Below are 56,473 nucleotides of genomic sequence, written 5' to 3'. Positions count from 1 at the left end.
TGTGGGCGGCGCTCCGCGCGCTCGGCCGGGCCGGCACGATCGCACTGGTGGACGGCCTCGCGGCGAATGCGCGGGCCCTGGCCGAGGGACTCAGCTCGCTGCCCGGCGTCGAGATTCTCAACGAGGTGGTGTTCACGCAGGTGTGCGTGAGCTTCGGCAGTGATGACCGCACCCGGCGGGTGACGCAGCAGCTCCTCGCCGACGGTTCGGCGTGGATGTCGGGGTCGCGCTGGCACGACCGGGACATTCTGCGCATCTCGGTGAGCAACTGGTCGACGGATGCCGCGGACGTCGCCCTCTCCCTCGCCGCGGTGGCGCGGGCCTGCGCGGCCACTGACGCTGAGGGGGCGTCAACGGATACGTCGGCAGCAGATGCGACGACCGCAGCTCGGCCGACCGACCCGCGCCCACCTTCGGACGATCGAGACTGACCGCTCGCTTAGGCTCGGCAGCCCGCACTACAACCGCCGTACCCAGCCTGCCTCCCGCTCCTGGGCAGCCCCGTCGAGATCGAGGCCGCCGAGGGCGCCGCGCACTGCCGCACTGGACAGGCCGGCTCGGCGCGCCAGATCGGCGACCGTACGCGGCGAGCGACCGCTCAACGCATCGAACACACGCACCTGATCGCTCGTGCGCGGTATCGGCCCGGAGCCGGCGTCACTGTCGGGAAAATCCAGCGGAACCTGGATCGACCGCTCACCGACCAGCTCGGCCATCTCGGTCGGGTTGGTGACACAGACCGCGGCGAATTCGCGAATGAGACGGTGGCAGCCGGCCGAGGTGGGGCTCGTGATCGGCCCCGGCACAGCGCCGAGCGGTCGACCCAGTGCCGAAGCGTGGCCGGCGGTGTTGAGCGAACCCGACCGCCAGCCGGCTTCGAGCACGACCGTCGCCGCGCTCGCCGCGGCGATCAGCCGGTTTCTTTGCAGAAAGCGCCACTTGGTGGGGGCCGCCCCGCAGGGCAGCTCCGACACGACGGCTCCGGTCGCCACGATGCGCGTCAGCAGGGAATCGTGCCCGCTCGGGTAGAACCGGTCGACTCCCCCGGCGAGGAACGCCACGGTGATGCCGTCACTGGCGAGCGCGGCTCGGTGGGCCATCCCGTCGATGCCATACGCGGCACCGGAGACGATGGCGAAACCGCGGTCGACGAGCCCGGCCGACGCTTCCATGGCGATGTGTTCGCCGTACCCGGTCGCTGCCCGGGCCCCGACCAGCGCGATTGAATTGGTCAGGGCGGCGAGGGCGCCCGGCACACCCCGCCACCACAGCGCGAGCGGAGCATGCTGCTCGAGGTCGTCGAGCGCGGACGGCCAGAGGGCGTCCGTGGCCAGCAGCAGCTGGGTCTGCATGCGGGCCGCCTGCTGTAGCGAGCGGATGACCTCGTTCGAGTTGAGCCGCGGCCGCCAGCGTTGCAGTCCCAGGTCGAGGGCCTGTTCCAGCTCAGCGCTGGTGTCGGCATCCGCTTCGGTGGGGTCGGCGCTGGGGCTGGCGGCGAAGACGATGTCGGGTTTGCCCGGCTCATCGCCCAAGGCGTCGCGCACGAGTGCGCCGATGCGCACGGGGCTCCACGACTCGAGAACGGCGGTCAGGGCCACGCTCGCACCGACGCTGGCCACAAGCAGTCCGGCGGTACCATCCCCGGGTTCGGCCAGGCCCGACCAGGCGGCGCGAGCAAACACCTCGCCGGCGGTGGCGGGGTCGTCGCCCTGCGCCTGGGCACCGCGCACACCCGCGACGAGTTCGCCCACTCGGGTCTCATCCAGACCGAACAGCGTCATGACGTCATTCCTTTGCGTAGGTAGAGGGCCTGGCCCACCTGGTCGGGGCCGGGGATGCTCAGACCGTCATAGTCGGCGAGGGTCCAGGCGATGCGCAGCACTCGGTCATAGCCGCGCATGGTGATGCCACCGCGCTCGAGCGCTCGATCAAGCCCCGCCGTGGCGCTCGGGGCCAGACGCACCGGCGCGCCGCGCAGCCACGGGCCGGGCACCTGGGAGTTCAGCGTCCACGGTGTGCTGCCGAGCCGTTCGGCCGCTGCGGCCCGCGCGGCCACCACTCGTTGCCTGGCGGTGACGCTCGTCATGCGCTGCGTACCGGCGGCGACGCGCAGCTGGGCGGCGGTGATGCGCTTCACGTTGAGCTGGATGTCGATGCGGTCCAGCAGCGGTCCGGAGATGCGGGCGAGGTAGCGGCGGCGCGCGTTCGGTGGGCAGGTGCAGCTGAGGTCGCCAGCGCCGTATTTCCCGCACGGGCATGGGTTCGCCGCCATCACCAGCTGAAACCGGGCCGGAAAATGGGCCACGGCGTTGGCCCGGTGGATGCTGATCCAGCCGGATTCGAGCGGCTGGCGCAGGGCATCGAGCACGGGCGAAGCGAATTCGGGCGCCTCGTCGAGGAACAGAACGCCGTGCGAGGCCTGCGAGGCGGCCCCCGGCCGAATCTGCCCGCCGCCGCCGCCGACCATGGCGGCCGCTGTCGCGGTGTGGTGCGGCGCCTCCCACGGCGGCCGCGTGATCAGGGCACCGCCGAGTCCGAGGCCGCTGAGCGAACGCAGTGAGCTCACTTCGAGCGAGCTGACCGGGTCGAGGTCGGGCAGCAGACCGGGCAGGCGGGCGGCGAGCATGGTCTTACCGGCGCCGGGCGGGCCGAGCAGAAACACGTGGTGCCCGCCGGCCGCCGCGATCTGCAGGGCCAGGATGGCGTCGTCGTTGCCGATCACGTCGGCGAGGTCGGGTTCGGCGGTGAGGCTGTCGGGTGTGACCGCTGCCAGAATGGGCTCGACCGGTTTCGGCGTGAGTTTGGCGCCGTGGAAGATCGCCGCCTCCCGCAGCGAGGCTACGCCGATCACCCGCATGTCGGGAACAAGCCCGGCCTCGGCTTCGTTGCCGATGGGCACCATGACCGTGGTGTGCCCGAGGCGGGCGGCGGTCATCACCCCCGGCAGGATACCCGGCGTCGGCCGCAGCCGGCCGTCGAGGGCGAGCTCGCCGAAGTGCACGACCTTTCCGACCGATTCGCCGGACACCGTGCTGTCGGCGGCGAGGCAGGCCAGCGCGATCGCGAGGTCGAACCCGGCGCCGTGCTTGGGCAACGCGGCTGGCGACAGATTGATGGTGAGGCGGTGAATGGTGAGGGGGCATCCGCTGTTAGCAGCCGCGGCGCGCACCCGCTGGGTGGCCTGGGAGAGGGCTGCATCGGGTAGCCCGATCAAAATCATGCCGGGCAGTTGCGCCGAGATGTCGGCCTCGACCTCAACGAGCGCGCCGGTAAGCCCGAGCAGCGCCACCGCGTGGGTGCGGGCGATTCCCATCAGAACACGCCCTCAAGGTGTTCGATGATGGGTTCCCGGCCCGCCGGGGCAATCACCGCCACGACGTCGAGCCGGATCTGGCGTGGCCACCGCTCGGCCGCCGCGCACCAGGCGGCGGCGAGGCGGCGCATCCGCGCGAGCTTTTTCACGGTGATGGCTTCAAACGGATGCCCGAAACTCAGGCTGCTGCGCGTCTTTACCTCGACGAAGACGACTGCGGCGCCCTGCTGCACGACGAGGTCGATCTCGCCCTCTGTACACCGCCAGTTGCGAGTCAGGATGGTGTAGCCGGCGCCCTGCAGAAAGCGCGCGGCCTGTTCTTCACCGAGTTTGCCGAGTTCGTCTTTGCGCGCCACGAGTGCCTCCGAGAACAGAGTGCGCTCTCTCACCCGGCCGAAGCCTCGCCGCTGCCAGGTTGGTGGACAGCGCCGCCGGTGGGGCAACTGTGCAGGAGGCGGCGGGCAGGAGCGGCGCTCTTCGCTCACGGCGCCGACCGGCCTGCTGTCTCGCGGAATGTTCCCGTTCGCGCGGCAGGCTACTCGGCGTGCAGCACGAACAGGCGGCGCACGACGTCGCCGGCTACAAGGGCGTCGAGGCTTTCATTGAGGTCGCGCAGCGGGCGGGTGTCGGTGTGCAGCAGCTCGACCGGCAGCCCGCCGTCCCGCCAGAGCTGCAGGTAAGCCGGAATGTCCCGGCTCGGCACGGAGTCCCCCATGTAGGAGCCAAGGAGGCGACGGCCTAGGCCGGCGAACTGCAGCGCCGGCGTCGTAATGGTCTGCTCTGGATGCGGCAGACCCACCGAGACGAGGGCGCCGCCGCGGGTGAGCAGAGCCAGGCTTGCCTCCATCACGCGGGCGCTGCCGACGGCCTCGATGGCCAGGTCGACACCGTCGCCGGCGTGCTCACGCACCAGGTCGGCTGCTTGCTCTGGCGATCCGGCGTGGTGCGCGCCGCAGCGCAGGGCCAACGCCTGCTTCGCGGGCAGCGGATCGATCGCGATCACGGTCGTGCCGGCCACCTGGGCTGCGGCCATGACGGCCATCAGGCCGACCGCCCCGAGACCGAACACGATCACGGACTGGCCGGGCGCGAGGGCGCCGGTGTTGAGCACGGCGCCGATGCCGGTGAGGGCCGCGCAGCCGAACATGGCGGCCACATCGAAGGGAACATCCTGATCGATGGCGACGACCGATTCGCGGGCGACGACCGCGTACTGCGAGAACGCCGAGACACCGAGGTGGTGGTTGATGCGCTCCCCCGCGCTGCTGGCCAGCACGGCCGGGCCGTGCAGGAGATCACCGGTGCCGTTGGCCTCGGCGCCGCGGTGGCAGAGTGCGGGGCGCCCGGCCAGGCAGGCCCGGCAGTCGCCGCAACTCGGCACGAAGACCAGCACAACTCTGTCGCCGACGGCCAGGTCGTCGACGCCGTCGCCGAGCGCGGTGACGGTGCCGGCCGCCTCATGCCCCAGGGCCATCGGCAGCGGGCGAATCCGTGAGCCGTCGATGACGGACAGGTCGGAGTGGCAGAGGCTGGCCCGTTCGATGCGCACGAGCACCTCGCCGGCGCGCGGCGCCGGCACCGGAATCTGCTCAAACGTCAGCGGGCGGCTCTTGGCATACGGCCGGGCGGCGCCGGCGTCGCGAAGAATGGTACTGAGCATCGTTGCTGGAGTCATTCCTCCAACCTAACGCCAGATGCGACGTACGCTGGGCCTATGACTCTGCGCGACCGGCTGACCGATCTGGGCATGCTCGCCATGAACGGCGTGCACCGGATGCTGCTGGTTACGACCCGCGGACGCCTCGGCTGGACCATCGGCACCATGGCGGCCGTCGAACTGCACACGATCGGCCGCAGCAGCGGGCAGCGTCGGTCGACGATGCTCACGGCGCCGATTCACGAGGGCGGCCGGTACGTGCTGGTGGCGTCCAAGGGCGGCGACGACCGGCATCCGTTCTGGTATGCCAACCTCGTGGCCCAACCCGAGGTGGAGCTGACCATTCGCGGGGTGACGCGGCCGTTTCGGGCGCGCACCGCGTCATCCGCTGAGAAGGCCGAGCTGTGGCCGCGTATCATCGCCGCATACCCCGGCTATCGGAAGTACCAGACGAAGACCGACCGTGACATCCCCGTGGTCATCTGCGACCCCCGCCCCTGAATTGAGGACGGGGCCTGGGCCCGGAACGCGGGCCCAGTTTATAGACTGGGCCCAAGGACGGGGCCCGGGCCCCGTCCAGATCACACGGGTCAGGCGACGGGCTCGAGGGCCGCGGCGGGAACGATGGCCGGGAAGATGGGCGCGTGCGCGCCTGACATCTCTTCAAGCACCCGAATCACCTGGCAGCTGTAGCCGTATTCGTTGTCGTACCAGACGTAGAGAACGGCCTTCTGGTCGGTGACGATGGTGGCCAGTCCGTCGACGATGCCGGCGCGACGCGAGCCGAGGAAGTCGCTCGAGACCACTTCGGGCGAGTCGATGAAGTCAATCTGGCGGTGCAAGGAGGAATGCAGCGACATGGTGCGCAGGTAGGTGTTGAGCTCGTCCTTGTCGGTCGCGCTGGCAAGGTTGAGGTTGAGGATGGCCATCGACACGTCGGGGGTGGGCACCCGGATGGCGTTGCCGGTGAGCTTGCCGGCCAGTTCGGGCAGCGCCTTGGCGACGGCCTTGGCAGCACCGGTCTCGGTAATCACCATGTTGAGCGCGGCGGAACGGCCGCGACGATCGCCGGAGTGGAAGTTGTCGATGAGGTTCTGGTCGTTGGTGAACGAGTGCACCGTTTCCACGTGGCCGTCGATGATGCCGTACCGGTCGTTGATGGCCTTGAGCACCGGGGTGATCGCGTTCGTGGTGCAGGATGCCGCGGTGATGATGCGGTCGCTCGGCAGGATGTCGGTGTGGTTGATGCCGTGCACGATGTTCTTGAGCGTGCCCTTGCCGGGCGCGGTCAACAACACCCGGGCGACGCCGGGGCACTTGAGGTGCTGCGACAGGCCCTCTTCGTCACGCCACTTACCGGTGTTGTCAACAACGATGGCGTCGTGGATGCCGAACTGCGTGTAGTCGACGCTGGCCGGGTCGCCGGAGTAGATCACCTGAATGAGCGTGCCGTTGGCGAGGATGGTGTTGTTCTCCTCGTCGATGGTGATCGTGCCCTCGAAGGGGCCGTGCACCGAGTCGCGACGCAGCAGGCTGGCCCGCTTGACGAGGTCGTTGGCCGAGCCGCGACGCACGACGATCGCGCGCAGGCGCAGGCCCTGGCCGCCGCCGGCATGTTCGATCAGGATGCGCGCAAGCAGCCGGCCGATGCGACCGAACCCGTAGAGCACGACGTCGGTGCTGGTGCGGCCGTCGAGTCCGTGCTGGCCGACGACGTCGGCGAGTTCGGCGCGCAGGTATTCGTCGAGGGTGACCCGGTCGTTCTGCTCACGAAACCCGAGAGCCAGGCGTGCGAGGTCGATCGACGCGGCACCAAGATTGAGACCGTCGACAGCTTGCAGAATCGGGAGGGTCTCGTCGAGCGGAAGCTCGACATCCGCTATGTGGCGGGCGAAGCGATGCGCCTTCAACAGACCGACGACCGACTTGTTGACGAGGCCGCGCCCGTAGACGCTCGTCACGACGGTGTTGTCGCGGTAGAGGCGCCCGATCAGGGGAATCATCGCCTCGGCGAGAGCCTCGCGGTTGCTCCACGTTGCACGGGCACGATCAGCGTCCTGGATCACAGGGTTGCCTTCCTAAACCTTCGTCGGTCTTGTCCGGCCACCCGAGGCCCCGGAGTCATTCCTTATTCGTCGAGCGCAAGTTCCTTGGGAAGTTCGAAGTCTTTCGACGCGAGTTCTTCCACGTTGACGTCCTTGAAGGTCAGCACGCGCACCGATTTCACGAATCGATCGGAACGGTAGACGTCCCAGACCCAGACATCCTTCATGGTCAGTTCGAAGTAGAAGTCGTGTTCCGTGTCGCGACGCACCAATTCGACCTCGTTCGCGAGGTAGAAGCGTCGTTCGGTTTCGACGACGTACTGGAACTGACCAACCACGTCTCGATATTCCCGGTACAGGGCCAACTCGACCTCGCGGTCGTAGTCCTCGAATTCGTCTTCTTCCATGGTGACTTTATCTTACGCTGAGATTTTGAGCCACGATTTTCGGTGTAAGGGGCTCGGCCCGAGCAGGTCGATGGCGCTCAGGTGTGCCGCACTGCCGTAGCCCTTGTTCGACGCCCAGCCGTAGCCGGGGGTGTCGTCGTGCGCGGCGATCATGAGACGATCGCGGTGCACCTTGGCAATAACGGATGCCGCCGCCACCGACCCGCAGTCCCGGTCGGCCTTGATGCGGGTCACGACGTTCAGCGGGGTGGCCAGTGCCTTGTTCAGCCAGTCGTCGCTGCCGTCGAGCAGTACGATGCTGCCGGCCACGTCGACGCCCTGCGCGTACAGCTCGGCCAGGGCTCGCTTACCGGCCAGCCCGAGGCAGGCGATGATGCCGAGCTGGTCGACCTCGGCGGCCGAGGCGAGCCCGACGGCCGAGTAAGTTGCCCAGGCAACGGCGAGCGGCGCGAGCAGTTCGCGGCGCGGTTCGCTGAGCATCTTCGAATCGCGCAAGCCCACTGGCATGGTCAGAACGGATGCGTTCACCGCGGCGAATCCCACGGCCACCGGCCCGGCGAGGGCGCCGCGACCCACCTCGTCGCAGCCGATCACGAATCGGGCGCCGGTGCGGAGCAGGTCGAGCTCCACGTCGAGGGTGGGGTCGGACACCGCCACTAGTCGGTGCCCGTGTCCGCTTGTTCCACCTCGCGAAACACGTCGGGATAGTCGTCGAGCCAGGCCCAGCGCGCGAGGGGCCAGCTCACGACGAGCGCTCGACCGACGACATTCTCGACCGGAACGTACCCCTTGCCGGCTGTCTCGCCGTTGTAGCGGGAGTCCTTGGAGTTGTAACGGTTGTCGCCCATCATCCAGAGTGAGTCAGCCGGGATGGTGACGTCGAAGTCGTCCTGGGAGACCTTGGTCTCACCGGCCGGCAGCAACACGTAGGCCGACTCGTCGAGCGGCACGTCGTTGACGCTCATCTGGCCGAGGGCGTTGCAGCAGACAACGTGGTCGCCGGGCAGCCCGATGACCCGTTTGATGAGGTGGTCGTTGCTGTCGGGTGCCGACAAGCCGACGACCGAGAGCAGCCAGTCGGCTCCGGCCACGATCGGGTTCTGCACGATCTCGGGCTGGGGCAGCAGCCATCCGCCCGGGTCTTTGAACACGATGACGTCGCCGCGGGTGAGCGGGATTAGTTCGGGTTCGAGCTGGTTCACGATGATGCGGTCGTTGATCTGCAGGGTGTTCTCCATCGATCCGGAGGGGATGTAGAAGGACCGGATCAGGAACGTTTTGATCAGAAATGAGATGAGCAGTGCAACCACGAAGATGATGAGCAGGTCGCGGATGAACAGCAAGACGCCGCGCTTCTTGCTGGGCGCCTGCGTGCTGCGGGCCGTCTTGCGGGGAAACCTCTTCGACTCTGACACCCGACGATCGGACCTGGAGGCGAGCACTTCATCTGTCATTTAACCGCCTGAGCTCCCCACCAGTTTAGGTGATGGGGAGCTCAGGGAAGAATCCGGTTACAGCGGTTTAGCGCGAAAGTTAGCGCTTTTCCTTGATCTTGGCCTTCTTGCCGCGCAGGTCGCGCAGGTAGTACAGCTTCGCGCGACGAACGTCGCCGCGGGTCACGATCTCGATGTGGTCGATGACCGGGGAGTGCACCGGGAAGGTACGCTCGACACCGATTTGAAAGCTGACCTTGCGAACGCAGAACGTTTCGCGCACGCCTTCGCCGGAGCGGCCGATGACGACTCCCTGGAAGACCTGGATACGAGAGCGGGTTCCCTCAATGATGTTGACGTGAACCTTGACGGTGTCGCCGGCACGGAAGTCAGGAAGATCCTTCTTCAGTGATGGGGCGTCTACCGCGTCGAGAATATGCATGTTGTTTCGCTCTCTGTACCCGCCACAGGTCGACTACGCTAGGTGCTTCATTCGAAGCAATCAGTATGAGGATGTGCGCCGCAACATGCAGGTTCCCCTGTGGCAGAGTCCTGCAGCGGCACAATCGCCTATTCTGCCATGAACTCGCGCCGGCTGCAAAGTCGGGCGCGGCTCAGGGCCGGTCGCGTTTTTCTTCGATGACGATGGTTTCGGGGGTGGCCCGTCGGCCAGACGGTGGAGTCGCAGTCGTGCGGTTAGGCAGCGGATGCCGCGGCCCGGCCGAATCGGACTGTACGGGCATCTGCCCGCGCGCCGTCTGTTCCACCAGGTCGACCATGGCGCGCATGCGACGCTTGGCGGAGTCAACCAGCTCCCAGACGGCGAACCAGAACACGGCGAGGCCGCCCAGGATGACGAGCACGCTGAGCCAGCCCGCGGCATCCGTGGAAAAGGGGATGGCGATGATGAGGGCATGCCAGAGGGCGAGCACGCCGACGTCGGCGTAGGAGACGGCCCGGTTTTCGCGTACTTCTTTGCGCGCGAAGATGACGAGGGCGACGAGCAGCATGCCGAGGCCGATGAGCACGGCTCCGAAGAAGATGCCCAGCACCGCCCAGGCACCCGATCCGAAGATCGATGACCCGACGAGGAGCCAGAGCGGCAGGGCTCCGGCGGCGATGAATTGCCAGTGGTAGAAGGTGCGGCGGATGATCACGGCGTAAGTTTATCGACGGGGACTGACACTAACCTTGGCGTTCGCTGGTGGCTGAAGCTAGGAAACCCTGCGGGGCATCAGGTCGGGCCGCACACGTTCGGTGCGTTCGATCTGCTGCTGACGCCGCCAGGTGCTGATGGCCCCGTGGTCGCCGCTGCGCAGCACCGGCGGCACGTCGAGGCCGCGCCAGCTGGCCGGCTTGGTGTAACTGGGATATTCGAGCAGGCCGTCTTCGTGGGATTCCTCGACCAGGCTCGCCGGATTGCCGACCACGCCGGGAATGAGCCGGCCGATCGCTTCGATCATGGCCATCACGGCGACCTCTCCCCCGTTGAGCACGTAATCGCCCAGGCTGACCAGCCGCACCCGTCCGCGCTGCGAATAGTGGTCGACGACGCGCTGATCGATGCCTTCGTAGCGGCCGCAACCGAAGACAAGGTGCTGCTCGAGCGAGAGTTCCCTGGCCATGGCCTGGGTGAACTGGTCGCCGGCCGGCGAGGGAAAGATGAGGATGGGGCCGGTATCGGTCGGTGCGTCGGCCGCGTTGCCGGTGATCGGTGTTTTGGTCGTGGCTGAGTCGGCCGGATCAGATTCAGGCTGAGCACCCAGGATGGCGTCGAGGGCGTTACCCCACGGCTCGGGCTTCATCACCATGCCGGCGCCGCCGCCGTAGGGGGTGTCGTCGACCGTGTGGTGTCGGTCGTGGGTGGAGTCGCGCAGGTTGTGCACGCCCAGGTCGATCAATCCGCTCTGGCGGGCTTTGCCGAGCAGCGACAGGTCGAGCACATCGAAGAATTCGGGAAAAATGGTGACAATATCGATGCGCATGGTCAAATTCTAGAAGAGTTGGGCGTGCTCTTTCGCCTCGAGGTAGCGGTCGATGACCAGATCGACCAGCGCGCCGGGGGCTTCTTCCCCCGGCAGCAGTAGCGGGGCGGTGACCCGGTCGGCGCCTTCGCCCTGGGTGCGGGTGAGGTCGAAGAAGAATCCGGGCGCCATCAGATAGGTACTCACGGTGACGCTGGCGCCGCGCAATCGGGCCGCGGTGACGGCGCAGGCCAGGCGAGGCGACGCGGCGGAGAGAAACCCCACGGTGACGCGCACCCCGAGCCGCTGCTGCAGCATCGCGCCGACCCGGCGGCAGTCCTCGACGGCGCGCCCGTCGCTCGAGCCGGCCGCGGCGAGCACGATCTCCTGGCCCGGTACCAGCGGGTCGAGTCCGGCGGCGTGCAGGCGCTGTTCGAGCACGTCGATGAGCCGGTCATCGGGGCCGAGCGCCCGCGACAGGGCGGTCACGCGCTCGTGAGCGCTGGTCTCCCGTTGCAGGTCGACGTGCACGTGGTACCCGGCCGAGAGCAGCAGCGGCACGACGACCGCGGCGTTGTCGCAGCGCACCGCACTGAGGCTCGCCGCGACATCCGGCTGCTGCACATCAACGAAACCGCCGAGCACGGCGAGATCGGGGCGGGCGCGGGCGACGCCGTCGACGAGGCCCTTGATGGCGGCCTGCCCGTCGGCCGAGTTGGTGCCGTGCGAAATGGCCACGAGCGCGGCGGGTACGACTGTGGACCGACCATCAGGCGGTCGTTGCGCGGTCTGCCGTTCCCCGAGCAGGGTCATGCCGCCGCTAGCTCGCCCGGGTCAACAGCCACCTCGATGTACCCACCCACGATGCGGGTTTCGTAGGTGTTCAGCACGAGCGTCGGGTTGGTGAAGCATTCTCCGGTGCCGAGGTCGTAGACCTCTTTGTGCAACGGTGAGGCGATGGTGGGGCGGTCGCCCTTGGATCCGACGATGCCGCGAGCCATGACGTTGGCCTCGGTGTGCGGGTCGCGGTGGTCGACGGCGTAGATCTCGGTCGGCGAGAGCAGAAACAGGGCGATCTGTTTCATGCGAATGAGGGCTGCCTCGCCCCAGCTGGGTTCCAGATCGGTCACGGCGCAGGCGCGCTCCCAGACCAGGGTTGGGGTGTTGCTCGGACGGGTCTCGGCCAGTGTCATCGTCATGGTGCGCTCCCAGGGGGTGTTCGGTGTTGCGTTGGTCCCACGGTAGGCGAGCCATATTTCGGCTGGTCGCCCGCCATGTTTCCCCTTCGTGAAACCCGCCTCACAGTGGGGGTGGCCCGCTGTGGGGCTTTCGACCAGCACGGGACACACAAGCGACACGAGGGGGAAACTGCCCCGAACTACGCTCACAATTGCCCCGCTCTGAAAGGATGCTGATGCCAGCTTCTCGTGAAACCGCTTCCGCGTATTCTGCCCCAGCCACCGCAGCATCCGCTGTGGAAGCGACACACGCCGTCACATCGGCCAGCCCAGCGGATGCCGCCACTTCGGCTTCGGGAACACCGCGCCGCGTCATCGTGATCGGCGGCGGCCCCGCCGCGCACCGCCTCACCGACGCCCTGCACTCCCGGGACACCGAACACACCCTCTCGATCATTGTGCTGGCCGAGGAGAACCACCGGCCCTACGACCGGGTCGCGCTGAGCCAGCGCCTCGCCGGCCTGATCGACCTCACCCTCGAACCCACGGCGCCGTGGGACAGCGAGCGCATCGCGCTGCGCATCAACGAGCGGGCCACGAGCATCGATCGGGTCGCCCAGACCGTCACCACCGAGGCCGGAGTCGTGCTCGAGTATGACGAGCTCGTGCTCGCCACCGGGTCGAGCGCCCCGATACCGGAGCTGCCGGGTCGCGAGCACATCCGGGTCTACCGCACCGTCGACGACGTCGATGCCCTCGTCGACGAGCTCGCCTCCCTCACCGTCTCCCTCGGCCGCACCCCGAAGGTGGTCGTGGCCGGCGGCGGCCTGCTCGGCCTCGAAGCGGCCGGCGGACTGCACAAGCTCGGCGCCGAGTCGGCGATCGTGCACTCCGGCGGCTGGCTGATGTCGGCGCAGCTCGACGAGGGCGGCGGGCAGGCCCTCGGCCGCCTGATCGTGGCCCAGGGCATCGAATTGCACCTCGGCACCCGGGCCCGCACCATTCTCACCAACGATGACAACTCCGCGATGACCGGTCTGCAGCTCGGCAACGGCCGGGAGATCGGCGCCAACATGGTCGTTTACGCAATCGGCATCTCGCCGCGCGACGAACTGGCACGAGATGCCGGCCTCACCGTGGGCAGCCACGGCGGCGTCACGATCGGCAACGACTGTCGCACGAGCGACACGAATATCTGGGCGATCGGCGAGGTCGCCAGCTGGAATGATCGCTGCGTCGGCCTGGTCGCTCCGGCCAACGCCATGGCCGAAGTGGTCGCCGACCGACTGCTCGGCGGCACCGCCGAGTTCACCACCGTCGACGACGCCACCAAGCTCAAACTTTCGGGAGTGGACGTCGCGAGCTTTGGCGACGCCCTCGCGACCACGCCGGGCTCGCTCGAAATCGTCTACGCTGACCCGGCCCGCGGGCTGTACCAGAAACTCGTCATGACCGACGACGCCAAAACCCTGCTCGGCGGCATCTTCGTCGGCGACGCCACTCCCTACTCGGCCCTGCGCCCGATGGTGGGCCGCGAGCTCAGCAGCGAACCAGCCGCCTATCTCTCGGCGGCCGGCGCCGAGGCTCCGGCCGGCGATGAACTGCCCGACGACGCTCTGGTCTGCTCCTGCAACATGGTCTCGGTCGGCGAGGTGCGCAGCGCCGTACGCGGCGACGAGCACTCGGAAGCCTGTACCGAACTCGGCGCTCTCAAGGTCTGCACCCGCGCCGGAACCCAGTGCGGGTCGTGCGTGCCGCTGGTCAAGAAGATTCTCGAGGCCGAGCTGACGGCATCCGGTCAAACGGTCTCGCACGCCCTGTGTGAGCACTTCGAACTGAGCCGGCAGGAACTGTTCGAGTCGGTGCGGGTGCTCGGGCTCACGTCGAGCGACGAGATCTTCTCCCGCTTCGGCACCGGTCGCGGCTGCGACGTCTGTAAGCCGGCCGTCGGATCGATTCTGGCCAGCCAGAACACCGCCTACATTCTCGACGCCGGCCGCGGCACCCTGCAGGACACCAACGACCGCGCCATGGCCAACATGCAGAAGGACGGCACCTATTCGGTCGTGCCGCGCATTCCCGGCGGTGAGATCACACCGACCAAACTCGCCGTGATCGCAAAGGTCGCCCTCGACTTCGACCTCTACACCAAGATCACCGGCGGCCAGCGCATCGATCTGTTCGGCGCCCGCCTGGAGCAGCTGCCTGATATCTGGCGCATCCTCGTCGATGCCGGCTTCGAGTCGGGTCAGGCCTACGGCAAGGCGCTGCGCAACGTGAAATCCTGCGTCGGCTCGACCTGGTGCCGCTTCGGCGTGCAGGATGCCGTTGGTCTCGCCATTCGGCTCGAGCTGCGCTATCGCGGACTGCGCGCGCCGCACAAGTTCAAGTTCGGCGTCTCGGGCTGCGCACGGGAATGCGCCGAAGCCCGGGCCAAAGACGTGGGCATCATCGCGAGCGACAACGGCTGGAACATGTACGTCGGCGGCAACGGCGGGTTCCAGCCGGCGCACGGGCAGCTGCTGGCGACCGACCTCGACGAAGAAACCCTGATCAAATACATCGACCGCTACATGATGTATTACATTCGCACGGCCGATCGGATGCAGCGCACCGCCCGCTGGATGGAAGACCTGGAGGGCGGCCTCGATCACGTGCGCGACGTCGTCGTCAACGACTCGCTCGGCCTCGCCGCGGAGCTCGAACAGGCCATGCTCGCCCACGTTGACAACTATGAAGACGAGTGGGCCGCGACGCTCGCTGACCCGGAACGCCTGCGCCGGTTTCGCTCCTTCGTGAACGCGCCGACCGAACCAGACCCGAGCATCGCGCTCGTTACGGAGCGTGACCAAATCAGGCCGGCCACCCCGGCCGAACGGGCCTCGTCGAGTACTGTTCTACTAAGTGGAAGCCGCATTCCCGTTCGAAAAGAGTAAGCAGATGACAGCCCAGAGTTCCCCTAGGCCTGGGTCAGTCGGCACCGGGTCGGTCATCCTGGTCGGTGGCGGCCCCGGCGCCGTCGAACTGCTGACCATGGCCGCCGTCACAGCGCTGGAACAAGCGGATGTCGTGCTGTTCGACCGCCTCGCCCCCAACGACGACCTCGCCTCCCTCGCGCCCCGGGCCATCCTGATCGACGTCGGCAAACGCGCCGGCAACCACCCGGTCTCGCAGACCGGGATCGAAGAACTCATGGTCGAGCATGCCCTCGCCGGCCAGCGCGTGGTGCGGCTCAAGGGCGGCGACCCCTACGTGTTCGGTCGCGGCAGCGAAGAAGTGCTCGCCTGCCACCGCAACGGCATCCCGGTCACCGTGATCTCGGGCGTCACGAGTGCGATCGCGGTGCCGGCCGCGGCCGGGATTCCACTGACCCACCGCGGCATCAGCCACGCCTTCACCGTGATCAGCGGGCACGCGCCACTCACCGACAACGAACTCGAAGGCCTCACCCTGCTCGGCAGCACCATCGTCGTGTTGATGGGCGTTGGCACGCTACCGACCTTCAGCCAGGGCCTGCTGCGCCACGGCATGTCCGCCGGCATGCCGGTGGCCATCATCGAGCGCGGGTTCAGCGCCACCCAGCGCACCACCGTGAGCACCCTGTCGACGGTCCTGGCGGATGCTGCAGCAGCCGGCGTGCGCAGCCCCGCCGTTCTGGTCGTCGGCGAGGTCGTGCGCCTCGCCTTCAGCGGCGACACCTCTGCCGAAGAGCTGGTGGCCAGAGCGGCCGCATTCGAGGAGACTGACTGATGGCCGGCGCCAACGACGAGGGCGGGATGGTCTCGGGAACGGGCGGTGTGTCGGGGGGCGAGGCTCTGGCATCCGCTTCACCCGACCTGCCCGCGCCGGATCTGCACGCGCACCATGTGCGCATGCCGGGAGCGACCGAACCGATCGAGGTCGCGGCGCCGTTTCTGCAGCCGAACCAGCTCGAAGGGTTTCGCATCGGGGTCACGAGCGATCGGCGTTCAAGCGACCTGATCGACGCCTTCGAGCGGCGCGGCGCCCGCGTGGTGCACGCGCCGACGCTGCGCATCGCGCACTCCCAGCAGGACGGCCCGCTACTCGAAGACACCCGCCTGATGATCGCGGCGCGGCCCGATGTTTTGCTCGCGACGACCGGCTACGGGGTGCGCCGCTGGTTCGAGGTGGCCGAGGCCGACGGCATCGGCTCCGCGCTGACCGACGCGTTGGCCGAGACAACCATTCTCGTGCGCGGGCCGAAAGCGCGCGGCGGCATTCGTGCGACCGGGCTGAACGATTCGGGAATGAGCGATTCCGAGACGACGGCCTCGCTCGTCGATAAGCTTCTGGCGGAGTACCCGCCGGGACTCGTGATCGGCATCCAGGTGCACGGCGCCACCGACGAGGTGCAGCTGGACCGGTTGCGGGCCGTGCACGAGCGTGTGCTCGTCGTCGCGCCCTACCGCTGGATCGCCATGGACGACACCGACGAGCGCGTTTACAAGCTGGTCGAGGCCATCTGCGCCCGCCAGCTGGACTGCGTCACGTTCACGAGCGCGCCGGCCGTGCACGCCCTGTTCACCGCGGCCGAGGGCATGGAAATGTACCCCGAGCTGATAGCGGCGCTGCGCTCCGAGGTGTGCGCGGCCGCCGTCGGCCCGGTAACCAGCGCCCCGCTGATGGCGGCCGGGATAGCCCCAATTCAGCCGACTCGGTTTCGCATGGGCGCGCTCATTCGGCTGGTCTGCGAACACCTCGAGCAGAACATGATCGAGCGGGTCGAGACCCAGAACGGGCTCGTGCAGCTGCGCGGCTCCATCGTGCAGGTCGGCGAGGAGCGGGTGCAGCTGCCGCCGACGGCGCTCGCCATCATGCGGGCGCTCATGCGGGCCCGCGGCGCGGTCGTCTCCCGCGAGGACCTCACGCTCGCGCTGGCCGGCGACTCCGACGATCACGCCATGGAGGTTTCGCTCAGCCGGCTGCGGCAGACGCTCGGCGTGCCCGGGCTGGTCGCGACGGTGGTCAAGCGCGGCTACCGCCTGAACGTCTAGCTCTCGCGGCGCACAAATGCCGGGCGGTTCCGCTGTGAAACACAACGAGACAGCCCGGCACGGGACGGTCGAAGTCTTAGTCGGCCGTAAGAGCGGATGCCGCGGCATCCGTTGCAGAGGCGGCGTCGGCATCCGTTTCAGGAGCTTCAGCCGGGTCTTCGGGGAGCTCTTCGAGCAGCCCGGGCGGCGGCGTGATCGTGACCAGGCCGTTCTTCACGTCGACGCTCGGCACGATGGCCTTTACGAACGGGATCATGACGTCGCCGGTAGGCGTCTTCACGATCAGCAGATCTTGGGCGGGCATGTGCTCGAGGCGACCAATGGTGCCGATGCGCACGCCGTCACGCATGACGGCGAGGCCGACCAGCTGGTGGTCGTACCAGGCGTCTTCTTCATCCGACTGCTCGGCGACATCCGCGTCGATCCAGAGGATCGCCTTCGCGAGCGCTTCGGCCGCACTGCGGTCGACGACATCCTTGAAAAATCCGACCGCGTGCTGGTTGTACCAGCGCAGCTCGACGAGTTCGATCGTCTTGCCGTGCCAGGCCGAACCGGTCGGAACCTGCAGCGTGAACACGGCGCCCGGGACGAAACGTCGTCCCGGGTCATCCGTGAACAGTTCAAGCTTGATTGCTCCCTTGAGGCCGTGAGCCTTGGTCAGGCGTCCCACCCGTAACTGCTGGGTGCGGTCCTTCTCGCTGTCGTCCACCGTCGTGTCGTTCACTGAACTAGAAATCGGTGTCGACGACGTCGACGCGAACGCGTCGACCATCGGCCAGAGCTGCAACGAGGGTACGCAGGGCCTTGGCGGTGCGACCCGCACGACCAATGACCCGGCCGAGATCCTCGGGGTTCACACGAACCTCGAGCACCTCGCCTCTTGCAGAATTCTTTTCTGCAACGTGCACATCGTCCGGGTGATCAACGATCCCCTTGACGAGGTGTTCGAGCGCGGGAGCAAGCAACAGTTACGCCTCTTCGGTTGCTTCGGCAGCAACCTCTTCTACCTTGGCGACCGGCTTCTCGGCCTTGGGCTTGAGAACCGGCTTCTTCTTCTCGTCGGCGACGAAAGCAGCCTTCGGTTCCTTCACCTTGACGGTGCTCTTGGCGTTCTTGTCGCCCTTGAAGATGCCCCAGTCGCCCGTGAGCTTGAGGAGTGCAGCAACCTGCTCGGTCGGCTGAGCGCCGACGCTGAGCCAGTACTGCGCACGCTCGGACTTGACCTCGATGACCGAGGGCTCCTCCGTGGGGTGGTAGATGCCGATTTCTTCGATGACACGACCGTCGCGCTTGGTGCGCGCGTCGGCAACGACGATGCGGTAGTACGGTGCACGGATCTTACCCATGCGCTTCAGACGGATTTTGACAGCCACAATTCTCCAGTGTTGATTCGGTGTTTGGCGAACCTTGGGCCGTGAGCGTGGGGGCACACTCGGCATAAGCTCTATAGGATCACGTTGCACCGAGATAGAGGGTCGGGCACAACGGATCGCGACTAATCATACTGTCAGAGATTACCTACATTGTGATAATCGGCCGTCTACGGCTTTCACCGGCCCACCCAAGGAGTACCCTGTGTCACTGGAATTCGCCCGATCCGCCCGCTCCACCGTGGGCATCGAGTGGGAGGTCGCCCTCGTCGACCGCGCGACCGGCGACCTGGTCAACATCGCCGACGAGGTGCTCGACGCCCTGCGCGGCCCCGACGGCTCCGCGCACCCCACGATCACCGGCGAGCTGCTGCTCAACACGGTCGAACTGGTCTCCGGTGTGCACGACACCGTCGGCCACGCCGTAGCGGATGTCGCCGGCCAGCTCGGCGAGGTGCGCCGAGCCCTGGCGGAACGCGAGGTCGACGTGATCTGCAGCGGCTCGCATCCGTTCGCGCAGTGGTTCGACCAGATCGTCACCGACAAGGCCCGCTACCACAAGCTCATCGACCGCACCCGGTGGTGGGGACGCAACATGATGATCTGGGGAATCCACGTGCACGTCGGCATCGAGGACAAAGCCAAGGTCATTCCGATCATGAACGGCCTGCTCACCTACGTGCCGCACCTGCAGGCGCTCAGCGCGTCGAGCCCGTTCTGGGCCGGCGTCGACACCGGCTATGCCAGCAACCGCTCACTGATGTTCCAGCAGTTGCCGACCGCCGGCCTGCCCTGGGATCTGCCCGACTGGGAAGCCTGGGAGCGCTACGTCGACGACCTGGCGGCGACCGGCATCATCGAGGACGTCACCGAGGTGCGCTGGGACATTCGCCCGTCACCGCGCTGGGGCACGATCGAGATTCGCGTCTGCGACGGCGTCTCGACCACCGTGGAGCTCGGCGCGATCGCCGCGTTCATCCAGTGCCTCGTCGAGTGGATGTCCACTCGCCTCGACGCGGGCGAAGACGTGCCGCGCATGCAGCCGTGGTTCGTGCGCGAAAACAAGTGGCGCGCGGCGCGCTACGGTCTGGGCGCAGAGATCATCCTCGATGCTGCCGGCGCCGAATGCCTGGTGACGGATGATGTGCGTCGCCTGATCGAGACCCTCTCCCCCACAGCCGAGCGGCTCGGCTGCCTGCCGGAGCTGCTCGGCCTCCACCGCATCATCGACGACGGCGCCAGCTACCAGCGGCAGCTGGCCATCGCCGCTTTGGCTGACGGGAGCCTGCCCGCGGTCGTCGCGGCGCTCAGCCACGAACTCGCGCAGGGGCTCGGGAGTTAGACGGGCTGGCTGCTGCGAGGCATCCGCTTTCGTTTGGTCAGGCGTTCTTGCTGTCTCGCCAGGCGAGCCAGTCGATGGCTTTGCCCAGGTCGTAGTCGGGGCCGGAGATGCCAACCGTGAACAGGCGGGTTCCGAGGTCGTAGAGTGCGTCGGCGTCGTGCACCGTGCGCCCGCGCAGTTCGGTGGAGATCTCGATCTCGCTCAGGTCGCGGCCGACCTCGTCGCACCAGGCACTGAGCACGCCGAGCTTATGCTCAAGCACTTCGGGGTTGGAGAAGGAGTGCCAGATGTCGGCGTGCTGGGCGACGATGCGCAGGGTCTTCTTTTCGCCGCCACCGCCGATGAGTACGGGGATCTCGCGGGTGGGCGGCGGGTTGATCTTTACCCAGCGCGCTGCGATGCGGTTGAGGCTGTCGTCGAGGGCGTTCAGCCGGGTGCCCGGCGTGCCGAATTCGTAGCCGTATTCCTGGTAGTCGCGTTCGAACCAGCCGGCGCCGGTGCCGAAGATGAAGCGTCCGCCGCTGATGTGGTCGATCGTGCGGGCCATGTCGGCCTGCAGGTCGGCGTTGCGGTAGCTGTTGCAGTTGACCAGGGCGCCGAATTCGATTGTTGTGGTCTGCTCGGCCCAGGCGGCGAGGATGGTCCAGGATTCAAAGTGCAGTCCGTCGGGCTCACCGCTGAGCGGAAAAAAGTGGTCCCAGTTGAAGGCCACGTCAAAGCCGCGCGACTCGACCTCGGTGAGGGTATCGCGAATCTTCGTGTACTCGGCGTGCTGCGGCGCGATCTGCACGCCGATGCGCACGTTCTGATTCCTCGTTGAAGTCATGTGTCCAGCCTAGAGCCGCGCCCGGGCTGAGCCGCGACCGGGAACTGGCCGTATTCAGATCGTGGGTTCGCAGCACGCGCGCCGGGCCCACCTTATGAACACGGGCCCAGTTTATAAACTGGGCCCAGGGACGGGGCCCGGGCCCCGTCCAGAGATGGCCCGGCACGGGGGGCGAACTACCGGCCGAGCATTTTCTGCAGCGCCGCCATTTCCTCTTCGGTGGGACCGCCGGCCTTGCCCTTGCCGGGCTGGGCGCCGGAGCCGAGGCCGAAACCCGAGCCGGCGGCATCCGCTGACGCGGTTTCGCCAGCGGGCTTGACGCCCGCGGCCAGAGCGGCGTTCTCGGCGGCGCGCTTGGCCGGGTTGCCCGACTTGGAGCCCTTCTTCTTCTGCTGAACCTTGGGCTTGCCGCCGTAACCGGCGCCGGGGATCGGACCCATGCCGGGAATGTTGGGCATTCCGCCCTTGGCGACGGTCTTCATCATCTTGGCGGCCTGCTCGAAGCGCTGCACGAGCTGGTTGACCTCGGTGACGCTCGACCCTGAGCCCTTGGCGATGCGCAGGCGGCGAGATCCGTTGAGCAGCTTCGGAGTGGTGCGTTCCAGCTTGGTCATCGACTGGATGATGGCCTCCGTGCGCACGATCTCGCGCTCGTCGAAGTTCTCGAGCTGCGCCTTCATGGCGCCGGCGCCGGGCAGCATGCTCATCATTTTCTTGATGGAGCCCATGTTGCGCAGCTGCTGCATCTGGCCGAGAAAGTCGTCGAGGGTGAACGTATCGGTCGCGAACTTTTCGGCGACCTTGCGGGCTTCGTCCTCGTCGAATGCGCCCTGCGCCTGCTCGATCAGGGTGAGGATGTCACCGAGGTCGAGGATGCGGCCGGCCATGCGGTCGGGGTGGAACGGTTCGAAGTCGTCGAGGCCTTCACCGGTGGAGGCGAACATGATCGGGCGGCCGGTGAGCGAGGCCACCGAGAGGGCCGCGCCACCGCGGGCATCGCCGTCGAGCTTGGTGAGCACGACGCCGGTGAAGTCGACGCCGTCCTGAAAGGCCTTGGCCGTGGCGACGGCGTCCTGGCCGATCATGGCGTCGATGACGAAGAGCACCTCGTCCGGATCGATCGCCTTGCGAATGTTCGCGGCCTGCTTCATGAGTTCCGCGTCGACGCCGAGGCGGCCGGCGGTGTCGACGATGACGACGTCGTGCACTTTCTGCAGGGCGTACTTCACGCCGTCGCGGGCCACCTTGACCGGGTCGCCGACGCCGTTGCCGGGCTCGGGCGCGTAGACGGCGACGCCGGCCTGCCTGGCGACGACCTCAAGCTGGGTGACCGCGTTCGGTCGCTGCAGGTCGGCTGCGACGAGCAGCGGGGTGTGACCGTCCTTGGCGAGCCACTTGGCGAGCTTACCGGCGAGGGTGGTCTTACCGGCACCCTGCAGGCCCGCGAGCATGATGATGGTCGGCGGCTTTTTGGCGAATTCCAGCCGACGCTGTTGGCCACCGAGGATGGTGATGAGCTCGTCGTTGACGATCTGCACGACCTGCTGGGCCGGGTTCAGGGCCTTACTGACCTCGTCGCCGAGGGCGCGCTCGCGCACCTTGCCGGTGAAGTCCTTGACGACCTCGAGGGCCACGTCGGCGTCGAGCAGCGCGCGGCGGATCTCACGAACGGTGCCGTCGACATCCGCTGCGCTGAGCTTGCCCTTGGTGCGGAGGTTTTTGAACGTCTCGGCAAGACGATCTGAGAGGTTTCCAAAAGTAGCCATGATGCGTTTAGTTTAACCGGTGGCCGCAGCTAGTTCGAAACGGATGCCGCGGCGCGCGTTGCATCCACTGCGAGCGCTGCCGGCGCGACCAGGCGCTCGACCGCGCGGATGACGTTGGCTCGCCTCACCGGGATCGCCGCCGGGTCGGGCGTACCGCCGTAGGCGAGCACCGCTCCGGGCTCATGCATCCACGCGGTGGCGACGCCGAAGATAAGGGTCATGAGCTGCGCTGGATCCCACGCGGCGTCGACTCGACCGGCCGCCTGCGCCAAACGGATGCGCCGCACCTGTTCGTCCCGATAGCCGAGCATGACCTCGAGGGCCGGCAGCCAGGTGCCGTCGGTCTCCAGGCGCGCCCAGTCGATCATGCGCAGGTGGTCGCCGTGCTGCACCGCGTGGTCGAACAGGGCTCCGGCGAAGGCCGGCATGTCGTGGTCGGTGAGCACGGCGTCGCTCGCGAACTCGCGCAGGTTCAGCTCCAGCACCTCGAGGAAGAGCTGCTCCTTGTCGGAGTAGTACGCGTAGAGGCGTTCCTTGCTCGCGGACGCACTTTTAGCGATGCGGTCGATGCGAGCCCCGGCGAGACCGTAGGCCGCGAACTCCGTGCGCGCCGCGTTGAGAATACGAGTCTGGGGGTCTGCTCCGTCGCGTGCCATATCTCGACTATAGCCAACAATTCATCTAAAACGAACTAGTTCGTTCGGTTTGCACGATAAGGTGGCGGACATGTCGACTCCACCACCCACCACCGTTTCGCCCCAAACCGTTTCGCCCGAATCGGCCAACACGATTGGTCCCACGACCGCGCCGCCCGCGTCGGCGGGGGCGACATCCGCTTCGCTGAAACAGAGCGAACCCAACCCGCGCCGCTGGTGGCTGCTCACCATTGTGGCCCTCGCCCAGCTCACCGTCGTGCTCGACGGCACCATTGTGAACATCGCGCTCCCCCAGGCGCAGGAAGCGCTCGGTATGAGCGACGGCGACCGCACCTGGGTCGTCACCCTGTACTCACTCGTGTTCGGGGCGCTGCTGCTGCTCGGCGGGCGCATCGCGGATTTCTGGGGGCGTAAGCGCTCCTTCATTGTGGGGATGGCCGGGTTCGCCATTGCGTCCGCCCTCGGTGGTGCGGCGCAGAGCACCTGGGAGCTACTCGCCGCCCGCGGGCTGCAGGGCCTGTTCGCCGCGCTGCTCGCGCCTGCCTCGCTCGCCCTGCTCACGGTCAACTTTCCCGGCGGCAAGGACCGCATCAAGGCCTTCGCCGTCTATGGCGCGATCGCCGGCGGCGGCGCGGCGGTCGGTCTCATTCTCGGCGGGGTGCTCACGGAGTATGCGAGCTGGCGCTGGTGCCTCTACGTGAACGTCCCGATCGCGATCCTGGCGATTGCGGCCGCTGTTCCGGTGATTCGGGAGAGCAAGGCGCACGGCAATACCCGGTATGACGTACCGGGGGCTATTCTTGTGGCGCTCGGACTGGGATCCCTGGTGTTCGGCTTCGCACAAGCAGAGAACGGCTGGGGAACGTGGCCCGTGCTGGTCTGCCTCCCCCTCGGACTGGTGCTGCTGCTGCTGTTCGTGTTGGTGGAAAGCCGGTCGAATCATCCGCTGCTGCCGCTGCGCATCATGGCGAACAAGGTGCGCGGCGGGGCCTTTCTCACCGCGCTGCTTTCGGGCGCCGCGCTGCTCGGCGGGCTGCTGTTTCTCACGCTGTACTTTCAGATCGTGCTGGGCTACACGCCGATTCAGTCCGGTCTGGCTTCACTCCCGATGACCGTGACGATCATGATCGGTGCCGGCCTGCTGTCGAAGTTTCTGGCCAGCACCGGCGTGCGCATTCCGATGACTGTCGGGCCGATCGTCGGCGCGGCAGGGCTGCTCTGGCTGACGCAGATCACGGTGGGCGGCAACTACGCGCTCGAGGTGCTGCCGGGGCTCATTCTGCTCGGCGCCGGCCTCGCGATGATCTTCGTTCCGCTGCAGAACGTGGCCCTGTCGGGGATCGCCGAGCACGACGCCGGCGCCGCGAGCGCCGCGGTGACGGCCATGCAGCAGATCGGCGGATCGCTGGGGGCGGCCCTGTTCACCGCGCTATACACCGCTGCCGTGAGTTCGTACCTGGTTGGTAAGGTGCCGTCGCAGGCGGTGCAGTTCGGTGCCCTCGTGAGCGGGTACCAGTCCGCCTTCCTGTGGGCGGCCGTCATTATCTTCGCGGCGGCGCCCATTGCGTTCTTCCTGGTGCGCCCGCGCCGGGAGGATCTGCTCGGCGCGGGGACCGCAGTGCACCTGGGGTAGGTCGAGTGTGGCCTCCGGGCCCACCTAATGGCCAGAGGCCCAGTTTATAAACTGGGCCCCTGGACGGGGCCCGGGCCCCGTCCAAGAAAGTTAGCTGTCCAGGGCCACCTGCACGGTGTCGCCGTGCACGTCGATCGTCACGACCAGCAGGCCGTCGGTGTCGTCGGGGCTGATGGCATACTCGAGCACGGCGAAGTGCGCCTCGCCGCCGTTGTGGTGCGGGTGAAAGCCAATGCGCTGCAGGCGCAGGGAGCGCAGAAAGTCGATCTGCTGGTCGCCGGAATCCCAGATGATGGCGTTTTCAATCGCCTCCTGGTCCATCTCCTCGAGCTGCTCACTGATGTACTGGCTCGTCACCGAGACCTCGGCCGACAGATCGGCCACGAGGGACTCCCGCACCTGAGAGTCCAGGTCTTCCATCGAACTGATCATGGCCGCGGCAATGTCGAGCGCTTCGGCGGTGACCGAATCTTCATCGGGTGAGCTGAGGTCGATCTCTACGCTCTGGTCGCCGAGCTCGGCGGAATCCGACCAGTAGACCTCACCCTCGTCTTCGTCGCCGAGAATTCCGAAGAAATCGTGTTCGATGCTCATAGTGCTCCTCTAAAATTCTTCATCAGCCGACCAGTTTCTGTGCAAACACGTGCGGGGTGAATCCGGTGAGATCGTTGATGCCCTCACCCTGCCCGACCAGTTTGATGGGAATACCGGTCTTCTCCTGCACGGCCAGCACGAAGCCGCCGCGCGCCGAACCGTCGAGCTTGGTCAGTACCAGGCCGGTCACCCCGGCGTGCTCGATGAAGGCCTCGGCCTGGGCGAGCCCGTTCTGGCCGGTCGTGGCGTCGAGCACGAGCAGCACCTCGGCGATCGGACCCTGCTTCTCGACCACCCGGCGAATCTTGGTGAGCTCGTCCATCAAGCCGCCCTTGGTCTGCAGCCGCCCGGCGGTATCGATGAGCACGATCTCAATGCCCTCGTTCCTGGCCTTCTCGACCGTTTGAAAGGCGACGGATGCCGGATCCTGGCCGGTCATCTGCGGTTTCACGATTTGCGCGCCGGCGCGTTCCGCCCAGGTCGACAGTTGTTCGACCGCACCGGCCCGGAACGTGTCGGCCGCGCCGATCACGACGCTGCGGCCGTACGTGTGCAGAAACTTGGCGAATTTTCCAATCGTCGTGGTCTTGCCGACCCCGTTGACCCCGACGACGAGCACGACTGCAGGGCGCTCAGACAGTGTGAGAGTGGAGTCAAGGGCCGAGAGGCGCTCTTCGATGCTTTCGCGCAGCATCCGTTGTAAATCGGTCGGGTCGGTCGTGTTGTACCGGGCGACCTTGGCGCGCAGGTCGGCGATGACCGCGTCGGTGACGGTGGGGCCGAAGTCGGCCTGCAGCAGGGCGTCCTCCAGGTCGTCCCAGGTGTCGGCGTCGATGGTCTTCTTCGCGAACATTCCGCGCAGTGCGCCGGAGAGGGACCAGGGGGTGCGTTCAGCCATGTCCCTAGCCTACGGGGGTGCCGACGGCTTCGCCGCGGTGAGGCGCGCGAGCGCGGGATGCTGCGGCGCAGCGCCAGAGAAGCGGATGCTCCCAGCCACGCCCGTCTGTCGCTGACCGCACACCATTCACAACCCCCGCAAACTATGTGACGCCGCGTGACAGTGTGTGACAGCACATGACCGCGCCCGACTCCCCCGTTCGTGTGGCGCAGTAGCGTGAAGTCGTTGCTTCGGTTCGAAACCACCGGGCAGTGCCGCAAACCGAGGGAGCCGACGTGCCGAACGAAACCGAAACGGTGCAGACCGATGCGACGGAGCTCGCCACCACGCCGGCAGCGTCCAAGCTGCCCGCCGCCCGCCCGCCGCGGCCGTCGACCCGCCCGAACGGCCAGTGGAAGATCGACGGCACCGAACCGCTCAACGGTAATGAGGAGTGGAAGCGGGTCGACAACGGCCTCGCCGTGCGCGGCCGCATTGAACAGATCTACTCCAAGCAGGGTTTCGACTCGATCGACGGCACCGACCTGCACGGTCGCTTTCGCTGGTGGGGCCTCTATACGCAGCGCAAGCCCGGCATCGACGGCGGCAAGACCGCCACGCTCGAACCCGAAGAGCTCGAAGACCGCTACTTCATGCTGCGCGTGCGCATCGACGGCGGCCAGCTCAGCACCGAACAGACCAGGGTGATCGGCGCGGTGTCCCGCGACTTCGGCCGCGACACCGCCGACATCACCGACCGTCAGAACATCCAGCTTCACTGGATTCAGATCGAGGACATGCCCGAAATCTGGCGCCGCCTCGAGGCCGTCGGGCTCGAAACCACCCAGGCCTGCGGCGATGTGCCGCGCGTGTTCCTCGGCTCCCCCGTGGCCGGCATCGCCGCCGACGAACTCATCGACCCCACCGAGTCCATCAACGAACTCGCCCGCAAATTTCTCGGCACCGACGAATTCGCCAACCTGCCCCGCAAGTTCAAAACCGCCATCACCGGCCACCCCAGCCAGGACGTCGTGCACGAGATCAACGACATCGGCCTCGTCGCGCTCGAACACCCCGAGCTGGGCATCGGCTACGACCTCTGGGTCGGCGGAGCGCTCAGCACTACCCCACGGCTGGCCGAACGCCTCGGCGCGTTCGTCGCCGAAGACCGAGTGTCTGAAGTCTGGCGCGGCGTCGCCTCCATCTTTCGAGATTACGGCTACCGCCGACTGCGCGGCAAGGCACGCCTGAAGTTTCTGCTCGCCGAGTGGGGACCGGAGAAGTTCCGTCGTATTCTCGAAGACGAATATCTTGGCTACACCCTGCCCGACGGCCCCGCCGCTCCCCGCCCGAAGACGCAGGGCGACCACGTGGGCGTGCACAAGCAGAAGGACGGCCGTTTCTACATCGGCGTCGCCCCCTTTGTCGGCCGCGTCTCGGGACAGACCCTGATCAGGCTCGCCGACCTGCTCGAAGCCCACGGCTCGACCCGCCTGCGCACGACCCCACACCAGAAGATCGTGGTGCTTGACGTGGCCGAAGAGCACGTGGAACCGCTCATCACGGCCCTCGACGAGATCGGACTCTCGGCCCGCCCGAGCCTGTTCCGCCGGTCGACCGTGGCCTGCACCGGTATCGAATTCTGCAAGCTCGCCATCGTCGAGACCAAGCAGTCCGCAACGGATGCCATCCTCGAGCTCGAGAAGCGCCTCGCCGATATCGCCGCCCCGCACCCCATCACCCTGCACGTGAACGGATGCCCCAACTCCTGCGCCCGCATCCAGACCGCGGACATCGGGCTCAAGGGCCAGCTTTTGCCGGACGGCAACGGCGGCTCCACCCCCGGCTTCCAGGTGCACCTCGGCGGCGGCCTCGCCTCCGTCGACCGGGACGAGGCCGGCCTCGGCCGTACCGTGCGCGGCCTCAAGGTGACCGCCGACGACCTCGCCGACTACGTCGAACGCCTCGTACGCCGCTTCCTGGCCGCCCGCAGCGCCGACACCGACGAAACCTTTGCCCAGTGGGCGCACCGCGCCGACGAGGAGGACCTCAAATGAGCGCCATCAACCTGAACGCGGCATCCGCTGCCCGCGCCCTGCCGCCGCGTCGACCGGCCGCCGAACTGCAGGCCCTCGCCGAAGCCGGTTCGGCCGAACTCGCCTCGGCCGCCGCAGCGAACGGCCGTGAGGCCACCGCCGCCGAGGTCGTCGCCTGGGTCGCCCGCAATTTCAGCGCCGACACAGTGGCGGTCGCCTGCTCCATGGCCGACGCGGTGCTGCCCGAGATCGTGTCACAACAGCTGCCCGGCGTCGACGTGCTCTTCCTCGACACCGGCTACCACTTCACCGAGACCTATGAGACCCGCGACGCGGTCGCCGCCGCCCTGCCGGTCACCGTCGTTGATGTGCTGCCACTCGCCACCGTGTCGGAGCAAGACGCCCTACACGGCGCCGAACTGTTCGCCCGCGACCCGAACGCCTGCTGCGCGATGCGTAAGGTCGAACCGTTGCAGCGGTCGCTGGCCGGCTACGAACTGTGGTTCACCGGGGTACGCCGTGACGAAGCGCCCACCCGCGCCAACACACCGCTGGTCACCTGGGACGACCGCAACGGCCTGGTCAAGGTGAACCCGGTCGCCGCCTGGAGCTACGACGAACTGATGGACTACGCCGTCAAGCATCACGTTCCGGTGAACGTGCTGCTCTCCCAGGGCTACCCCTCCATCGGCTGTGCCCCGTGCACGCAGCCCGTCGCGGCGGGCGCTGACCCCCGTTCCGGCCGCTGGGCCACCCTCGAGAAGACAGAATGCGGGCTCCACCTATGACCATCGCAACCCACCGCCTCTCCGAACTCGACGTGCTCGAGAGCGAAGCGATCCACGTCATTCGCGAGGTCGTCGCCGAATTCGAACGCCCCGTGCTGCTGTTCAGCGGCGGCAAGGATTCGGTCGTGGTGCTGCACCTCGCCGCGAAGGCGTTCTGGCCGGGCACGATCCCGTTCTCGTTGCTGCACGTGGACACCGGCCACAACTTTCCCGAGGTGCTCGAGTTTCGCGACAGAACCGTCGCCGCTCACGGCGTGCGGCTCGTCGTCGCTCAGGTGCAGGACTACATCGATGACGGTCGCCTGGCCGAACGGGCCGACGGCACCCGCAACCCGCTGCAGACCATGCCGCTGCTCGACGCGATCGCGGCCGGCCGGCACGACGCCGTCTTCGGCGGCGCCCGCCGCGACGAAGACAAGGCCCGTGCTAAGGAGCGCATCCTCTCGCTGCGCGACGAATTCGGCCAGTGGGACCCGCGGAACCAGCGCCCCGAGCTGTGGAACCTCTACAACGGCCGCCACACCGTTGGCCAGCACGTGCGTGCCTTCCCGATCAGTAACTGGACCGAACTCAACGTCTGGCGCTACATCGAACGCGAGAACATCGAACTGCCCCCGCTGTACTACGCCCACGAGCGCGAGGTCTACCGCCGCGACAACATGTGGCGCGCCATCAGCCCGGTCAGCCCGCCTCGCGACGACGAAACGGTCGAAACCCGCACGGTGCGGTACCGCACGGTGGGCGACATGAGCTGCACCGGCGCGGTCGACTCGCACGCGGCATCCGTCGCCGACGTCGTGCGCGAGGTCGGCGTTTCCACCATCACCGAACGAGGCGCAACCCGCGCCGACGACCGCATCTCCGAAGCCGCCATGGAAGACCGCAAGAAGGAAGGATATTTCTAATGAGAAATTCGCTACGTTTGGGCGCTCTCATGCTGGGAACGGTCCTTCTTCTGAGCGGATGCGCTGCCACGGCCAGCACCGAGCCCGCCACCGACCAGGGTGCAGCCGACGAACTGCGTCTGGGCTACTTCGACAACGTCACCCACGCGGCCGCACTGGTCGGACTGGAGAACGGCTTCATCGAGGAGGCCCTCGGCGACACGACGCTGAGCACCCAGATCTTTAATGCCGGCCCGGCCGCCATTGAAGCCCTCAGCGCCGGCGCCATCGACGCCGCCTATATCGGCCCGAGCCCTGCCGTGAACACGTTCATCCAGAGCGGCGGCCAGTCGGCCGTCATCGTGGCGGGAGCGGCGAGCGGCGGCGCGGCGCTCGTCGTGCGCGACGGTATCGACAGCCCGGCCGACCTGGCCGGCACCATCCTCGCCACGCCGCAGCTCGGCAACACCCAGGATGTCGCCCTGCGCGCCTGGCTCGGCGATGAAGGCTACACGACCAGCACCACCGGCGGCGGCGACGTGAATGTGTCCCCGACCGAGAACGCGCAGACCCTGACCTTGTTCCAGAGCGGCCAGATCGACGGCGCCTGGCTGCCGGAGCCGTGGGTGTCCCGGCTGGTGCTCGAAGCCGGCGCACACGTTCTCGTGAACGAAGCCTCCCGGTGGGAGAACGGCGATTTTCCCACCACCGTGCTGCTCGTGCGCAAGGCCTTTCTCGAGGAGCACCCCGACACCGTTCAGGCGCTGCTGGAGGGCCATGTCACGGCCGTCGACTGGCTCACCGCGAACCCGGCCGACGCCGCCACGGTCATCAACGCGAAGCTCACGGCCGATACCGGCAAGGCTCTCGCCGACGATGTGCTGGCCCGCGCCCTGACCGAAGTGACGTTCAACGTCGACCCGCTGGCGTCGACCTTTCCGGTCTCGCTCGCCGAGGCGGTCAAGGCCGGCATCGGTAAGGACGGCGACCTGAACGGCCTGTTCAACGTGGCACTGCTCAACGCGGTACTGGCCAAGCACGCAGAAGAACCGGTCTCGGCCGGCGGATTGGGAACGGAATAACAGATGACCCTCACCATTGACACCCAGGCCAGCACCGAGAACGACATCGTCGCCGCCCCCGAAGGCACCCTGTTTCGTTTCGCGACGGCCGGCTCGGTCGACGACGGCAAGTCCACCCTCGTGGGTCGGCTGCTGCACGATTCCAAGGCCATCCTCGCCGACCAGCTCGAAGCGGTCACCCGTACCTCCACCGAGCGCGGCTTCGGCGGCGAGAGCGGCGGAATCGACTTCGCCCTGCTGACCGACGGCCTGCGCGCCGAACGCGAACAGGGCATCACCATCGACGTGGCCTACCGCTATTTCGCGACGCCCGCCCGCTCGTTCATTCTCGCCGACTGCCCCGGCCACGTGCAGTACACCCGCAACATGGTCACCGGCGCCACCACAGCGGATGCCGTCATCATGCTCATCGACGCCCGCAAGGGTGTGCTCGAGCAGACCCGCCGGCACCTCAGCGTCGTCGCCCTGCTGCGGGTGCCGCACGTGATCGTCGCGGTCAACAAGATCGACCTGTTGGACTACGACGAGGCCGCCTACCGGGAGGTGGAGGCATCCGTTCGCCTGGTCACCGCCGAACTCGGCATCGCTGAGGTGCTCGTCATTCCGGTGTCGGCCCTGGTCGGCGACAACGTCGTCGACCGTTCCGAGCGCACCCCGTGGTATGCCGGACCGAGCCTGCTCGAACTGCTCGAAACCCTCACCGTGATCGACGACCTCGACGAGCGCGGGCAGGCCACCGAGGCGTTCCGCCTGCCGGTGCAGCTCGTGCTGCGACCGCAGGGCGCGGTCGTCGTGGCCCCGGAACTGGCCGATTCCTACCGCGATTACCGGGCCTACGCCGGGCAGGTCGCCAGCGGCAGCATCAGGGTGGGCGACCCGGTGAGCGTCGAGCCCGGCGGCGGCACCAGCACCGTCACCGGTATCGACTTCGCGGGCGTCGCGCTCGAGGAGGCCTTCGCACCGCAGTCAGTTGCGCTGCGCCTGGCCGATGACCTCGACATTGCCCGCGGCGCCGTGATCGCCGCCGCCGGCACCCTGCCGCCGATCACGCGCACCCTGACGGCCGACCTGTTCTGGCTCGACCCGCGCCCGCTCGCCCCGGGCGCCCGCGTGCTCCTGAAATTCGGCACGACCGTCGTGCAGGCCCTGATCAGCGCCGTCACCGGGCGCCTCGACCTCAGCACGCTCGCCGTTGAACCGGCCACAGCCCTGGCCGTGAACGATATCGGGCAGGCCAGCATCCGCTTGTCCCGCGATTTGCCCGTGGAGCGCTACACGCAGAACCGCCGCTCCGGCGCTTTCCTGGTGATCCACCCGCAGGACGGCGCGACCCTCGCCGCCGGCATCGTCACCGCGCCCGGCGAGCCCACCCGCGCCGGCGACGGCTCGGGCGCCGGCTCGGAGGTGTCACCGTGACCACCGTGTCTGTAGCCCCGGCCCCGACCCGTGCCGCGCTCGAGCCGGCCGCGATCTCGATCGATGCCCTCGGCAAGCGCTACGGCACCGGGCCGCTCGTGCTCGACGACATCAACCTGTCGATCCCGGCCGGCCAGTTCGTCTGCCTGCTCGGGGCGAGCGGATGCGGCAAGTCCACGCTGCTGAACATCATCGCCGGCCTGGAGAAACCGACCGTGGGCGCCGTCACCGTGGCGAGCGGCAAAGCCGCCGTCATGTTCCAGGACGCAGCCCTGTTCCCCTGGCTGACCGCCGGCCGCAACGTGGAACTCGCCCTGAAACTTCGTGGTGTGCCGCGCAAAGAACGCCGGGCCGAGGCCCTCGAATTGCTCGACCTGGTCAACCTCGCCGACGCCGCCGACAAACGTCCCCATGAACTGTCCGGCGGCATGCGGCAGCGTGTGGCGCTCGCCCGCTCGCTCGCGCAGGACCGCAAGGTGCTGCTCATGGACGAACCGTTCGCCGCACTCGACGCCATCACCCGCGACCTGCTGCACGAAGAACTGGAACGGGTCTGGCGCCAAACCGGCCGCACCATCGTCTTCGTCACCCACAACGTGCGGGAGGCCGCGCGACTGGGCGAACGTATTCTGTTGATGTCGTCGCGCCCCGGGCGCATCGTCAACGAGTGGACCATCACCGACACCGGCTCCCGCCGCATCGAATCCCCCGAAGTCGCCCGCCTGGGCGACGAGATCACCGACCAGCTGCGAGAGGAGATCCGCCGCAATGCCGCTTGAGCCTGCCACCATCAAGGCGCACGACCCCGGCCACGACGAACTCCGCCGCCTCGAAGCCGGCCTGGATTCACTGCAGGCCGTTCCTGAAACACCCCGCGGCGCCTTTCGCCGCACCCTCGACGGTGTCGTGCCGCCGATTCTGCTGCTGATCGCGCTCGTCGCGGCCTGGCAGGTCTACATTCTCGTCGCCAAGCCCCGGCCCGACCTGATTCCCGGCCCCCTCGACGTCTTCGCCGCGCTGGCCAGCGCGTGGAACAGCGACCGACTCCAGCTCGCTGTCACGACGAGCCTCGAACGAGGCGGGCTGGGTTTTCTTCTGGCCGTCGCCATCGGCACGCCGATCGGGCTGTTGCTCGCCGAATGCCGCCCGGTGCGACGCGCCGTCGGCCCGCTGCTCTCCGGCCTGCAGGTGCTCCCCTCGGTTGCCTGGGTGCCCGCCGCCATCATCTGGTTCGGTCTCACCGACGCCACCGTCTACTTCGTCATCCTGATGGGCGCGGTGCCGTCGATCGCCAACGGCCTCGTCTCCGGGGTCGACCAGATTCCGCCGCAGCTGCGCCGCGTCGGCACCGTGCTCGGCGCCTCACGCTTCGAGATGGCCACCCTCGTGGTGCTGCCGGCCGCCCTGCCGGGTTATTTCTCCGGCCTCAAACAGGGGTGGGCCTTCGCCTGGCGTTCCCTGATGGCCGCCGAGATCATCACTCAGGGCGGCACGATCGGCTTCGGCCTCGGTTCCATGCTCGACCAGAGCCGCGTCCTGGCCGACCTGTCCGGCGTGCTGGCGACGATCCTGGTGATTCTGTTTGTCGGTATTCTGGTCGAACTCGTCGTCTTCGCTCCGATCGAGCGACGTCTGCTGCGCCGCCGCGGACTCATGGCCGCCGGCCTGCGCTGACCGCGCGCATCCACTTTTCTGCTTCTTCTCGCTGTTTGAAAGGCCTGTCATGACCCCCGCTCTCTCTGCCCTGCGCGTTGCCATCATCGGTGCCGGCCCGGCCGGTATCTACGCCGGAAATATTCTGAACCGGCTGGGGCAGGAGGCCGGGCAGGAGGTGGCCATCGACCTGTTCGACTCGCTGCCCACGCCGTACGGACTCATCCGCTACGGTGTCGCCCCCGACCACCCCCGCATCAAGGGCATCGTCAAGTCGTTGCAGGAGATGCTCGACGCAGGCAGCATTCGTTTCATTGGCAACGTCACCTACGGCACCGACCTGACCCTGGCCGACCTGCGCGAGCACTACCACGCGGTCATCTTCGCGACCGGAGCCATTCTCGACGCGCCGCTCGTCATTCCCGGCATCGACCTGCCCGGCTCGTTCGGCGCCGCCGACTTCGTCTCCTGGTACGACGGCCACCCCGACGTGCCGCTCACGTGGCCGCTCGACGCGACCGATGTGGCCGTGATCGGCAACGGCAATGTGGCCCTCGACGTGGCCCGCATCCTGGCCAAGCACGCCGACGACCTGCTCACCACCGACATCCCCGCCTCGGTCTACGCTGGCCTCGCCGGATCCCCGGTCACCGACGTGCACGTATTCGGCCGTCGCGGACCGTCGCAGGTGAAATTCACGCCGATCGAGCTGCGGGAGCTCGCCGATATTCCCGACGTCGACCTCGTCGTCTACGCCGAGGACTTCACGCCCGATTCGCACAGCGAACAGCTCGTGGCGAGCAACAACCAGGTGAAGATCATGACCCGCACGCTGAACGGATGGCTGACCAGGGTTCCGCAGGGTGCCTCGCGCCGCCTGCACCTGCACTTTCTGCACGCGCCGCTCGAGGTGTATGGCGACGGGCGGGTGGAAGGCATCCGCTTTGAACGCACCGAACACACCGGCGACGGCGGCGTGCGGGGTACCGGGCAGATCGTCGACTACCCGGTGCAGGCCGTCTACCGCGCGGTCGGCTACCGCGGCAGCGCCCTGACCGAGGTGCCGTTCGACGCCGTACGCGGTGTCATTCCCAACGACGGCGGGCGAGTGCTCGATGCGGCCGGCGAGCCTCTGCCGGGTCTTTACGCCACCGGCTGGATCAAGCGGGGCCCGGTGGGTCTCATCGGCCACACCAAGGGCGACGCCCTCGAGACCATCACCCGGCTCGTCGAAGACCTGCCCGCGCTCGTCGCCGGCGACCGAGCGTTCAGCACGGCGGATACGATTCTGGCCCTGCTGGACGAACGCGGGGTGGAATTCACCACCTGGGCCGGCTGGCAGACGCTCGACGCCCACGAACGGCTGCTGGGCACCCAGGATCTGGTCACGCCCGGCCGGGAGCGCGTCAAGGTGATCTCCCGAGCCGAACAGGTGTCCATTTCGCGCACGGAAGCGTTGCTGACCCTGTGACCTATGTGATCGCTCTGCCCTGCGTTGATGTGAAAGATCGTGCCTGCATCGACGAATGCCCGGTGGACTGCATTTACNGGACTGCATTTACGAGGGCGAACGCTCCCTCTATATCCACCCGGACGAGTGCGTCGACTGCGGAGCCTGCGAACCGGTTTGCCCGGTCGAGGCCATCTACTACGAAGATGACCTGCCCGAACAGTGGGCCGACTACTACAAAGCCAACGTCGAATTCTTCGACGACCTCGGCTCCCCGGGCGGCGCAGCCAAGATCGGCGTACTCGCCAAAGACCACCCCGTCATCTCCGCACTGCCGCCGCAGGCTTAAGTCAGGGTCGGGCGCCGCGGTGGTCGGGGCCGGGCCGCGGTTGCGGAGTCGCGGCGTCGGTCGCGGCCTCGGCCGTCATGACCGCGCCCGAAATCGATGGCCGCTACGGTAATCGCCGTACGGCCACCCGTATTGGGCGCGGCCACGGCCCACGCCCGGCGGGAGGATCAGCCCAGCGCCGCGGCCGGCCGCTGATCTGCGCGGGCGCCGACGCGCTGGCCGACCACGGCGCTGACCCCGTCGTGCCGCATGCTGACGCCGTAGAGGGCATCGGCTATTTCCATGGTGCGTTTTTGGTGGGTGATCACAATGAGCTGGCTGCTCTCGCGCAGGTCTTCGAAGATGGAAAGCAGGCGGCCGAGGTTGGCGTCGTCGAGGGCCGCTTCGACTTCGTCCATGATGTAGAACGGGCTCGGGCGGGCCTTGAAGATGGCGATCAACAGCGCCACGGCCGCGAGCGAGCGTTCGCCGCCGGAGAGCAGGGAGAGACGCTCGATCTTCTTGCCGGCCGGTTTGACCGACACCTCGATGCCGGTGGTCAGCAGATCGTCGGGGTCGGTGAGCCAGATGCTGCCGCTGCCGCCGGGAAACAGCACCGGGAATACCTCGGCGAACGCCGCCTGGGTGTCGTCGAAGGCGGCCCCGAAGATGGTCTGCATCTTCGCGTCGATGTCGGTGATGATGGTGAGCAGGTCGCTGCGGGTTTCGGTCAGGTCGGTGAGCTGCTCGGTGAGAAATTTGTGCCGCTGTTCGAGGGCAGCGAATTCTTCGAGCGCAAGCGGGTTGACCCGGCCCAGCTGACCGAGCTTGCGTTCGGCGACAGCGAACCGTTTCTGCTGCTCGGCCCGGTCGAAGCGGATGCCGGCGGTCGCGCTGCGGGCGTCGGCGTCACTGTCACCGATGTCGGTGACGGTGTCGGTGTTGCTGTCGTGGTCGCCTGCGCTGCCGGGCGTGCCATCGGCTCGGATGAGCTGGTCCGGCCCGTATTCACCGACCAGCACAGCTTCGGTCAGGCCGAGCTCGCTGCCGGCCCGTTCCAGCAGGGCTGACAGATGCAGTTTCTTCTCGTAGATTTCCAGTTCGAGGCCGTGCACGTTCTCGGTGATGGAGGCAAGCCGCTCTCGCAGGGCGTTCTGCTCGCGCCGCAGCTGCTGCAGCTCGGTGTTCTGGCTTGCTCGGTCAGCCTCGGCGCTGGCCAGCTGGAGTTGCGCGGCCGCGACCGAGCGGTCAGCCGCGGCGAGCACGGCGGGGAGCGCTTCGGCGACCCGGGAGGCGGCATCCACTTGGCGGCGACGGATGACGGCGCGGCGCGCGGCAGCGGCGGCTTTGATTCGATCGGCCTCGAGCTGCTCGGTGAGGGTCGCCACCTGCAGCTCTCCGGCGCGCACTCGTTCGCGGGCGGTTTCCACCTGCAACCGGGTCTCAACCTCGGTTTCGCGAGCCGCCTCGAGCTCGGTGTAGAGCGCGTCGCGGACAGTCGCGTCGAGGATGGGTCGTGGCTGCGACCGGGCGTTCGCCAGGGCGGCAGCGGCGCGTGCGGCGTCGGCCTCGGCCTCGGTGACGGCTGAGCTGGCAAGCTCGAGGGCGGTACCGACCCGGTCGACGTCGGCGGCGGCCGCATCGGCCTGCACCACGAGTCGGCCTCGACGCTCCGTGAGGGCGGCGAGCTGGGTCTCGCCGGCGCGCAGCGCAGCTCGGGCACGCACCGACTGCTCTTTGTGTGCCTGCAACAGGGTGCGCTGTTCGGCGAAATCAAACCGCGCCCGCTCGATCAGCACCGTGACCGTTGCGAGCCTCTCGGCGGCGATATCACGTTCGGCGATGAGTTCGAGCTTGCTCTGCCGGGCACCGGACCCACCACGCACGACCCACGGGCTGACAACCTCGCCGGCGAGGGTGATGACGGTGAGGCTGTCGGGCAGCGAGGCGGAGCAGGCCAGCGCGAGATCGTCGACGATGACGGTCTGGGCGAGAAGGCCGCGCACACCCGCCGGACCGTCGATAATCGAGGTCGCCCATCGGACGCCGGCCAGCGCACCGAGATCCCATGGTGCATCGCCGGTCAGACCGGCGGGAGCCCTGGTCGGTGCATTCCCGGTCGGATCGACGCTCGCCCTATCGGCACTCGAACCAGCACCAGCACCAGCACCAACATCGGCATCGGCATCGGCATCGGCATCGGCATCGGCATCGGCCACGATCAGCTCGACCCGCCCGAAATCGTTGCGGGCGGCCAGCCCGATCGCGCCGAGGGCGGCGTCGCGGTTCTCGGCGAGCACGGCATCGGCGAGGGAGCCCAGCGCGGCGGCGATCGCCGCTTCGAATCCCGGCTGCACCCGCACGTGGTCGGCCACGAGACCGCGAATGCCGGTCAGCTGCGCGGCGAGCAGCGCGGAGGAGCCGTCTTTCTGGTCGAGGGCGAGGGAGAAAGCACCCTGCCGGGCCGCCTGGGCGTCGCGTTCCCGTTCGTGCTGGTGCAGCTCATCGCGCAGGCGCTCCACCTCCACCTCAACGCGCTGCACCGCGGCCTGCGCCCGTTCGAAGGTTTCGGCCAGCTCGCCCGAATCGGGCTCGCCAGCGGGAACTGAAGCCGGCAGCTCGTCGAGCTGCAGCTGGGCCTTATGGCTGCGGTCTGTCGCGGCGTCCCGGGCGTTCTGCTGCCGCAGGTGTTCACCGCGCACGGCCGCAAGTCGCGAAGATGCCGTCTCGGATTGCCCGGTCAGGTGGGAAATCTCCAGGTCGTGCCCGGAGACGAGCGCTGCCTGCGCCGCCAGGTCTTCGTCGACGGCATCGAGCCGCGACCGCGCGGCCGCGCTCTGCTGCCTGGCATCGTCGCAGGCACTCTGAGCCGCCCCAATGCCGGCGCGCAACTGCTCTACCTGAGCTGCCGACTCGGCCAGCATGGTTGGGGTGACATTGGACACCGGCGCGGTCGACTCTGCCTGCGCACCCAGCAGGGCCAGACGTTGGTTGGCCAGGGTGAACAGGCCGCGCAGACGCTGCTGTACGGATTCGAGCTCGTAACTGGTACGCCGGGCGAGGTCGACGGCATCGCCGACCTGAGCGAGTTCGAGCCGCTCGACGCGCCCGTGTTTCTGCGCGAGCTGTTCCTGCAGCACCACCCGTTCGGTATGGCGTTCACTCTCGATGCGATTGTGGGCATCGAGCGCGGTACGCAGCGTCACGACGTCATCGGCGAGCAACCGTGCTCGAGCGTCCCTGACGACAGCGGCGATGGTCTGCGCCTCGCGGGCGATTTCGGCCTGGTGGCCGAGGGGCTTGAGCTGGCGCCGGATCTCCCCGGCGAGGTCACTGAGCCGGGTGAGGTTGGTCTGCATCGCCTCGAGCTTGCGGAGGGTCTTCTCTTTGCGGCGTCGATGCTTGAGGATTCCGGCGGCTTCTTCTATGAAGCCGCGCCGTTCTTCGGGGCTCGCGCGCAGTACGGCGTCGAGCTGTCCCTGCCCCACGATGACGTGCATTTCACGGCCGAGGCCGGAGTCGCTGAGCAGCTCCTGCACATCGAGCAGCCGACAGGTGCGCCCGTTGATGGCATATTCACTCGCACCGTTGCGAAACAGCGTGCGCGAGATCGTGACTTCGGAGTAGTCGATCGGCAGGGCACCATCGGCGTTGTCGATGGTGAGAATGACCTCGGCCCGGCCGAGCGGCCCCCGGGTCGACGTACCGGCGAAGATGACGTCTTCCATCTTGCCGCCGCGCAGCGTTTTCACACCCTGCTCGCCCATCACCCAGGCGAGGGCGTCGACCACGTTGGACTTACCCGACCCGTTCGGACCGACCACACAGGTGACGCCGGGCTCGAACGCGAACGTCGTCGGCTGGGCGAACGATTTGAACCCCTTGAGGGTGAGGCTCTTCAGATACACCGGGCACCCTTTCGGTCGGTCGCGAGTGTGAGTCTTGGGCTAATTCAACGGTACCGTGCCCCACCGACACTGGCCGGGACATCCGCGCGGCGCGGAGTGTGGCGGGCGGAACTGCGAAGACATGCGTCATTCGGGCCTCCCCCAAACTGCGGTCGGCCGGCATAATTCTCCGCAGTTGGGCACGCACTGTTGCAGCACGGACTACTCTGGCGCACCATGAGCGACTTCTCGATCGACGAACTCGTCATTCCGGTGTCTGTCACCGCGCCCGGCTGGCCCGACTTCGAGGCCGTCGCCGAGCTGCGCAATGTCGTCGAAACGGAAGGCTTCGGCACAGCCGAGCTCAACGATTCGCCCGTCGAACTGCTTCCGGTCTGGCTCAACACATCCGAAGCGGATGTTCGTCGCCCGCGTCGGCGGCACCGTCGTGGCGCGGGCCACCTATGAAACCCTGCTCGACCAAAACGACGGCCACGCCTGGCTCGGCGTGCAGGTACTGCCGGCGTGGCGTCGTCGCGCCGTCGGCACCGCGCTCGCTGACCGGGTCGAGCGGGTCGCTGCCGCCGAGAACCGGCACGAGCTCATCGTCTACACGGCGTCAGCTGATGCTCCGGGCGAACGCCTGCCCGCTCCGACCGGCTTCGGGTCTGTTCCGCTGGGCAACCCCGAGGTGCGATTTCTGCTCTCCCGCGGCTACCGGCTGGAGCAGGTCGAACGCGGCAGCCGTCTCCCCCTGCCCGCCGACCCCGGCCTGATCCGACGCTTCCGAGCGGATGCCGCGGCGCACGCCGGCCGCGATTACACCGTGCACTGTTGGAGCGAGGGCACGCCCCCGCGCTGGCGTGACGACCTCGCCCTGCTCTACACGCGGATGAGCACCGATGCCCCGACTGCCGGACTCGAGGAGCCCGAAGATGTCTGGACGGCCGAGCGCCTGGTCGACGAAGAGGCGTCCCGCGCCGCCAGCCCGCGGCGCATCCTCACCGCCGCCGCGCTGCACCGGCCGAGCGGGCACCTCGTGGCGTTCACCCAGCTGTCGGTACCGGCCGAACCGGGCCGGTCGGTCAGTCAGGAGGACACCCTCGTGCTGCGCGAGCACCGCGGGCACCGGTTGGGCATGCTGTTGAAGACGGCGAATCTGGAATACCTGGCGCAGGAGAGCCCCGGGCATCCGTCGGTGACGACCTTCAACGCCGAGGAGAATCGGCACATGCTCGCGGTCAACGAAGCGCTCGGTTTCGTGCCGATGGGCTACGAGGGCGCCTGGAAACGTGTCGTGTCCGACTGACCTACCCGCACTAGCGCAGGCGCTGGCAGCGCGGACAGAAGTGCGAACCGCGATTCATGAACTGTTCGCGCACGATCAGGGTGCCGCAGCGGGAGCAGGGCGCACCCTGCCGCCCGTAGGCTTCGAGGCTGTGCGCAAAATAGCCGGACTGCCCATTCACGTTCACGTATTGGGCGTCGAAGCTCGTGCCGCCCTCGGCCAGGGCGCGGTGCAGAATGGCGCGCACGGCCGCGAGTAGTGCCGTAGCCTTCGCCCGCGACAGCGACGCGGCGGGCTGCTCGTAGTGGATGCGCGCGGCGAACAGCGCCTCGTCCGCATAGATATTGCCGATGCCGCTGATCACATTCTGGTCGAGCAGCGCCCGCTTGATGCCGGTGTTCTTACGGGCAAGAACCGCCAAGAACGTGCTCGACGAGAACGACGCATCAATCGGGTCGCGAGCAATGTGCGCGACCTGTGAGGGCAGGCGGCGCTGCCAGGCGGCATCCGTCTCCCCCGTTCCCCAATAGCCGCCCGGCAACCCGTCGGTGGTAGCCACCAGGCTGTCGACGGCCATGCTGCCGAAGATGCGCTGGTCGACGAAATTGACCCACAACTCGCCGTGGGTCGGGTGGTCAAGCGTCAAGCGGATGCGCAACATGCGATCCGCGGCGGCGCCCGGTGTGCGCAGCAGCACCTGGCCGCTCATGCCGAGGTGAATGACCAGGGCGCGGCCGCTGTCGAGCGGCAGCCACAGAAACTTGCCGCGGCGCACGGCGGCGAGAATTCGGCGTCCGCTGAGCTGCGCGGTGAAGGACTCGGCCGCCGGAACGTGCCGGCGCAGGGAGCGTTCGTCGAAGATTTCGACACCGGTGACGACGGCATCGGTGACGGCCGGTTGCAGTCCGGCGCGCACGACCTCGACTTCGGGGAGTTCGGGCATGACGAAAAAGTTACAGCGCGTTGAGCCCGTCGATGGCCTCGCGGGCTGCGGCCATCTCGGCGAACTTCTTGCTCGGCCCGACACCCTGGGCGGTGACCACGGTTCCGATCGCGACGGTTGCCACGAACACCTTGGAGTGATCCGGTCCGCTGGCTTCGAGCGTGTAGACGGGAACGCCGACGCCGGCACTGGCGGCGAGCTCCTGCAGAGCCGTTTTCGGGTCCATCGAGACACCGAAGTGGCCTGGTTCGGCCAGAAGCGGCGCGATCAGCCGCAGCACGAAGGCGGTGGCAACCTCGCCACCGGCGTCGAGAAAGGTCGCGCCGATGAGCGCTTCGACGGTGTCGGCCAGGATGGACGCCTTATCGCGACCGCCGGTGAGAATCTCACCACGACCGAGCCGGATGTATTCCCCCAGCCCCAGTCCGCGGGCGATCCGGGCGAGCGCCGCCGTCGACACCAGGCTGGCCCGGCGCTTGGCCAGGTGTCCCTCGTCGAGGTCGGGGTAGGTGCGATAGAGCATCACCGTGACGGCCTGACCCAGAATCGAGTCGCCGAGAAATTCCAGGCGCTCGTTGGTGGGGATGCCGCCATTTTCGTACGCAAACGACCGGTGGGTCAGAGCAAGCTCCAAAATCACCGGTTCAATCTGCACGCCGAGGGTCGCCAACAGGGGCGACCGCTCGGTCTTCACACTCTCCATCGATACATCTTCATTCACTTTCACCGACCGAGTTGCGGCCTGCTGGCGCTTTTGACAAGCGCAGAAGGTGTCTTAGATGTCGGCGACTTTACGGCCCTTGTATTCCATGAACAACGGGGTGCCGGTGGAGTCGGTGACAACCTTGGCGCGGTGCGGCAGGCTGTAGACGACCTTGCCGCCCTCCATGGTCTTCACGAGGGTGGGAGGCGTGGCCTTCCACTGCGCGCGACGCGAGTGGGTGTTGGAACGCGACATCTTGCGCTTCGGTACTGCCATGACTACTTCTCTTCTCTGTCTGAAACATGGGTGTCCGCACCCATGCCTGTGTTTGTGTCTATGCCCGTGTCTGTGGAAGCCGTAAACCCCGCAAGCGCTGACCACCGGGGATCGAGCGCGTCGTCGGAAACGAGTTCAGGTAGTTCGGCAAGCGGCTGCCCGGTCTCACTGTCAAGACCAGGGCAATCCCGCCGACATACTGGCTGGAACGGAAGTGCTAACACTACCGCGTCCCGGATCAAAGATTCCAAATCGACATGGTCGTCCAAAATCTCAAACTCGAAGGCTTCCTCCTGAGGATAACCGAAAAGCTCGGCAAACTGAACTCGAACGGGCAGGTCGATGTCTTTGAGGCACCGGCCGCACTCCCCGAGTGCCCGCGCGTAGACCTCGATACTCACCAGGATGCCCTCGTGCATCGCCTCGAGGCGCAGCTCGGTCGACAGGGTCGAGCCGGCTTTCACAGCCACGAGGCCGGCGCCGAGGTCATCGGGTACAACGATATCGAGGTGGCGTTCGTGCATGGTGCCCGGGCGGTTGATGAGGTCACGCACGTCGACCGTGTACGGCGTCTTCTTGAACTTAGTCACGGTCGTAAATTCTACGCTTTCTGCGTGGGTGCTCCGTTCAGGGGGCGAGCGCTCCGGCATGCCGTTCCCCGCGCAGCACCGCACCGAGGCTGGCGAACAATGAGGTCGGCGCAAACGTCGCCCGCAAACGGATGCCGACACTCGCGCCGGCGTGCAGCGCCCGCAGCACCAGGGTCAGGTCGGCGGCGAGGGTGTCCCCCCGTGCCGGTGTTCGGTCGAACCGTGATCGTTCCACCGCCAGCAGTACCCGTTCGAGCGCTTCCGTCGACGCGGGGTCGAGCGTTCCCAGCCGTTCCAGGCGGCCGGCGAAGGCTCGCGGCGTTTCGGTGACCGGTACCACGAGGCCGTGATCGAGACTGGTGTGCTGCAGTTCGGTCCAGGCGAGGCCCGCGCCGCCGCCGGCACTGCGGATGCGGCGCAAGCGGGAGCGGCGCAGCATCCGTCTGGCCGCTGCCGGCAGGAGAAGCACGAGCAGTCCCAGCACGCTCAAGCCGATGATGCCGAGCAAGTTGCTGGTATCGGCGCCCTGCGCTGACGCACCGCGTTCGAGTGCCGAATCATCGGCCAGCCGGTCGGCGCCGAGGCCGGGAGCGCTCGTGGAGGCGGCTCCGCCCGGCAAGGCTGTCGGGGTGTCAGCATCCACCGTCTGCTCGTAGTTGGGAACGGTACCGCGACCGGGTGTCGGCTCGAATTTCACCCAGCCGATGCCCACGAAGTACAGTTCCGGCCAGGCGTGCAGGTCGTGTGAATCCACGTCGTATCGCCCGCGGCCCTGCTCGAGGTCCTGCGACTTGACGCCGGGCAGGTAGCCGAGCGAAACCCGCGACGGAATGCCGAGGCTGCGCGCCATCGCTGCCATGGTCGCGGCGAAGTGCACGCAATAGCCGCGTTTTTCCTGCAGGAACACCCCGATGACATCTAATCCACCGCCGTCGTAGCCGTCTTCAACCGGAGCTTGTGTGTCGTAGGTGAAGGCGCTGCTGCGCAGGTAGGTCTGGAGTGCGATGGCGGCGTCGTAGCTCGTGGCGGTGTCGGCCGTCACCTGCCGGGCCGTTTCGTCGACGATCGGCGGCCGATTGACCGGGAGCTGCAGGTTTCCCAGAACGCTCGCCGGGTAGTCGGTGCTCGACTCTCTCAGCTGGTCGGCCGTTGGTTTGATCTCCAGTGACGACACCGTGTAATTCTGGCCGAGAGTGTTCGCGGTCGTGCTGGCGATCGCCCGGGTTCGACTGTCCCAATACCAGCGGCCGGTGAGCCCCTCGATGCTCGTTGCGCGGGCCGGCGCAGGCAGCCAGTGGCTGTTGACGCCGTCGATGACGATGGACGTCGACGCGTCCACCGTCTCGACGGTGGTGTCGAGCCCGAACGGCCGCTGAATATCATCGACGGTATTGCGGGTGTTCGCCCCGTCGATGCGCGCCGTCCAGTTCAAACCGATGACCTCGTCGAGCGTGAGCAGGGTGAAGTAGGGCTGCTCCGTGCCGGTCGAGGTGTAGTGAAAGGCTGGTCCGGCCTTGGGCCGGCGCAGGTCCTGCCCGAGATTGATCAGGGGGCTCACCCCTCTGCCGAACAAGAGGCCGCCCGGCCGAGCCGTGACCAGCCCGCCGGCCGTGAACGCCGGGGCAACCGTGCTCAGAATCAGCGCGCCCACGATGGCGAGCGATCCCACGACGAGTGCGCCGCCGATCGGCCCCGGCCCGCGGCGCCGCGGCGCCCGAGAGGCTCGCGGTCCGGTCGCCGAAGTCGTTTGCTCCTGCGCGCGACGCACATACACGTCGACCCGCAACAGCAGCAGAAAAGCGATCGCGGCCACCACGAGCGCGGCCAGCTCGGCCCCGTCGTCGATGATGAATCCCGGCGCGAGCAGCGGCACGAGTGCGCCCGCCGCGCCGAGGGCAGGCCAGCGCAGGGTCACGGCGAGCAGGTCCATGAGCACGGCGATCAGTCCGGTGCCACCGGCCAACAAAAAGAGGATGCCGACGGTCACCTCAGCCGGCGTGCTCTGCTGCGCGATCGACGCCCCACCGGCGGCGACCAGTTCGGTGAACGTGCCGCTGGTTTGCGGCGTCGGAATTAGCCAGAACAGTCCGGTGCCGCCGCTGAACAGCAGCGTCATCGTGCCAACGAGCACCACCGCGTTGGCCACCGGAACAATCGGGCGTGGCAACCCGAGCCGTCGAAACAGCGCGGACCCCAGCAGCACGGCAGCCCCCACCAGGGCAGAGACCCACCACCAGGCGCTGCCCCGCAGCAGTGGCCCGAGAGCCGCGCAGCAGATGAGCAGCAGCAGCAGCAGGCTGATGGCGAGCGGCCAGAGAGCGGCGTCACGGCCGCCGCTCCGAACGCGCGGCACCCGGGGCGAGGGCGCCGGGCGTCTCACGGGGAGAGGCACCGGGAGCGGCACCGGGAGCGGCACCGGTTTCGTGGCCAGGCTAGTCACGGCTGGCGCCTCGCTCCCCGCTCACGTCGTTCCATGCCTCTTCCAGGTCGTCGGTGCTGGCGAGCTCGATGCAGCGCCAGCCGGCCTCCTGCAGGCGTTGGCGGGCCGGAGCTGCGACGGTGCGCTGCACGAAGGCAACGGCGGGCTCACCGTGACGGGCGAGGGCGACCAGGCCGTCGACATCCGTTTCGGACACGCTCACGAGCAGCGCGAAGGTGGGCACCACGGGCTGCGCGCCCCGCAGCGCGGCGCGCACCGTGACCCGGCGCGCGGCGGCAAGGCGAGCGGTGCGACTCGGCCACGGCACCGGAACCACGCTCGAGAGGGCCTCGAGCAGGGCGCGATCACCGCCGGGAGCACGAAAAGTGGCTGGCGCGTCGCCGTGCAGCCCGCCCAGGGTCTGTTGGTCGCTCGGCAGCAACTGGCTGGCGCCGAGCTCGATCACTTCGAGGCGGTATCCGGCGTCGAGCAGGTGCACACCAACGGATGCCGCCAGCTCGATCTCGAGTTCGAAGGCGGCCGTAAGATGCGGTGGAACATGCCCGGCGCCCAGGCCGGCCGCTCCGGCCAGGGTCGTATCGAGCACAAGGCGGGCCTCCGGGTTGCTGCGCTGTTCCTCCTGGCGCACCATGATTTCACCGTGCCGGGCCGTGGCCGGCCAGTTCACCCGGCGCAGCGCATCGCCGGGACGGTACTCGCGGGCGATCAGTTCGTCGGAGGTGGGGGTGGCCTGACGAACCAGTTCCCGAATGGAGCCGTCGTTGCTGGACTGGGCCAGGCCGCTGCCGGGCAGGGGCGTCACCCGGGGTGTCACGATCAGGTCGTGGGGGGAACCGGCGTTTCGGTCACTGTGCGCCAAGCCGAACGGGTCCTCGCGAAACACGCGCAGGGGGCCGACCTCGTAGACGCCCCGATGGCGCGGCACGACGGTGTATTCGAGGTGCACGCTGTCGCCGGCCACACCGTTCCGGCTCACCAGCGCAAGGCTGACTGCCGGCGGAGTCTCGATGCCGGGTGACGGGGTATCGCACCACGAGGCACCCCCGAGCGGCGCTGCCGACAGATTGTGCAGGTGCAGAGTCACCATGCTCTCGCCGCCGACCGGCACGATCGGCGGCCGAAAGATGCGGGTCACCTCGACTCGTGCCGGGCGAAGCGATACATACGCGGCCGCGACCAGGGGCGCCACGACCAAGAGGCTGGCGACGAACAACAGGTCACGGCTGTTCACCAGCACCGCGTTGATGAACAGCACGACCCCGACGGCGAGAAAGAGCACGCCGCGCAGGGTGAGCCGCGTGGCGAATCGGGCGGCCAACCGCGTGAACCACTCGGCGTTGGCCGCCGACCCAAACTCTCGCACCCCGCGTGCCGCCATGACTACGACGTTCCGGTGGGACCCACGGGCCGAGGCGGAACGGCCCGTACCGCCGGCACTGATCGAGCGGATGCCCCACCCCCGACCGGTACGGGCGTATCGGCCAGGATCCGGCGCACGATGTCGTCGATCACCGGGCCGCTATCCTGGTGGTGGTGGCCCAACGCGCGGCTGGTGGGCACCAGCCGATGGCCGAGGACGGCCACCGCGAGCGAGTCGATGTCGTCGGGCAACACGTAATCCCGACCGCTCAACGCGGCCTGAGCCTTCGCCGCACGAATCAGCTGCAGGGTCGCGCGCGGGCTGGCCCCGAGGCGCAGGTCGCGATCGTCGCGGGTGGCTCGAACCAGATTGACCGCATATTCCTTGACGGCAGCGGAGGCGTAGACCGCTCGCGCCGTGAGCATCATGTCCCGCAGGGTCTCCCCCGACACGACAGCCGAGATCAAGGCGAGCGGGCTGCCGGTGTCGCGCGAGTCGAGCATCGCAAGTTCGGAATCAGAGTCGGGATAGCCCATGGAAATGCGCGCCATGAACCGGTCGCGCTGGGCCTCCGGCAGGGCGTAGGTGCCTTCCATCTCGATCGGGTTCTGGGTGGCGATGACGGTGAAGGGCAGGGCGAGCGGGTAGGTGATGCCGTCGACGGTGACCTGGCGTTCCTCCATCGACTCCAGCAGTGCCGACTGGGTCTTCGGGCTCGCCCGGTTGATTTCGTCACCGATGACGATATTGGCGAAGACCGGGCCGGGTTTGAACTCGAACCGACGCTCGGCCTGGTTGAACACCGATACCCCGGTCACGTCGGAGGGCAGCAGGTCGGGGGTGAACTGGATTCGCCCGACGGTGCAGTCGACCGATCGGGCGAGGGCCTTCGCGAGCATGGTCTTGCCGACGCCGGGCACGTCCTCGATGAGCAGGTGGCCCTCGGCCAAAAGTACGGTCAAAGCGATCTGCACGGCCTCATGCTTGCCGTCGATGACCGTCTCGACATTGCGCATGATGGCAAGCCCGGCGGCCTGCAGCTCGTTGAGATCGGCGGCCGCATCACTGTTAAAGGGCACAGTGGCAGCCAATGGAACCGACGCCAGTTCCGCCCTGCTTGAATCGATGGAGGACCGAGTCGGTTTGCGGTTCATACCCGTGACCGCTCCAGGTATTCTGCAACGGCATGCGGAACATAGGGCGAGACGTCGCCGCCGAGGCTGGCCACCTGTCGCACCAGCGAGCTGGAGACGTGGGCGTTGGCGGGATCAGGCAGCAGAAACACCGTTTCAACAGCGGCGAGGTTGCGATTGACGATCGCCATCGGCGTCTCGTAGGCCACATCGACCTGCGAGCGGATGCCCTTCACCAGCACGCTCGCCCCGACGTCCATGCAGTAGTCCACGAGTAGTCCCATGCTCCAGCTGGCCACAACGATGTTGGTCGGCAGCCCGGCCTCTTTGATGGCCTGTTCCAGCAGCGACACGCGCTGACTGATCGGTAACAGGGCCGACTTGTCGGGGTTGTGCACCACGAGCACATGGAGCTCGTCGAACAGGCCGGCCGCGCGATCGATCACGTCCAAGTGGCCCAGCGTGACGGGGTCAAATGATCCAGGGACAACGGCGATCCTGCGCATGATCACACCCTACTGCCACAGGCTGAACAGCGCTGCTCGCTGCATCCGCTGGAGATCGTCATCATCAGCCCTTATTGAGCCAGGAGCGTTCGGATTCGTTCAGCCGGCGGGTGATTGCGTCGCGCAGCGCCGCGTTGGTGCGGATGCCCGGATCGCCCGTCACGAGATGGTAGGCGGCCCGTCGCACGTCGGCGATCATGTCGCCGTCCACCGCCACCCGCAGAAAGCGCAGCTTCGAGCCGTCGCCGGACTGAAGATCGCCGAGCACGTTGCCCTCACGGCGTAGGGCGAGGTCGAGTTCGGCGAGCACGAAACCATCCAGTGTCGCGGCGACGTCACCGATGCGTTGGCGGGACGGCGACCCCGGCCGCGAATTGGTGACCAGCAGGCACAATCCCGGCACGCCGCCACGACCGACGCGGCCGCGCAACTGGTGCAGTTGGGAGACACCGAATCGGTCGGCGTCGAGCACGACCATGGCCGAAGCATTGGGCACGTCGACCCCGACCTCGATCACGGTCGTCGCCACGAGAACATCGATCTCACCGGCGGCGAACGAACGCATGATGCGATCTTTCTCGTCGCTCGTCATGCGGCCGTGCAAAGCGTCAAGGCGGTATCCGGCCAGCGGGGCGAACCCGCGCAGCCGCTCGAGCACCGTCTCCACATTGGCGAGCGGAATCTTGGGATCGTCGTCGCTCGGCGGCGGCGCCTCGGCGTCGGCTCCGTCTTCGATCTCGGCCGGGGAGATCGCCGGGCAGACCACGAAGGCCTGACGCCCAAGCGCGAGCTCCTCAGCGAGTTTGGTCCAGATGCGTTGAAACCAGGTCGGATGATCGGCGAGCGGCACGACGATGCTCGTGATGCCCCGGCGCCCGGCCGGCAGCATGCGGATGGTACTCACGTCGAGGTCACCGAACACGGTCATGGCGATGGTGCGCGGTATCGGCGTGGCCGTCATGACGAGAACGTGCGGTGGTTCAGCCCCCTTCAGCCGCAGGGTTTCGCGCTGGTCGACGCCGAACCGGTGCTGCTCGTCGATAACGATCAGCCCGAGGTCGAAGAAGGTCACGGTGTCACTGAGCAGGGCGTGGGTGCCGATGACGATGCGGGACTGGCCCGATACGGTGCGCAGCAGCGCCTTGCGTTTCTGCGCGACGGGAAGTTTTCCGGTGAGCAGGGCCGGCATGAGTTCGGCTGCGAGATCGGGCCCGAGCAGCGTCGTGATCGATCGCAGGTGTTGCGCGGCGAGCACCTCGGTCGGGGCCAGCAGGGCGGTCTGGCCGCCGCTGTCGGCCACGGCGAGCATGGCCCGCAGCGCGACGACGGTCTTGCCCGAGCCGACCTCGCCCTGCAGCAGTCGGTTCATTGGGCCGGACCTGGCCATGTCGGTGGCGATTTCAACCGCGCAGATCTCCTGGTCGACCGTGAGCACGAAGGGCAGGGCTGCGTCGAAGCGTTCGAGATACCCGCCGGGTGTGGGCACGCGCGGCCGGGTGCGGCGCTCCCGCGCAATACTGTGCCGCTGCATCAGGGCGCACTGCAGCACCCAGGCCTCGGTGAAGCGCAGTGTCTCCTGCGCGGCCATCCACTGTTCTTTCTTGTCGGGGCTGTGAATCCAGCGGATGGCCTGGGTGTGGTCAAGCAGACCGTGTTCGACCCGGAGGTCCTGCGGAACAGGATCGGGCAGGGTGCCCACGCGCTGGAGCACCTGATCGATCAGCGTCTGCAGGTTCCAGCTGGTCTCCGAGGCCGTCGCCGCGTAAATGGGGATGAGCGGCTTGTGGCGCAAGCGTACGGCCGGGTCGTCGCGAGCCTCTTCTTCTTCGCTTTCAAAGGTCTTATATGACGGGTTCGCGAGCTGACTTTGGCCCTGATAGGCCGACACCTTGCCGGAAAAGCTGCCGCGCAGGCCGGGCCGCAGCTTGTCGAGGCGCCACTGCTGGCTGCTCTTGCCGAAGAACGTGAGGATGAACTCGCCGCCACCGTCGGAAATCACCACCTCGACGATCGTGCCCGGTCGCGATGACATGCGCTTTTCCCGGGCGGACACGATATCGGCGATGACGGTGATATTGGCGCCGGGAGTCAGCTGCGCGAGCGGTCGAAGCACGTCACGGTCGGCGTAGTCACGCGGGTAGTGGCTGAGCAGGTCGCTGACGGTCTGAAAACCGAAGGCTTTGCCGAGTGCTGACGCTTTCGCCGCGCCGAGTGCTTTCTTCAGCGGGGTGTCGAGGGTGATCGGTTGAAGTTCGGGCGCTGGCAGGGCGAGACCGTCGAATTCGGGGCCATGGGCAGCGCTCGAACCGGTCATGGTTCCATCGTAAACCGACCCTCTGACAGGGCAGCTAGGCTCGGAGGGTTATGACGCGAATTATTTCCGGGTTTGCCGGCTCCTTGACTTTGACGGTCCCCAAGTCCGGTACCCGGCCGACCAGCGACCGGGTGCGGGAGGCGATCTTCTCGGCCCTCGACTCGCGCGACGCGCTGCACAGTATGCGCGTGCTGGACCTGTACGCGGGATCGGGCGCGCTGGGGCTCGAGGCAGCAAGCCGCGGGGCGCGCGTGGTGACTCTGGTCGAAAACAGTTACGGCGCAGCAGCGATGTGCCGCAAGAACGGCGAGGCCGTGCAGCGGTCAGCGCCGAAGGGCACCGAGCTAAAGATCGCGGTGTCATCACAGGCGGTGCAGTCGTTTCTGGCAGCGACCAAAGACGGCTTCGACGTTGTGTTCATCGATCCGCCCTACGATCTGACGGAGGTGGAGTTGGGCCACAATCTGAGGGCGCTGGCTCCGCTGCTGGCCGACGACGCGCTCGTGGTGCTGGAGCGCAGCTCGCGCTCGCCCGAACCGGACTGGGGCGACGGCCTGGTGCTGGAGCGCCGCAAGGATTACGGCGACACGACCGTCTGGTACGCCGCGCCTCCCGAACAGAACTAGCCCGCCGCGCCGTCCCAGCCGCGATACGGGTCCCAGCCGCCCTGGTCGTGCGCAGCACCGTCCACGGTGATCGTACCGACGGTTGAAGCGGATGCCGCCGCGACCGTTCCGAGGCGGCGAAAGCCGGGCGGCAGAACGACGTCCGGCGGGAAGGTCGCCAGCAGTCCATGGTCTTCGCCGCCGCCGAGGGCGACCTCGAGGCGTTCGCCCAGGCACCCGGAGTCGAAGTCGATGCACACTCCGCTCGCGCGGGCGATCCGGCCGGCGTCGATCGCGAGTCCATCGGACACGTCGAGCATCGCGGTGGCACCGGCGAGGGCGGCAAGCGGACCGCTGGCAATCGGCGGTACCGGGGTGAGCTGGGCGGCCACCTCGGTCGGATGCGTGAGCTTGAGGGCGTTCGCCCGGTCACGGTCGGGCACTCCGAGGGCGTCAACGCCCCGATGAAACAGTAGTTCAAGGCCGATCCCGGCAGCTCCGAGCCGACCGGAGAGCGCCACGGTGTCGCCGGGGCGGGCGCCGGAGCGCAGAACGGGTGCCCGGCCCTCGAGGTCGCCGAAGGCCGTCACGGCGAGGGTGAGGGCGTCGGAGGCCGACAGGTCACCGCCGACCACGCCGCAGCCGGGCGCGAGGGCTTCGCAGCAGTCGCGCAGCCCGTCGGCGATGCCCTCGAGCACCGACACGGGAGTCGACGGCGGAGCGGCGATCGCAACGACGAGGGCGGTCGGGCGGGCGCCCATCGCGGCCACATCAGAGAGGTTGGTGGCGGCGGCTTTCCAGCCGAGATCGTGCGGCGTCGACCAGGCGAGGCGAAAATCCGGGCCCTGAATCATCATGTCGGTCGTCACCACGAAGCGGCCGTCGGGTGCGGAGATCACGGCCGCATCGTCACCCGGTCCGAGAAGCTGCGCCGATGCGGTCGGCAAGCGGGGAAAAATCCGCCCGAGTACGGCGGTCTCGCTCAGGTCGGCGAGGGTTTTTTCGGCTGCGGGCGGCAGCGGGGCGGGCGAGCGCGGGGCATCCGCTGCGGGGGTCATGTAAGAAACGGTAGCCTGAATATGATGTCTCACCGATTCCTGCTCCTGCGCTCCGCTCCCCTTCGATCCGTCGCCGTCGTCACGGTGCTCGCGAGTTCGCTGCTGCTCGTCGGCTGCGCCACCGCAGTGCCGCTGACCCCGGCCGCCGATGCCACCAGTGTGGCCTGCGCCGATGTGGTCGTGCACCTGCCGTCCACCGTCGCCGACCAGCCGGCGCGTGAAACGAACGCGCAGGCCACGGGCGCCTGGGGCGACCCCGCTGCCGTTCTGCTGCACTGCGGCGTGACGGTACCGGTGCCCACAACACTGCCGTGTCTGAACATCAACGGTATCGACTGGATCGAAGACGACTCAGCCGCGCCGACCTACCGTTACACGACCTATGGGCGCGACCCGGCCATCGAGATCGTGATCGATTCCGAAGCGGTGAGCGGTTCGACCGCCCTGATCGACGTCGCCAATGCGGTCGGCTACGTGCCGGCGACCGGTGCCTGCGTCGGCGCCGAAGACGTGCAGCTGCCCACCGACGGAGCCTCGACATCCCCCTAGGGCCGTCGCGCGAGACCGCCCCGGGCTCGCGGCACGAGTTGAGGAGGTTGGCACTCGTTCAAACCAGTGCCAGGCACACCAACACGTGCCGCGAGCTTCTGTCGCGGCTCAGGAACCGTGGCGAGCGTGGGCCATGGCCACCGCAATGAGCTCGTCGATCAGCTCGGGGTAGGTATAGCCGCTCGCCAGCCAGCAGCTCGGGAACATGGAGATGCTCGTGAAGCCGGGCATGGTGTTGATCTCGTTGATCACCCAGCCGGCCTGAGTGAGAAAGAAGTCGACTCTGGCCAGTCCGGCGCCGCCGATCGCCTCGAACGCGGCGATGGCGAGCCGCTGCGCCTCAGCCAGTTCAGCCGCCGTCAGGGGTGCCGGGCAGACCAAGTCAACGCCAGGTGCGTCAAGGTACTTCGCCGCGAAATCGTAGAAGTCGCGGCCGGTCACGACGACTTCGCCGGCCACGGAAGCGCGGGTCGGCTCTCCCGGACGGCCCTGCAGCACGGCGATCTCGAGTTCCCGACCGACCAGCCCTGATTCGATAAGTACCTTGGAGTCTTCGGCGAGGCCGACCGTCATGGCCTCGCTGAGCTGTTCCGGCGCCCCGACCTTGCTGACGCCCACGCTCGACCCGGCGCGCGCCGGCTTCACGAAGGCGGGCAGGCCGAGCTGTTCCAGGGCGGCGTAGCCCATTCCAGGAGTCTCCGCCCAGTCATCCGCGGTGAGAGTGCGCCACGGTGCCACGGGCAGGGCCGCCTGCTGAAAGACGGTCTTGGCGAAGTGTTTGTCCATTCCTAAAGCGGATGCAAGCACCCCCGATCCTACGTACGGCAGGCCGAGCAGGTCGAGCATTCCCTGGATGGTACCGTCCTCACCGAACGGTCCATGCAAAATGGGGAATATAAGGTCGACAGTGCCCAACGAGCGCTCGCCCGACGCATCGACGACGGTCAGTTCCCGGCTCGACGCGCTCTGCGGCCAGCGCACCCGCGTACCGTTGTCGGCGACGACGGGCAGTGACTGCGCATCGAGAATGAATTTACCCGGGTCGTTGTCTTCGAGCACGAACGAACCGTCGCGGGTGATTCCGACCGGGATGATCGTGTACCGCTCAGGGTCGAGGGCTGCCAGCACTCCGCCCGCCGTGGCGCAGCTGATCGAGTGTTCGCTGGAACGCCCCCCAAAGAGAAGCACCACCGTGAGCTTGTGCATCGTCAAGTGTCCTTTCGCCCTGCGGTTCGCCGGAGTCTGTTGTGAGGTGCGGCGCAATGTCGCGGGGGTTGAGGGTGCCGTCGAGCACCTGGCGCACCTGTTCGACGATCGGCATCTCCACGCCCTTGGCGCGGGCCAGTTCGAGAACGGGCTTCACCGAGGCGAGGCCTTCGGTGGTCTGCTGCATCTGCTTGACGACATCGTTGATGCTGTAGCCCTGGCCGAGCAGCCGCCCGGCCGTGTTGTTCCGCGACAGCGGCGACTGGCAGGTGGCGATGAGGTCGCCGAGACCGGCCAAGCCGGCCAGGGTTTCGGCCTGGGCACCGTAGGCGACCGCGAAGTCGGTCATTTCAACCAGGCCGCGGGTGATGATCGAGGCCTTGGTGTTTTCGCCGTAGCCAACCCCATCGACGATGCCGATCGCGACGGCGATGAGGTTTTTCAGCACACCGCCGAACTCGGTGCCGATGACGTCGGTGTTGATGTATGACCGAAAGTAGCGGTTGGTGGCCAGTTTGGCCACCGCCTGCGCGGTTTCGAGGCTCGATGACGAGACGACGGCGCCGGTCGGCTGCTCCTTGGCGATTTCCAGCGCCAGGTTGGGGCCGCTGATTGCGGCGATCCGGGCGGGGTCGATGCGGAGCACCTCTTCGATGACGCTGCTCATGCGCATGCCGGTCGAGCGTTCGACGCCCTTCATGAGCGAGATGAGGATCGCGTTCTCGGCCAGGTACGGTTCGACATGCTTGAGGTTCTCGCGGAGCGACTGGCTGGGCACCGACACGAACACCATTTCGGCGCCAGCCAGGGCCAGATCGAGCCGGCTCGTGGCGCGCAGTCCGATGGGCAGGTTCACGCCGGGCAGGTAGTCGCTGTTGCGGCGTGCTTCGGAGATTTCGCGCGCCAATTCGGGGCGGCGAGCCCACAGAACAACGTCGGCACCGCCATCCGTCAAAATTTTTGCGAAGGTCGTTCCCCAACTTCCCGCCCCTAGGACGGCCACCCGAGTGCCTGGTTGAATCTTGGGCTGCTGCGGGTTTCTAGGCTTCAAAACGGCCGGTCTCTTTCTGGTTGTGCTCCGACGGGTTCCAACGTTTGGTCGGGGCTTTCTCACCGCGCAGGTCTTCGAGCAGTGCCGTGATGGCCACCATCACGACGGCGGTGGCCTCGTTGAGCGTGGCGGTGTCGAGGCTGCGGCCCCGAAACTGGGCGAGGTCGAGGGGGTCGCCGATTTTGACCCTGATCGTCTTGCGGGGGAACAGGCTGATCTTCTTGGAATACCGGGGCATCAGCTGCTGGGTGCCCCAGTGGGCGGCCGGCACGATCGGAATCCCCTGCTCGAGCGCGATGCGCACCGCGCCGGTTTTGCCGCGCATCGGCCACAGGTCAGGATCGCGGGTGAGTGAGCCCTCCGGGTAGACGACCACGATCTGGCCCTTCTCGACCAGTCGTTGGGCGGCCTTGACCGGTTCGCTGCCACGCACGGAACCACCGCGCTGCACCGGAATCTGGCCCGAACGGCTCAGCACCCAGCCGATGACGGGAATCTTGAAAACGGATGCCTTCGCCAGAAATCGAGGAAGCCGCCCCAGCTTCCACGCCACGACGCCCATCACGACGGGGTCGATCTCGCTGTAGTGGTTCGGCGAGAACACGAACGCTCCACTGCGCGGAAACTTGTGGGCGTCGACGATCTCGTAGCGCGCGGCGAGGTTCATCACCGGCAGGATCAGCCCGGCAAGAATCCAGAACGCGCTCGGTCGGCTCTTCTCGGAACGGATTCGGTTCGGTGACTCGGGAGCTGCTGGCACGTCAATATTTTCAGGCACGCGCCTATTATCCTTCGAGATCGAAGTCCGCCCCCAAAAGCCGCAGCTTGCCGATGAAGTTCTCGTATCCGCG

General features: G+C 67.4%; 55 protein-coding genes and 1 pseudogene (2 of these 56 only partly in view). 20 read left to right on the top strand and 36 right to left on the bottom strand.

Features of this window, described 5'->3' with window-relative positions; all coding sequences use genetic code 11:
- Positions 1-431, top strand: partial view of a pyridoxal-dependent decarboxylase gene (locus tag E3O25_RS11440; RefSeq protein ID WP_134361185.1) — the final stretch only. It extends 1,060 nt beyond the left edge of the window; only the last 431 of its 1,491 coding nucleotides appear in the window; its start codon lies beyond the left edge, outside the window; it ends in the stop codon at positions 429-431.
- A 27-nt stretch (positions 432-458) separates the two neighbouring features.
- On the opposite strand, the gene dprA is transcribed toward E3O25_RS11440, so the two are convergent.
- The 4 genes from dprA to E3O25_RS11420 all read right to left on the bottom strand — a co-directional run bounded on the left by dprA (position 459) and on the right by E3O25_RS11420 (position 4,988).
- Entirely contained in the window at positions 459-1,781 is a 1,323-nt protein-coding gene (gene dprA, locus E3O25_RS11435; protein ID WP_092108861.1) for a DNA-processing protein DprA, read from the bottom strand.
- A complete protein-coding gene (locus tag E3O25_RS11430) occupies positions 1,778-3,313 on the bottom strand; it encodes a YifB family Mg chelatase-like AAA ATPase (protein ID WP_134361184.1) in 1,536 nt (511 codons plus the stop codon). Before E3O25_RS11430 ends, dprA begins: the two co-directional genes overlap by 4 nt.
- The gene (locus E3O25_RS11425) at positions 3,313-3,669 is read right to left on the bottom strand and encodes a YraN family protein (protein WP_092108867.1); all 357 of its coding nucleotides are present in this window, start codon (positions 3,667-3,669) and stop codon (positions 3,313-3,315) included. Before E3O25_RS11425 ends, E3O25_RS11430 begins: the two co-directional genes overlap by 1 nt.
- A gap of 179 nt (positions 3,670-3,848) precedes the next feature.
- Positions 3,849-4,988: an alcohol dehydrogenase catalytic domain-containing protein gene (locus E3O25_RS11420; RefSeq protein WP_092108870.1), complete on the bottom strand. Its 1,140-nt coding sequence runs from the start codon at positions 4,986-4,988 to the stop codon at positions 3,849-3,851.
- Positions 4,989-5,027: 39 nt separating this feature from the next.
- On the opposite strand from E3O25_RS11420, the gene E3O25_RS11415 reads away from it, so the two are divergent.
- On the top strand, positions 5,028-5,471 hold the full coding sequence (locus tag E3O25_RS11415; protein WP_134361183.1) for a nitroreductase/quinone reductase family protein: 444 nt from the start codon (positions 5,028-5,030) through the stop codon (positions 5,469-5,471).
- Between the two features lie 89 nt (positions 5,472-5,560).
- Here E3O25_RS11415 and E3O25_RS11410 read toward each other — a convergent pair whose 3' ends face one another.
- The 9 genes from E3O25_RS11410 to nirD form a co-directional block, all read right to left on the bottom strand.
- Positions 5,561-7,036, bottom strand: coding sequence for a glyceraldehyde-3-phosphate dehydrogenase (locus tag E3O25_RS11410; RefSeq protein WP_134361182.1), 1,476 nt, complete (start codon positions 7,034-7,036; stop codon positions 5,561-5,563).
- A gap of 62 nt (positions 7,037-7,098) precedes the next feature.
- Entirely contained in the window at positions 7,099-7,422 is a 324-nt protein-coding gene (locus tag E3O25_RS11405) for a DUF2469 family protein (RefSeq protein WP_022886464.1), read from the bottom strand.
- 12 nt (positions 7,423-7,434) lie between these two features.
- A complete protein-coding gene (locus E3O25_RS11400) occupies positions 7,435-8,079 on the bottom strand; it encodes a ribonuclease HII (RefSeq protein ID WP_092108879.1) in 645 nt (214 codons plus the stop codon).
- Positions 8,079-8,876, bottom strand: coding sequence for a signal peptidase I (lepB, locus tag E3O25_RS11395; RefSeq protein WP_092108882.1), 798 nt, complete (start codon positions 8,874-8,876; stop codon positions 8,079-8,081). Before lepB ends, E3O25_RS11400 begins: the two co-directional genes overlap by 1 nt.
- Positions 8,877-8,955: 79 nt before the next feature.
- Positions 8,956-9,297, bottom strand: coding sequence for a 50S ribosomal protein L19 (gene rplS, locus E3O25_RS11390; RefSeq protein ID WP_092108884.1), 342 nt, complete (start codon positions 9,295-9,297; stop codon positions 8,956-8,958).
- A 172-nt stretch (positions 9,298-9,469) separates the two neighbouring features.
- Entirely contained in the window at positions 9,470-10,012 is a 543-nt protein-coding gene (locus E3O25_RS11385) for an MFS transporter (RefSeq protein ID WP_134361181.1), read from the bottom strand.
- Between the two features lie 57 nt (positions 10,013-10,069).
- On the bottom strand, positions 10,070-10,840 hold the full coding sequence (gene trmD, locus E3O25_RS11380; RefSeq protein WP_092108890.1) for a tRNA (guanosine(37)-N1)-methyltransferase TrmD: 771 nt from the start codon (positions 10,838-10,840) through the stop codon (positions 10,070-10,072).
- Between the two features lie 9 nt (positions 10,841-10,849).
- Positions 10,850-11,632, bottom strand: coding sequence for a sirohydrochlorin chelatase (locus tag E3O25_RS11375; RefSeq protein ID WP_134361180.1), 783 nt, complete (start codon positions 11,630-11,632; stop codon positions 10,850-10,852).
- Positions 11,629-12,018, bottom strand: coding sequence for a nitrite reductase small subunit NirD (nirD, locus tag E3O25_RS11370; RefSeq protein WP_370448760.1), 390 nt, complete (start codon positions 12,016-12,018; stop codon positions 11,629-11,631). The genes E3O25_RS11375 and nirD overlap by 4 nt, the downstream gene beginning before the upstream one ends.
- 215 nt (positions 12,019-12,233) lie before the next feature.
- On the opposite strand from nirD, the gene nirB reads away from it, so the two are divergent.
- The 3 genes from nirB to E3O25_RS11355 are packed head-to-tail and all read left to right on the top strand — an operon-like array spanning position 12,234 to position 17,012.
- Complete coding sequence (gene nirB, locus E3O25_RS11365; RefSeq protein ID WP_134361179.1) at positions 12,234-14,933, top strand: nitrite reductase large subunit NirB; 2,700 nt, start codon at positions 12,234-12,236, stop codon at positions 14,931-14,933.
- Between the two features lie 4 nt (positions 14,934-14,937).
- On the top strand, positions 14,938-15,747 hold the full coding sequence (cobA, locus tag E3O25_RS11360) for a uroporphyrinogen-III C-methyltransferase (RefSeq protein WP_134361178.1): 810 nt from the start codon (positions 14,938-14,940) through the stop codon (positions 15,745-15,747).
- Positions 15,747-17,012: a uroporphyrinogen-III synthase gene (locus tag E3O25_RS11355; protein ID WP_241988568.1), complete on the top strand. Its 1,266-nt coding sequence runs from the start codon at positions 15,747-15,749 to the stop codon at positions 17,010-17,012. Before cobA ends, E3O25_RS11355 begins: the two co-directional genes overlap by 1 nt.
- 76 nt (positions 17,013-17,088) lie before the next feature.
- Here E3O25_RS11355 and rimM read toward each other — a convergent pair whose 3' ends face one another.
- From rimM to rpsP, 3 genes are read right to left on the bottom strand one after another with little or no spacing between them, the layout of a single operon-like run.
- On the bottom strand, positions 17,089-17,736 hold the full coding sequence (gene rimM / locus E3O25_RS11350; RefSeq protein WP_241984027.1) for a ribosome maturation factor RimM: 648 nt from the start codon (positions 17,734-17,736) through the stop codon (positions 17,089-17,091).
- 4 nt (positions 17,737-17,740) lie between these two features.
- On the bottom strand, positions 17,741-17,977 hold the full coding sequence (locus E3O25_RS11345; protein ID WP_092108900.1) for an RNA-binding protein: 237 nt from the start codon (positions 17,975-17,977) through the stop codon (positions 17,741-17,743).
- 3 nt (positions 17,978-17,980) lie between these two features.
- Positions 17,981-18,385: a 30S ribosomal protein S16 gene (gene rpsP, locus E3O25_RS11340; protein ID WP_092108903.1), complete on the bottom strand. Its 405-nt coding sequence runs from the start codon at positions 18,383-18,385 to the stop codon at positions 17,981-17,983.
- 202 nt (positions 18,386-18,587) lie between these two features.
- On the opposite strand from rpsP, the gene E3O25_RS11335 reads away from it, so the two are divergent.
- Positions 18,588-19,724 (top strand): glutamate--cysteine ligase, encoded by a 1,137-nt coding sequence (locus E3O25_RS11335; RefSeq protein ID WP_092108906.1) that lies wholly within the window; start codon positions 18,588-18,590, stop codon positions 19,722-19,724.
- Positions 19,725-19,761: 37 nt separating this feature from the next.
- Here E3O25_RS11335 and E3O25_RS11330 read toward each other — a convergent pair whose 3' ends face one another.
- From E3O25_RS11330 to E3O25_RS11320, 3 genes are all read right to left on the bottom strand, one after another.
- Complete coding sequence (locus tag E3O25_RS11330; protein ID WP_092108908.1) at positions 19,762-20,550, bottom strand: LLM class F420-dependent oxidoreductase; 789 nt, start codon at positions 20,548-20,550, stop codon at positions 19,762-19,764.
- A gap of 176 nt (positions 20,551-20,726) precedes the next feature.
- Positions 20,727-22,316: a signal recognition particle protein gene (ffh, locus tag E3O25_RS11325; RefSeq protein ID WP_092108911.1), complete on the bottom strand. Its 1,590-nt coding sequence runs from the start codon at positions 22,314-22,316 to the stop codon at positions 20,727-20,729.
- Positions 22,317-22,345: 29 nt separating this feature from the next.
- Positions 22,346-22,972: a TetR family transcriptional regulator gene (locus tag E3O25_RS11320; RefSeq protein WP_092108913.1), complete on the bottom strand. Its 627-nt coding sequence runs from the start codon at positions 22,970-22,972 to the stop codon at positions 22,346-22,348.
- A 70-nt stretch (positions 22,973-23,042) separates the two neighbouring features.
- On the opposite strand from E3O25_RS11320, the gene E3O25_RS11315 reads away from it, so the two are divergent.
- On the top strand, positions 23,043-24,605 hold the full coding sequence (locus E3O25_RS11315) for an MFS transporter (RefSeq protein WP_134361177.1): 1,563 nt from the start codon (positions 23,043-23,045) through the stop codon (positions 24,603-24,605).
- A gap of 90 nt (positions 24,606-24,695) precedes the next feature.
- On the opposite strand, the gene E3O25_RS11310 is transcribed toward E3O25_RS11315, so the two are convergent.
- Positions 24,696-25,199 carry a DUF2004 domain-containing protein gene (locus E3O25_RS11310; RefSeq protein ID WP_134361176.1) on the bottom strand — a complete coding sequence of 168 codons (504 nt, stop codon included), beginning with the start codon at positions 25,197-25,199 and terminating at the stop codon, positions 24,696-24,698.
- Between the two features lie 22 nt (positions 25,200-25,221).
- Entirely contained in the window at positions 25,222-26,097 is an 876-nt protein-coding gene (gene ftsY / locus E3O25_RS11305; RefSeq protein ID WP_092108923.1) for a signal recognition particle-docking protein FtsY, read from the bottom strand.
- A 296-nt stretch (positions 26,098-26,393) separates the two neighbouring features.
- On the opposite strand from ftsY, the gene E3O25_RS11300 reads away from it, so the two are divergent.
- From E3O25_RS11300 to fdxA, 9 genes and pseudogenes are all read left to right on the top strand, one after another.
- Positions 26,394-28,133, top strand: a complete 1,740-nt coding sequence (locus E3O25_RS11300; RefSeq protein ID WP_134361209.1) for a nitrite/sulfite reductase — start codon at positions 26,394-26,396, stop codon at positions 28,131-28,133.
- A complete protein-coding gene (locus E3O25_RS11295; protein WP_134361175.1) occupies positions 28,130-28,900 on the top strand; it encodes a phosphoadenylyl-sulfate reductase in 771 nt (256 codons plus the stop codon). Before E3O25_RS11300 ends, E3O25_RS11295 begins: the two co-directional genes overlap by 4 nt.
- Positions 28,897-29,805, top strand: a complete 909-nt coding sequence (gene cysD, locus E3O25_RS11290) for a sulfate adenylyltransferase subunit CysD (protein WP_174721736.1) — start codon at positions 28,897-28,899, stop codon at positions 29,803-29,805. The genes E3O25_RS11295 and cysD overlap by 4 nt, the downstream gene beginning before the upstream one ends.
- Entirely contained in the window at positions 29,805-30,866 is a 1,062-nt protein-coding gene (locus tag E3O25_RS11285) for an ABC transporter substrate-binding protein (protein ID WP_134361174.1), read from the top strand. Before cysD ends, E3O25_RS11285 begins: the two co-directional genes overlap by 1 nt.
- Positions 30,867-30,869: 3 nt before the next feature.
- Positions 30,870-32,282 (top strand): sulfate adenylyltransferase subunit 1, encoded by a 1,413-nt coding sequence (locus E3O25_RS11280; protein ID WP_092108934.1) that lies wholly within the window; start codon positions 30,870-30,872, stop codon positions 32,280-32,282.
- Positions 32,279-33,061 (top strand): ABC transporter ATP-binding protein, encoded by a 783-nt coding sequence (locus tag E3O25_RS11275; RefSeq protein WP_134361173.1) that lies wholly within the window; start codon positions 32,279-32,281, stop codon positions 33,059-33,061. The genes E3O25_RS11280 and E3O25_RS11275 overlap by 4 nt, the downstream gene beginning before the upstream one ends.
- The gene (locus E3O25_RS11270; protein WP_092108939.1) at positions 33,051-33,956 is read left to right on the top strand and encodes an ABC transporter permease; all 906 of its coding nucleotides are present in this window, start codon (positions 33,051-33,053) and stop codon (positions 33,954-33,956) included. The genes E3O25_RS11275 and E3O25_RS11270 overlap by 11 nt, the downstream gene beginning before the upstream one ends.
- Positions 33,957-34,005: 49 nt before the next feature.
- Complete coding sequence (locus E3O25_RS11265; protein WP_092108942.1) at positions 34,006-35,406, top strand: FAD-dependent oxidoreductase; 1,401 nt, start codon at positions 34,006-34,008, stop codon at positions 35,404-35,406.
- Positions 35,403-35,734 (top strand): annotated as a pseudogene (gene fdxA, locus E3O25_RS11260) (ferredoxin). Before E3O25_RS11265 ends, fdxA begins: the two are co-directional and overlap by 4 nt.
- Positions 35,735-35,901: 167 nt before the next feature.
- Here fdxA and E3O25_RS11255 read toward each other — a convergent pair.
- Positions 35,902-39,621 (bottom strand): AAA family ATPase, encoded by a 3,720-nt coding sequence (locus tag E3O25_RS11255; protein WP_134361172.1) that lies wholly within the window; start codon positions 39,619-39,621, stop codon positions 35,902-35,904.
- Positions 39,622-39,837: 216 nt separating this feature from the next.
- Here E3O25_RS11255 and E3O25_RS17005 point away from each other — a divergent pair, with 216 nt between their 5' ends.
- Positions 39,838-40,068, top strand: coding sequence for a hypothetical protein (locus E3O25_RS17005; protein ID WP_166787797.1), 231 nt, complete (start codon positions 39,838-39,840; stop codon positions 40,066-40,068).
- Entirely contained in the window at positions 40,019-40,909 is an 891-nt protein-coding gene (locus E3O25_RS11250) for a GNAT family N-acetyltransferase (RefSeq protein ID WP_166806017.1), read from the top strand. Before E3O25_RS17005 ends, E3O25_RS11250 begins: the two co-directional genes overlap by 50 nt.
- Before the next feature lie 10 nt (positions 40,910-40,919).
- Here the strand turns inward: E3O25_RS11250 and mutM are convergent, their stop codons facing one another.
- The 9 genes from mutM to E3O25_RS11205 all read right to left on the bottom strand — a co-directional run bounded on the left by mutM (position 40,920) and on the right by E3O25_RS11205 (position 51,153).
- On the bottom strand, positions 40,920-41,831 hold the full coding sequence (gene mutM, locus E3O25_RS11245; RefSeq protein ID WP_092108953.1) for a bifunctional DNA-formamidopyrimidine glycosylase/DNA-(apurinic or apyrimidinic site) lyase: 912 nt from the start codon (positions 41,829-41,831) through the stop codon (positions 40,920-40,922).
- A 10-nt stretch (positions 41,832-41,841) separates the two neighbouring features.
- Positions 41,842-42,534: a ribonuclease III gene (rnc, locus tag E3O25_RS11240; RefSeq protein WP_092108956.1), complete on the bottom strand. Its 693-nt coding sequence runs from the start codon at positions 42,532-42,534 to the stop codon at positions 41,842-41,844.
- Between the two features lie 72 nt (positions 42,535-42,606).
- Positions 42,607-42,810, bottom strand: coding sequence for a 50S ribosomal protein L32 (gene rpmF / locus E3O25_RS11235; protein WP_092108959.1), 204 nt, complete (start codon positions 42,808-42,810; stop codon positions 42,607-42,609).
- Positions 42,811-42,812: 2 nt separating this feature from the next.
- A complete protein-coding gene (locus E3O25_RS11230) occupies positions 42,813-43,400 on the bottom strand; it encodes a DUF177 domain-containing protein (protein ID WP_241984028.1) in 588 nt (195 codons plus the stop codon).
- Between the two features lie 37 nt (positions 43,401-43,437).
- Positions 43,438-45,780: a DUF3488 and transglutaminase-like domain-containing protein gene (locus tag E3O25_RS11225; RefSeq protein ID WP_134361169.1), complete on the bottom strand. Its 2,343-nt coding sequence runs from the start codon at positions 45,778-45,780 to the stop codon at positions 43,438-43,440.
- Positions 45,781-45,832: 52 nt separating this feature from the next.
- Complete coding sequence (locus tag E3O25_RS11220) at positions 45,833-47,218, bottom strand: DUF58 domain-containing protein (RefSeq protein WP_092108965.1); 1,386 nt, start codon at positions 47,216-47,218, stop codon at positions 45,833-45,835.
- Between the two features lie 2 nt (positions 47,219-47,220).
- A complete protein-coding gene (locus tag E3O25_RS11215) occupies positions 47,221-48,216 on the bottom strand; it encodes a MoxR family ATPase (RefSeq protein ID WP_174721738.1) in 996 nt (331 codons plus the stop codon).
- 134 nt (positions 48,217-48,350) lie between these two features.
- A complete protein-coding gene (gene coaD / locus E3O25_RS11210; RefSeq protein WP_174721735.1) occupies positions 48,351-48,839 on the bottom strand; it encodes a pantetheine-phosphate adenylyltransferase in 489 nt (162 codons plus the stop codon).
- 64 nt (positions 48,840-48,903) lie between these two features.
- The gene (locus E3O25_RS11205; protein ID WP_092108971.1) at positions 48,904-51,153 is read right to left on the bottom strand and encodes an ATP-dependent DNA helicase RecG; all 2,250 of its coding nucleotides are present in this window, start codon (positions 51,151-51,153) and stop codon (positions 48,904-48,906) included.
- Positions 51,154-51,203: 50 nt separating this feature from the next.
- Here E3O25_RS11205 and rsmD point away from each other — a divergent pair, with 50 nt between their 5' ends.
- Positions 51,204-51,779 carry a 16S rRNA (guanine(966)-N(2))-methyltransferase RsmD gene (gene rsmD, locus E3O25_RS11200; protein ID WP_134361167.1) on the top strand — a complete coding sequence of 192 codons (576 nt, stop codon included), beginning with the start codon at positions 51,204-51,206 and terminating at the stop codon, positions 51,777-51,779.
- On the opposite strand, the gene thiL is transcribed toward rsmD, so the two are convergent.
- Positions 51,776-52,816, bottom strand: a complete 1,041-nt coding sequence (thiL, locus tag E3O25_RS11195; protein ID WP_092108977.1) for a thiamine-phosphate kinase — start codon at positions 52,814-52,816, stop codon at positions 51,776-51,778. The two genes, rsmD and thiL, sit on opposite strands and share 4 nt — an antisense overlap.
- Positions 52,817-52,840: 24 nt before the next feature.
- Between thiL and E3O25_RS11190 the strand changes: the two genes are divergently transcribed.
- Positions 52,841-53,365: a DUF3515 family protein gene (locus tag E3O25_RS11190; protein WP_134361166.1), complete on the top strand. Its 525-nt coding sequence runs from the start codon at positions 52,841-52,843 to the stop codon at positions 53,363-53,365.
- 108 nt (positions 53,366-53,473) lie between these two features.
- Here the strand turns inward: E3O25_RS11190 and E3O25_RS11185 are convergent, their stop codons facing one another.
- The 4 genes in view from E3O25_RS11185 to murA are tightly spaced (at most 55 nt apart) and all read right to left on the bottom strand, a layout consistent with a single transcriptional unit that may run on beyond the window.
- Positions 53,474-54,571: a D-alanine--D-alanine ligase family protein gene (locus E3O25_RS11185; protein ID WP_134361165.1), complete on the bottom strand. Its 1,098-nt coding sequence runs from the start codon at positions 54,569-54,571 to the stop codon at positions 53,474-53,476.
- Complete coding sequence (locus E3O25_RS11180) at positions 54,471-55,574, bottom strand: NAD(P)H-dependent glycerol-3-phosphate dehydrogenase (RefSeq protein WP_092108982.1); 1,104 nt, start codon at positions 55,572-55,574, stop codon at positions 54,471-54,473. The genes E3O25_RS11185 and E3O25_RS11180 overlap by 101 nt, the downstream gene beginning before the upstream one ends.
- A 37-nt stretch (positions 55,575-55,611) precedes the next feature.
- Positions 55,612-56,352 (bottom strand): 1-acyl-sn-glycerol-3-phosphate acyltransferase, encoded by a 741-nt coding sequence (locus E3O25_RS11175; RefSeq protein WP_241984037.1) that lies wholly within the window; start codon positions 56,350-56,352, stop codon positions 55,612-55,614.
- A gap of 55 nt (positions 56,353-56,407) precedes the next feature.
- Positions 56,408-56,473 carry the end of a UDP-N-acetylglucosamine 1-carboxyvinyltransferase gene (gene murA, locus E3O25_RS11170; protein ID WP_241984038.1) on the bottom strand. Its footprint extends 1,242 nt past the window's final position, so the window shows 66 of its 1,308 coding nt (coding positions 1,243-1,308); its start codon lies beyond the right edge, outside the window; the stop codon is at positions 56,408-56,410.

Source organism: Cryobacterium sp. TMT1-3 (assembly GCF_004402315.1).
GTDB classification, from domain to species: domain Bacteria; phylum Actinomycetota; class Actinomycetes; order Actinomycetales; family Microbacteriaceae; genus Cryobacterium; species Cryobacterium luteum.
This window is presented reverse-complemented; position numbering and strand designations above follow the sequence as displayed.

Coding starts and splice junctions, on each gene's coding strand:
- dprA (WP_092108861.1), bottom strand. CDS start 1,781: ATGACGCTGTTCGGTCTGGATGAGACCCGAGTGGGCGAACTCGTCGCG.
- E3O25_RS11430 (WP_134361184.1), bottom strand. CDS start 3,313: ATGGGAATCGCCCGCACCCACGCGGTGGCGCTGCTCGGGCTTACCGGC.
- E3O25_RS11420 (WP_092108870.1), bottom strand. CDS start 4,988: ATGACTCCAGCAACGATGCTCAGTACCATTCTTCGCGACGCCGGCGCC.
- E3O25_RS11415 (WP_134361183.1), top strand. CDS start 5,028: ATGACTCTGCGCGACCGGCTGACCGATCTGGGCATGCTCGCCATGAAC.
- E3O25_RS11405 (WP_022886464.1), bottom strand. CDS start 7,422: ATGGAAGAAGACGAATTCGAGGACTACGACCGCGAGGTCGAGTTGGCC.
- lepB (WP_092108882.1), bottom strand. CDS start 8,876: ATGACAGATGAAGTGCTCGCCTCCAGGTCCGATCGTCGGGTGTCAGAG.
- rplS (WP_092108884.1), bottom strand. CDS start 9,297: ATGCATATTCTCGACGCGGTAGACGCCCCATCACTGAAGAAGGATCTT.
- trmD (WP_092108890.1), bottom strand. CDS start 10,840: ATGCGCATCGATATTGTCACCATTTTTCCCGAATTCTTCGATGTGCTC.
- E3O25_RS11375 (WP_134361180.1), bottom strand. CDS start 11,632: ATGACCCTGCTCGGGGAACGGCAGACCGCGCAACGACCGCCTGATGGT.
- nirD (WP_370448760.1), bottom strand. CDS start 12,018: ATGACGATGACACTGGCCGAGACCCGTCCGAGCAACACCCCAACCCTG.
- nirB (WP_134361179.1), top strand. CDS start 12,234: ATGCCAGCTTCTCGTGAAACCGCTTCCGCGTATTCTGCCCCAGCCACC.
- cobA (WP_134361178.1), top strand. CDS start 14,938: ATGACAGCCCAGAGTTCCCCTAGGCCTGGGTCAGTCGGCACCGGGTCG.
- E3O25_RS11355 (WP_241988568.1), top strand. CDS start 15,747: ATGGCCGGCGCCAACGACGAGGGCGGGATGGTCTCGGGAACGGGCGGT.
- E3O25_RS11330 (WP_092108908.1), bottom strand. CDS start 20,550: ATGACTTCAACGAGGAATCAGAACGTGCGCATCGGCGTGCAGATCGCG.
- ffh (WP_092108911.1), bottom strand. CDS start 22,316: ATGGCTACTTTTGGAAACCTCTCAGATCGTCTTGCCGAGACGTTCAAA.
- E3O25_RS11320 (WP_092108913.1), bottom strand. CDS start 22,972: ATGGCACGCGACGGAGCAGACCCCCAGACTCGTATTCTCAACGCGGCG.
- E3O25_RS11315 (WP_134361177.1), top strand. CDS start 23,043: ATGTCGACTCCACCACCCACCACCGTTTCGCCCCAAACCGTTTCGCCC.
- E3O25_RS11310 (WP_134361176.1), bottom strand. CDS start 25,199: ATGAGCATCGAACACGATTTCTTCGGAATTCTCGGCGACGAAGACGAG.
- ftsY (WP_092108923.1), bottom strand. CDS start 26,097: ATGGCTGAACGCACCCCCTGGTCCCTCTCCGGCGCACTGCGCGGAATG.
- E3O25_RS11295 (WP_134361175.1), top strand. CDS start 28,130: ATGAGCGCCATCAACCTGAACGCGGCATCCGCTGCCCGCGCCCTGCCG.
- cysD (WP_174721736.1), top strand. CDS start 28,897: ATGACCATCGCAACCCACCGCCTCTCCGAACTCGACGTGCTCGAGAGC.
- E3O25_RS11285 (WP_134361174.1), top strand. CDS start 29,805: ATGAGAAATTCGCTACGTTTGGGCGCTCTCATGCTGGGAACGGTCCTT.
- E3O25_RS11280 (WP_092108934.1), top strand. CDS start 30,870: ATGACCCTCACCATTGACACCCAGGCCAGCACCGAGAACGACATCGTC.
- E3O25_RS11270 (WP_092108939.1), top strand. CDS start 33,051: ATGCCGCTTGAGCCTGCCACCATCAAGGCGCACGACCCCGGCCACGAC.
- E3O25_RS11265 (WP_092108942.1), top strand. CDS start 34,006: ATGACCCCCGCTCTCTCTGCCCTGCGCGTTGCCATCATCGGTGCCGGC.
- E3O25_RS17005 (WP_166787797.1), top strand. CDS start 39,838: ATGAGCGACTTCTCGATCGACGAACTCGTCATTCCGGTGTCTGTCACC.
- E3O25_RS11250 (WP_166806017.1), top strand. CDS start 40,019: ATGTTCGTCGCCCGCGTCGGCGGCACCGTCGTGGCGCGGGCCACCTAT.
- mutM (WP_092108953.1), bottom strand. CDS start 41,831: ATGCCCGAACTCCCCGAAGTCGAGGTCGTGCGCGCCGGACTGCAACCG.
- rnc (WP_092108956.1), bottom strand. CDS start 42,534: ATGGAGAGTGTGAAGACCGAGCGGTCGCCCCTGTTGGCGACCCTCGGC.
- rpmF (WP_092108959.1), bottom strand. CDS start 42,810: ATGGCAGTACCGAAGCGCAAGATGTCGCGTTCCAACACCCACTCGCGT.
- E3O25_RS11220 (WP_092108965.1), bottom strand. CDS start 47,218: ATGGCGGCACGCGGGGTGCGAGAGTTTGGGTCGGCGGCCAACGCCGAG.
- E3O25_RS11215 (WP_174721738.1), bottom strand. CDS start 48,216: ATGCGCAATGTCGAGACGGTCATCGACGGCAAGCATGAGGCCGTGCAG.
- coaD (WP_174721735.1), bottom strand. CDS start 48,839: ATGCGCAGGATCGCCGTTGTCCCTGGATCATTTGACCCCGTCACGCTG.
- E3O25_RS11205 (WP_092108971.1), bottom strand. CDS start 51,153: ATGACCGGTTCGAGCGCTGCCCATGGCCCCGAATTCGACGGTCTCGCC.
- rsmD (WP_134361167.1), top strand. CDS start 51,204: ATGACGCGAATTATTTCCGGGTTTGCCGGCTCCTTGACTTTGACGGTC.
- thiL (WP_092108977.1), bottom strand. CDS start 52,816: ATGACCCCCGCAGCGGATGCCCCGCGCTCGCCCGCCCCGCTGCCGCCC.
- E3O25_RS11190 (WP_134361166.1), top strand. CDS start 52,841: ATGTCTCACCGATTCCTGCTCCTGCGCTCCGCTCCCCTTCGATCCGTC.
- E3O25_RS11185 (WP_134361165.1), bottom strand. CDS start 54,571: ATGCACAAGCTCACGGTGGTGCTTCTCTTTGGGGGGCGTTCCAGCGAA.